The sequence below is a fragment of the Trichocoleus desertorum AS-A10 genome (genome assembly GCF_039962155.1).
GTDB lineage: Bacteria > Cyanobacteriota > Cyanobacteriia > FACHB-46 > FACHB-46 > Trichocoleus.
The window spans coordinates 1-57,671 of the sequence record NZ_JAMPKN010000025.1 but is presented as its reverse complement, the minus strand read 5'-3'; the positions used below and the strand labels follow the sequence as shown (position 1 = coordinate 57,671).

At 50.6% G+C, this 57,671-nt stretch carries 45 protein-coding genes; 25 read left to right on the top strand and 20 right to left on the bottom strand.

All coding sequences use genetic code 11. From position 1 onward, the window contains the following. Positions 1-113 precede the first annotated feature (113 nt). The 4 genes from NDA01_RS23145 to NDA01_RS23130 all read right to left on the bottom strand — a co-directional run bounded on the left by NDA01_RS23145 (position 114) and on the right by NDA01_RS23130 (position 3,802). Positions 114-623 (bottom strand): peptidoglycan-binding domain-containing protein, encoded by a 510-nt coding sequence (locus tag NDA01_RS23145; protein ID WP_348229827.1) that lies wholly within the window; start codon positions 621-623, stop codon positions 114-116. Between the two features lie 94 nt (positions 624-717). Further along, entirely contained in the window at positions 718-2,271 is a 1,554-nt protein-coding gene (locus tag NDA01_RS23140) for a GMC family oxidoreductase (protein ID WP_348229826.1), read from the bottom strand. A gap of 29 nt (positions 2,272-2,300) precedes the next feature. After that, the gene (locus NDA01_RS23135) at positions 2,301-3,221 is read right to left on the bottom strand and encodes an alpha/beta hydrolase (RefSeq protein WP_348229825.1); all 921 of its coding nucleotides are present in this window, start codon (positions 3,219-3,221) and stop codon (positions 2,301-2,303) included. A gap of 89 nt (positions 3,222-3,310) precedes the next feature. Then, the gene (locus tag NDA01_RS23130; RefSeq protein ID WP_348229824.1) at positions 3,311-3,802 is read right to left on the bottom strand and encodes a cupin domain-containing protein; all 492 of its coding nucleotides are present in this window, start codon (positions 3,800-3,802) and stop codon (positions 3,311-3,313) included. A gap of 763 nt (positions 3,803-4,565) precedes the next feature. On the opposite strand from NDA01_RS23130, the gene NDA01_RS23125 reads away from it, so the two are divergent. From NDA01_RS23125 to NDA01_RS23080, 10 genes are all read left to right on the top strand, one after another. Next, complete coding sequence (locus NDA01_RS23125; RefSeq protein ID WP_348229823.1) at positions 4,566-5,315, top strand: alpha/beta fold hydrolase; 750 nt, start codon at positions 4,566-4,568, stop codon at positions 5,313-5,315. Positions 5,316-5,408: 93 nt separating this feature from the next. Further along, positions 5,409-6,245, top strand: coding sequence for an alpha/beta fold hydrolase (locus NDA01_RS23120; RefSeq protein WP_348229822.1), 837 nt, complete (start codon positions 5,409-5,411; stop codon positions 6,243-6,245). A gap of 109 nt (positions 6,246-6,354) precedes the next feature. Further along, positions 6,355-6,930 carry a putative antibiotic biosynthesis monooxygenase gene (locus tag NDA01_RS23115; RefSeq protein ID WP_348229821.1) on the top strand — a complete coding sequence of 192 codons (576 nt, stop codon included), beginning with the start codon at positions 6,355-6,357 and terminating at the stop codon, positions 6,928-6,930. Positions 6,931-7,021: 91 nt separating this feature from the next. After that, positions 7,022-7,297: a UBP-type zinc finger domain-containing protein gene (locus tag NDA01_RS23110; RefSeq protein ID WP_190552394.1), complete on the top strand. Its 276-nt coding sequence runs from the start codon at positions 7,022-7,024 to the stop codon at positions 7,295-7,297. A gap of 171 nt (positions 7,298-7,468) precedes the next feature. Continuing rightward, positions 7,469-9,130 (top strand): FAD-dependent oxidoreductase, encoded by a 1,662-nt coding sequence (locus tag NDA01_RS23105; RefSeq protein WP_348229820.1) that lies wholly within the window; start codon positions 7,469-7,471, stop codon positions 9,128-9,130. Position 9,131: 1 nt separating this feature from the next. After that, positions 9,132-10,535, top strand: a complete 1,404-nt coding sequence (locus NDA01_RS23100) for a sensor histidine kinase (protein WP_348229819.1) — start codon at positions 9,132-9,134, stop codon at positions 10,533-10,535. A gap of 248 nt (positions 10,536-10,783) precedes the next feature. Next, complete coding sequence (locus tag NDA01_RS23095) at positions 10,784-13,387, top strand: sensor histidine kinase (protein WP_348229818.1); 2,604 nt, start codon at positions 10,784-10,786, stop codon at positions 13,385-13,387. A 125-nt stretch (positions 13,388-13,512) separates the two neighbouring features. Continuing rightward, positions 13,513-15,522 carry an ATP-binding protein gene (locus NDA01_RS23090; RefSeq protein WP_348229817.1) on the top strand — a complete coding sequence of 670 codons (2,010 nt, stop codon included), beginning with the start codon at positions 13,513-13,515 and terminating at the stop codon, positions 15,520-15,522. Positions 15,523-15,688: 166 nt separating this feature from the next. Next, entirely contained in the window at positions 15,689-16,138 is a 450-nt protein-coding gene (locus tag NDA01_RS23085) for an SRPBCC family protein (RefSeq protein WP_348229816.1), read from the top strand. Between the two features lie 70 nt (positions 16,139-16,208). Continuing rightward, positions 16,209-17,429: a glutathione S-transferase family protein gene (locus NDA01_RS23080; protein ID WP_431193500.1), complete on the top strand. Its 1,221-nt coding sequence runs from the start codon at positions 16,209-16,211 to the stop codon at positions 17,427-17,429. A 143-nt stretch (positions 17,430-17,572) separates the two neighbouring features. Here NDA01_RS23080 and fusA read toward each other — a convergent pair whose 3' ends face one another. Beyond that, positions 17,573-19,657 (bottom strand): elongation factor G, encoded by a 2,085-nt coding sequence (gene fusA, locus NDA01_RS23075; RefSeq protein ID WP_190552398.1) that lies wholly within the window; start codon positions 19,655-19,657, stop codon positions 17,573-17,575. Between the two features lie 321 nt (positions 19,658-19,978). Then, the gene (locus NDA01_RS23070; protein WP_348229815.1) at positions 19,979-21,268 is read right to left on the bottom strand and encodes a DEAD/DEAH box helicase; all 1,290 of its coding nucleotides are present in this window, start codon (positions 21,266-21,268) and stop codon (positions 19,979-19,981) included. Between the two features lie 297 nt (positions 21,269-21,565). On the opposite strand from NDA01_RS23070, the gene NDA01_RS23065 reads away from it, so the two are divergent. Then, positions 21,566-23,299 carry a WG repeat-containing protein gene (locus tag NDA01_RS23065; RefSeq protein WP_348229814.1) on the top strand — a complete coding sequence of 578 codons (1,734 nt, stop codon included), beginning with the start codon at positions 21,566-21,568 and terminating at the stop codon, positions 23,297-23,299. A gap of 44 nt (positions 23,300-23,343) precedes the next feature. Here NDA01_RS23065 and NDA01_RS23060 read toward each other — a convergent pair whose 3' ends face one another. Then, positions 23,344-25,008, bottom strand: a complete 1,665-nt coding sequence (locus tag NDA01_RS23060) for an NAD(P)/FAD-dependent oxidoreductase (RefSeq protein ID WP_348229813.1) — start codon at positions 25,006-25,008, stop codon at positions 23,344-23,346. Positions 25,009-25,071: 63 nt separating this feature from the next. Then, complete coding sequence (locus tag NDA01_RS23055) at positions 25,072-26,196, bottom strand: THUMP domain-containing class I SAM-dependent RNA methyltransferase (RefSeq protein ID WP_348229812.1); 1,125 nt, start codon at positions 26,194-26,196, stop codon at positions 25,072-25,074. A 258-nt stretch (positions 26,197-26,454) separates the two neighbouring features. On the opposite strand from NDA01_RS23055, the gene NDA01_RS23050 reads away from it, so the two are divergent. The 7 genes from NDA01_RS23050 (at position 26,455) to NDA01_RS23020 (ending at position 34,513) form a co-directional block, all read left to right on the top strand. Beyond that, entirely contained in the window at positions 26,455-27,378 is a 924-nt protein-coding gene (locus NDA01_RS23050; RefSeq protein ID WP_348229811.1) for a C1 family peptidase, read from the top strand. A gap of 183 nt (positions 27,379-27,561) precedes the next feature. Further along, entirely contained in the window at positions 27,562-28,803 is a 1,242-nt protein-coding gene (locus NDA01_RS23045; RefSeq protein WP_348229810.1) for a hypothetical protein, read from the top strand. A 185-nt stretch (positions 28,804-28,988) separates the two neighbouring features. Continuing rightward, positions 28,989-29,318 carry a hypothetical protein gene (locus NDA01_RS23040; protein WP_348229809.1) on the top strand — a complete coding sequence of 110 codons (330 nt, stop codon included), beginning with the start codon at positions 28,989-28,991 and terminating at the stop codon, positions 29,316-29,318. Between the two features lie 41 nt (positions 29,319-29,359). Continuing rightward, positions 29,360-30,898 (top strand): IPT/TIG domain-containing protein, encoded by a 1,539-nt coding sequence (locus tag NDA01_RS23035; RefSeq protein ID WP_348229808.1) that lies wholly within the window; start codon positions 29,360-29,362, stop codon positions 30,896-30,898. Further along, a complete protein-coding gene (locus tag NDA01_RS23030) occupies positions 30,895-32,706 on the top strand; it encodes a DUF6734 family protein (RefSeq protein WP_348229807.1) in 1,812 nt (603 codons plus the stop codon). The genes NDA01_RS23035 and NDA01_RS23030 overlap by 4 nt, the downstream gene beginning before the upstream one ends. A gap of 143 nt (positions 32,707-32,849) precedes the next feature. Further along, positions 32,850-33,539: a ParA family protein gene (locus NDA01_RS23025; RefSeq protein ID WP_190443036.1), complete on the top strand. Its 690-nt coding sequence runs from the start codon at positions 32,850-32,852 to the stop codon at positions 33,537-33,539. After that, positions 33,536-34,513, top strand: coding sequence for a ParB/RepB/Spo0J family partition protein (locus tag NDA01_RS23020; protein WP_348229806.1), 978 nt, complete (start codon positions 33,536-33,538; stop codon positions 34,511-34,513). Before NDA01_RS23025 ends, NDA01_RS23020 begins: the two co-directional genes overlap by 4 nt. Positions 34,514-34,524: 11 nt before the next feature. Here NDA01_RS23020 and NDA01_RS23015 read toward each other — a convergent pair whose 3' ends face one another. Genes NDA01_RS23015 through NDA01_RS22995 form a run of 5 tightly spaced genes read right to left on the bottom strand, consistent with a single transcriptional unit; the run spans position 34,525 to position 42,324 of the window. Beyond that, a complete protein-coding gene (locus NDA01_RS23015) occupies positions 34,525-35,712 on the bottom strand; it encodes a VWA domain-containing protein (RefSeq protein ID WP_348229805.1) in 1,188 nt (395 codons plus the stop codon). 2 nt (positions 35,713-35,714) lie between these two features. Continuing rightward, complete coding sequence (locus tag NDA01_RS23010) at positions 35,715-38,168, bottom strand: DUF5682 family protein (protein ID WP_348229804.1); 2,454 nt, start codon at positions 38,166-38,168, stop codon at positions 35,715-35,717. Between the two features lie 46 nt (positions 38,169-38,214). Next, positions 38,215-39,378: an ATP-binding protein gene (locus tag NDA01_RS23005; protein WP_348229803.1), complete on the bottom strand. Its 1,164-nt coding sequence runs from the start codon at positions 39,376-39,378 to the stop codon at positions 38,215-38,217. 4 nt (positions 39,379-39,382) lie between these two features. Then, a complete protein-coding gene (locus NDA01_RS23000) occupies positions 39,383-40,933 on the bottom strand; it encodes a DUF5691 domain-containing protein (protein ID WP_348229802.1) in 1,551 nt (516 codons plus the stop codon). Next, on the bottom strand, positions 40,930-42,324 hold the full coding sequence (locus NDA01_RS22995; RefSeq protein ID WP_348229801.1) for an SWIM zinc finger family protein: 1,395 nt from the start codon (positions 42,322-42,324) through the stop codon (positions 40,930-40,932). The genes NDA01_RS23000 and NDA01_RS22995 overlap by 4 nt, the downstream gene beginning before the upstream one ends. 362 nt (positions 42,325-42,686) lie before the next feature. Between NDA01_RS22995 and NDA01_RS22990 the strand changes: the two genes are divergently transcribed. The 4 genes from NDA01_RS22990 to NDA01_RS22975 all read left to right on the top strand — a co-directional run bounded on the left by NDA01_RS22990 (position 42,687) and on the right by NDA01_RS22975 (position 47,468). Further along, positions 42,687-42,920 carry a helix-turn-helix domain-containing protein gene (locus tag NDA01_RS22990; protein WP_190443022.1) on the top strand — a complete coding sequence of 78 codons (234 nt, stop codon included), beginning with the start codon at positions 42,687-42,689 and terminating at the stop codon, positions 42,918-42,920. Between the two features lie 13 nt (positions 42,921-42,933). Next, positions 42,934-45,906, top strand: a complete 2,973-nt coding sequence (locus NDA01_RS22985) for an ATP-binding protein (RefSeq protein ID WP_348229800.1) — start codon at positions 42,934-42,936, stop codon at positions 45,904-45,906. Positions 45,907-45,992: 86 nt separating this feature from the next. After that, positions 45,993-47,099: a catalase family protein gene (locus NDA01_RS22980; protein WP_348229799.1), complete on the top strand. Its 1,107-nt coding sequence runs from the start codon at positions 45,993-45,995 to the stop codon at positions 47,097-47,099. 57 nt (positions 47,100-47,156) lie between these two features. After that, positions 47,157-47,468, top strand: a complete 312-nt coding sequence (locus NDA01_RS22975) for a hypothetical protein (RefSeq protein WP_348229798.1) — start codon at positions 47,157-47,159, stop codon at positions 47,466-47,468. Positions 47,469-47,553: 85 nt separating this feature from the next. On the opposite strand, the gene NDA01_RS22970 is transcribed toward NDA01_RS22975, so the two are convergent. From NDA01_RS22970 to NDA01_RS22955, 4 genes are all read right to left on the bottom strand, one after another. Continuing rightward, entirely contained in the window at positions 47,554-47,880 is a 327-nt protein-coding gene (locus tag NDA01_RS22970; RefSeq protein ID WP_348229797.1) for a hypothetical protein, read from the bottom strand. A gap of 257 nt (positions 47,881-48,137) precedes the next feature. Continuing rightward, positions 48,138-48,833, bottom strand: coding sequence for a L,D-transpeptidase (locus tag NDA01_RS22965; RefSeq protein ID WP_348229796.1), 696 nt, complete (start codon positions 48,831-48,833; stop codon positions 48,138-48,140). Between the two features lie 217 nt (positions 48,834-49,050). Continuing rightward, on the bottom strand, positions 49,051-49,917 hold the full coding sequence (locus tag NDA01_RS22960; protein ID WP_348229795.1) for a lysophospholipid acyltransferase family protein: 867 nt from the start codon (positions 49,915-49,917) through the stop codon (positions 49,051-49,053). A gap of 60 nt (positions 49,918-49,977) precedes the next feature. Continuing rightward, positions 49,978-51,039 (bottom strand): tRNA dihydrouridine synthase, encoded by a 1,062-nt coding sequence (locus NDA01_RS22955; RefSeq protein ID WP_348229794.1) that lies wholly within the window; start codon positions 51,037-51,039, stop codon positions 49,978-49,980. 174 nt (positions 51,040-51,213) lie between these two features. Here NDA01_RS22955 and NDA01_RS22950 point away from each other — a divergent pair, with 174 nt between their 5' ends. From NDA01_RS22950 to NDA01_RS22940, 3 genes are all read left to right on the top strand, one after another. Then, positions 51,214-51,615, top strand: a complete 402-nt coding sequence (locus NDA01_RS22950) for a tetratricopeptide repeat protein (protein ID WP_348229793.1) — start codon at positions 51,214-51,216, stop codon at positions 51,613-51,615. A 305-nt stretch (positions 51,616-51,920) separates the two neighbouring features. Next, a complete protein-coding gene (locus tag NDA01_RS22945; protein WP_348229792.1) occupies positions 51,921-52,445 on the top strand; it encodes an HAD-IIIA family hydrolase in 525 nt (174 codons plus the stop codon). 431 nt (positions 52,446-52,876) lie between these two features. Next, entirely contained in the window at positions 52,877-53,713 is an 837-nt protein-coding gene (locus NDA01_RS22940) for an SGNH/GDSL hydrolase family protein (protein ID WP_348229791.1), read from the top strand. 66 nt (positions 53,714-53,779) lie between these two features. Here the strand turns inward: NDA01_RS22940 and NDA01_RS22935 are convergent, their stop codons facing one another. From NDA01_RS22935 to NDA01_RS22925, 3 genes are all read right to left on the bottom strand, one after another. Further along, positions 53,780-54,712 (bottom strand): alpha/beta hydrolase, encoded by a 933-nt coding sequence (locus NDA01_RS22935; protein WP_348229790.1) that lies wholly within the window; start codon positions 54,710-54,712, stop codon positions 53,780-53,782. 171 nt (positions 54,713-54,883) lie between these two features. Further along, entirely contained in the window at positions 54,884-56,194 is a 1,311-nt protein-coding gene (gene glnT, locus NDA01_RS22930) for a type III glutamate--ammonia ligase (protein WP_348229789.1), read from the bottom strand. Positions 56,195-56,268: 74 nt separating this feature from the next. Continuing rightward, the gene (locus NDA01_RS22925) at positions 56,269-57,249 is read right to left on the bottom strand and encodes a fatty acid desaturase family protein (protein ID WP_348229788.1); all 981 of its coding nucleotides are present in this window, start codon (positions 57,247-57,249) and stop codon (positions 56,269-56,271) included. Positions 57,250-57,671 lie beyond the last annotated feature (422 nt).

Below are 57,671 nucleotides of genomic sequence, written 5' to 3'. Positions count from 1 at the left end.
GGGGGTAGTAGGACTCGAAGAAACCAAACATTTATCATGCGTTGATAACATTCATGGATAGCAGTGGAAGCGGTGCCTCTTTTTCACCCGTTAACCCCAAGTCTGGCAAAGAACTATCCTTTCCAGGGAAGTGGTGCTCGATAAGGGTTTTCATGCATATCTAACACTTCCCAAGTTCGAGGATTTACCTGCCCTGTTACTGGAACTTTGTACCGCTGCTGTAAATCTCTCACCGCAGATTCCGTAATGGGACCAAACACTCCATCCACCACTGCACCACTCGGATTTCTTAATCTGACTCCTGCGGCTCCTAAAAAGCCATTGTCTGAGAGAACTTGCTGCAACAGTTGAACGCTTCTGCCGCGATCGCCACGTCGCAGGGTAGGTAATGTGAGATCAGTATATGCGGTGGCGATCAAAACTTGATGCCTGGGTTGTGAAGATACAGGTGCGATCTGCGTTTTGTCTAGAGGCAAGGCTGCATTAAGGCAGCAGGGTTGCGCGATCGCTTTACCAGACAGTGAAACTCCCAGCAGTTCTGCTGCTAAGGCTGTTGGCAACAATACTTTGGATAGCACAAAAGTGATTTGAGGAATTGAGTTTTGAATTGTGATAGATCTCATGATGCATTGCCTAATTTACACATTCAAAGGAGATGATTAATAGGGCTGTATCGGTGCGATCGCGTTAGTTTGCGATCGCCTTCGGTGCTGGGCTCTACACAATCACGGAAGCAGCTTGCTGTGAAACACGACCTGCGGCTTTAATTAAATCGGCGGCTTTTTCGCCAATCATGATGGTGGGCGCGTTCGTATTGCCTGTGGTAATTGTTGGCATGATCGAGGCATCCACAACCCGCAACCCCTCAACCCCATGGACTCGGAGTTCAGGGTCTACCACCGCCATGGGGTCAGTGCCCATTTTGCAAGTGCCGACCGGATGCCACACGGTACTGCAAGTTTCGCGGACGTAAGCAACGAGGGCTGCATCACTTTGCTTCTCGGCACCCGGAGCAATTTCCTGACCACGAAACTCATCCAAAGCACTGGCACCAAACAAGTTACGAAGTAATTTAATCCCAACCACGAGTTTTTGCACATCCGCTTCACTTTGGAGAAAGTTCATCCTCAACATCGGGGCATCTTTGGGGTCGGAGGAGCGCAAACTGACACTGCCAATGTTTTGGGGATGAGTCAAACAAACAAAACTAGTGAATCCTAAACCAGAGTGGGGATAACCAGGCGGTGCTAACACAACGGGGCCGAAGAGAAACTGTAAATCTGGCGCAGCATCGAGATTCCCCTCAGTATGCAAAAACAAGCCCGCTTCAGCGACACTACTGGTGTTTGCTGGGTGTAAATCCTGAGTTGCTTCATGTGCCACGGCCACAACAGGGTGGTCTTGGAGGTTTTGACCCACACCCGGTAAATTAGCCACTATGGGAATTCCCATTGCTTGCAGGTGTTCTGCATCGCCAATGCCGGAAAGCATGAGCAACTTGGGCGAATCGAATGCGCCAGCACTTAGAATCACTTCGTGGTTAACCCTAACTTGGTGCAGCGTGCCTTCGTGCAGATATTCGACCCCAATGGTGCGAGTACCCTCGAACAACAAGCGAGTGACGAACGCTCCTGTCGTTACCGTCAGATTGGCACGCTGGAGAATGGGCACGAGGAATGCAGCAGCGGCACTGTGCCGTTTACCATCCTTGATGGTCAATTGATAGAGTCCTGCCCCCTCTTGCTGCATTCCATTAGGATCGGAATTGTGGTCATATCCTACTGCTACTGCTGCGTCTACAAAGCGTTGGGATACCACAGCAGGCGCAATCGGATCGGTCACACTCAACTCTCCATCAATCCCGTGGAATTCGGATGCGCCTCGCTGCTGGCGCTCCGATTTCTTGAAGTATGGCAGGACATCTTGGTAACTCCAACTGGGATTCCCCAATGACTGCCAGTGGTCATAATCGTGAGGATTGCCTCGCAGATAAATCATGATATTAATCGAACTGCTGCCGCCCAAAACTTTCCCACGAGGACAAAAGATTTTGCGGTCATTCAGGTAGGGTTCGGGTTCAGAGAAATACGCCCAGTCCACCTCAGAGCCTTGTAGACTCAGGCATTGTGCTGGGATGTGAATTTCTGATTTTATATCTGGGTTACCCGCTTCAAGTAACAACACGGTTGTGTCACTGTCTTCGGTGAGGCGGTTGGCGACTACACAGCCTGCTGAACCTGCACCAATCACAATGTAGTCATACTGGGTCATGACATCTTCCTCGGTTATTTGTAATGGCTTTATGTTTCACAAGCAGGCTTATGTTTTAAATATTTCTCAAACCAGCTCAAGGCAGTTGTGCTGGCAATCTCAAAGCCTTCTCCTTGGAATCCGTCAAAGTGTCCACCTTTCAGAACTGTGAAAGACTTGGGCTCGATCGCGTCTGCATAGACGGCGGCGGCCAACTGGGGAGAGGCTAGGAAGTCTTGCTCGCCCACAATCAGACATAGCGGAGTGGGAAAGATGGCCTCAGGATGAGGAATAGCTTCGTAGTAGAGACAATGTTCAATCGATTCAAAGGTGAGCCGATTCTCCCATCTACCTTCGCTAGCATCCTTAGCCAATTCAATCCAAGTAAAGGCATCCGGTGTTGCCAGAAAGGAAGGTTGACCGGGTGGGGCAACTAAGGGGAAGTAGCTCACCTCTCCGGTTTGATACCGGTTGATCCGATCTTCTGCAAGCAACTTTGTGAGTTCGTGGAGTGCAAGGGGGGAGACCAAACGGCGGGAGTTAAGAAACGCATTCACTGTCGGCATTTGGGCCACGATCGCTTTCACGCGCCGATCGAATGCCGCTACATGCAGGACGTGACCACCGCTATAGGAGAAGCCCCAAAGACCGATACGTTCAGGGTCAACTTCGCTTTGAAGCTGAGTCCAGGTAATAGCATTGCGGTAGTCTTCATGCTGCTCGGTCGGGAGCATTTGACCCCGAGGCTCTCCCTCGCTGGCACCCAGGTATCGATAATCGAACAGCGTGACGGCGAACCCCGCTTTAGCGAAACGCTCAGCAAACTGCGGCAGGCCCATCTCTTTGGTCAAACCAATGCCGTGAGCCATGACAATCGCCGGACAGCGATCGCCAGGTGCGACATTCTCAGGCGTGTAAAAAGTGACAGAACACTTTAACCCTTTACTCTCAAAACTAGTGCTTCTTTCCATAGCTGCTTATCCTCTGATTCATCTATTATTAAAGCGATCGCCCAGCCACCTTGTCACTGATTAGGCAGGGGTGAGTTGCAGTCCTGTTATCATTGCTGAGGAGGCGGAGGAATAATCTCGATGCCGTACTTAGGTGCAGTAGTGAGGATCTTATCCAAGTCTTCAGCATTCAAAGGTGGGGCCGCTGTAATTTGACCATTCACCGCTTTTCCCACTTCGGCAATAAATTTCTCAAAGCCAGCGGGTGTCACCCAAACCAACATCTTGGCAGGGACAGAGGTTGTATTGGTAAATTGATGCAGCTGGCCTTTGGGTGAATGGAGAAAGGTTCCAGCCGTTGCCATCAAGGTGCGATCGTCAAGCTGGAATTCAATCTCTCCGTCTTGCACATAGAACGATTCATTTTCTCGGCTGTGCCGATGGGGAGGTGTACCACCTTGAGGTGCAACGATGACCTCACAAAGCGCATAGGCTTCCCCCGTCTCTTCACCAATGGCTTTGAAGGTATAGAGGTCTTGACCAAAGTAGTAAGAACGACCTTGATCCGATTGAACAAAAAGCCCGTTTTGGTTGATTGTCATTGTCGTCTCCCAGTAGATCATCTCCCAGTAGACAAGTTGTTACTAACTGGCTCTTGGAAGATTCCAGCGCTGACTGCTCTCTTTTTTCCCTCTCAGGTCACTTCTACAACCGTTTGTATGGCCTTAATCTAAGGGACTAATCCAACTCTGTCGTCCATTCAGAGTCCATACTTGCAGCCACAAAACGATCAATCATAAAGCAACCTGAGGTATCAGCTTCATATCCAACTTAAGTTCAGGTTGACAGCTAACTTAAGCTAAGATGACAGGCTTAAAGACTGGCAATCCTTCGCTTTAATGCAAATCCATTAAGGCTACATCGGTTTCACTTGGCGGGACAGCGCGATCGCCTCAACCCCTTTTTAGCCTGACCAATCACAGCCATATCCGTATCTTCATTGATGACGGCGGTATGAATTTTGCCTCTAAGCTTGAGATAGATCTGAACTTAAGTTGGATGCCAACCCCATACTTCAGATTGCCCAATGACTGATCGTTGTGTGGCTGCAAGTATGAACTTGGAATGGACGACAGATCTGAGGGAGTTCCCTAAATTAGGGTGATGCAAATTAAGACAATTCAAAGACAGCTTGATGCAACCTCTGCTGCAGAAGACTATCTATGTTTTGTGTTTCAGCAGTTCCCTCAACCTCCAATTCAACCTATCAACAAGCATTAGGAAGCGGCTATTCAGTGGAGTATGCTAATCATCAAAATTCAAAAGTTTTTGCTGTTGCTACTGGCATTCAGTGTTTCAATAATTGTGCTGATACGTGCAGAAGTAGCTACTTCTAAGGAATTAACCCAAAGCTCCAACTCCAAACCCGCGATCGTTCTCGTTCACGGTACCTTCGCTGATGTCACATCCTGGCAACACATCATTCCGTTGCTAGAACAAGATGGCTACACTGTGACGGCTGTGCAGAATACGCTCACCTCTCTCCCAGAAGATATTGCCACCACTAAGCGAGTGATTGATGCTCAGAAGGGTGCTGTCGTGGTGGTTGGACATTCTTATGGGGGAAGCGTGATTACGAGCGCGGCAGCTACCAACCCACAAGTCAAGGCATTGGTTTATATCGCTGGTTTTGCCCCCGAAGCAGGCGAAAAAATTAGTGAGTTGAATGGTAGGTATGCAGCCCCCCCACTCAGCACCGCAATTGTGCCTGATACCGCAGGCTTTCTCTTCATTGATCGAGCCAAGCTACATGAGTTCTTTGCTCAGGATGTTTCCTTAGCTGAGGCCCGAGTGATGGCAGCGACCCAAAAGCCAGTCGCTAGTATCGCTTTCAATCAAGCAGTGGATCGCGCTGCCTGGAAAACAATTCCCTCCTGGTATCTCGTGACTCAAGAAGACCGGGCGATCAACCCTGAACTTGAGCGCTTTATGGCAAAACGCATCGGTGCCAAAACTAGCGAGATCAAGTCCAGTCATGTGCCCTTTGTCTCTCATCCCAAAGAGGTTGCTAAATTTATCGAGGCGGCTGCAACTGCTGCGATGAAAGCATCCTAGCTTAGTTGAAATACTGTTTTGTGGCCAAGAAGAGTAGCCTCTTGGCACAGGTGAATGATTCCACAGACTTACTCACAGAAAGGAGACTTTAAAGTGTCTTACGTCACCGTTGGCAAAGAGAATTCTAGCCCCATCGATATCTACTACGAAGACCACGGCGCAGGTCAGCCTGTGGTTCTCATTCACGGTTTTCCGCTGAACGGACATTCCTGGGAAAAGCAAGTAGGGGTTTTGCTGGCAGCAGGCTACCGAGTCATCACCTACGATCGCCGGGGTTTTGGCAACTCCAGCCAACCTTCCTTCGGCTATGACTACGACACCTTCGCCGCCGATTTGAACACACTCATCACAGAACTAGACCTGCGTGATGTTCTGCTGGTCGGCTTCTCCATGGGGACGGGCGAAGTGACGCGCTATCTCGGCAAGTACGGCTCAGAACGGGTGAGTAAAGCCGTGCTCATGGCTCCGGTGCCCCCCTTCTTGTTGAAGACCGACGATAACCCAGAAGGAGTGGACCAAAGCGTCTTCGATGGCATTATGAAAAGTATTGTCGCAGACCGTCCTGCCTATCTCTCTCTCTTTCTCCACAATTTCTTTAACGTCGATGTATTTCTTGGCGATCGCATCAGCAATGAGGCCATCCAGATGAGCTGGAATGTGGCAGCAGGAGCTTCTGCAAAAGGAACCTTAGACTGTGTACCATCCTGGTTGACCGACTTCCGAGATGACTTGCCCCACATTGATGTGCCAACCCTGATCATTCATGGTGAGGCTGACCGCATCCTTCCGATCGCTTCCACTGGTAAGAGGTTGCCGCAGCTCATTAAAGATAGTCGTCTAGTGGTGATCCCTGATGGTCCTCACGCTATCAACTGGACTCATGCAGAACAGATCAACCCCGCACTGCTAGACTTTCTCAAAGAGGGATAATCATGTTAGTGAGTCAAGTGTTGCGAACGAGTTACAACTTTGGTTCCTGGCAGAACATTTAATGGATACTCCATTGGTCTGAAGCAATCGCTCACTGAGGTTGCATTTCATGTTTGAACCCCAAGCAATTGGTACAGATGCAAAAACTCAGCAGGTCACTGCCATCATTTCTCATACGGTTCGCCCTGGGCGCGAGCAGGGGTATGAAGAGTGGTTGCACGGTATCGCTGCGGTTGCCCAAAAGTTTAGAGGACACTTGGGAGTCAATGTAATTCGACCGTGGAATCATGCTCACCCGGAATATGTTGCCATCCTTAAATTCGATCAGTACAGTAACCTCAAAACTTGGCTAGAATCTGATATCCGGCAAGAATGGCTGGCGCGATTGCAGCCACTGATTGAAAAGCCTGAAGCGGTTCAAACCCTAACTGGACTGGAAACCTGGTTTACACTCCCAAACAGAGTGGAGATGCCGCCCCCTCGCTACAAAATGGTGTTAGTGACGTGGCTAGGAGTATTTTTCACGCTTCCTATCTCGAACCATTTGCTGGCACCACTACTGTCTGATTTGCCTATATTGTTCCAGCAACTGATCAGTACAGGCTTCAGTGTTGCCTTGCTCACTTATCTCATCATGCCACATCTAACTCAACTATTTTGCAAATGGCTGTATCCCCTTCCATGAAACGATATGGAGTTGTCAGAAAAGGCTATTTATTCTTCCCCAATTATTCTTCTCCAAACAAACTTCCTACTCATTCACATAGTAAAAACCTATGCCGTGTCAACATCTCAATGAAATGACTCTGGAAAACTTAATTCCGAAAGCCAACTACCCCATGTTCCGGTGTGAGGAGTGCATGCGGACTAACGATCGCTGGGTACATCTGCGAATCTGCCAGACCTGCGGCAAGATGCTATGCTGCGATTCCTCCAAAAATCAGCATGCACGTCGTCATTATGAGGAGAGCGGACATGCTGTGATTAGTTCAGCGGAATTAGGAGAACAATGGCTGTGGTGTTTTACCGATGAGGAGGGAAAGAACTACTGAGCCATCAATTAATCAAGTCAGTGAGCGTTTGGCTTTGCCCCCGAACGGAATCGCGTTTGAAATAGCTCTCTATCTAGAAATGCTGAATATGTATACGTTAATGCAGCATCAAATCGATAAATGGTATACAAAATTCCTAACTGTGGCCGTTGAATAACAGGAGATTGAGTGATGGCAAAACCTGTAATTCTCACCGTGGATGATGATCCAGATGTGCTGCAAACAGTGTCACGGGATTTACGGCATCAGTATGGCGATCGCTTCCGGATTGTGCGAGCGGATTCTGGGCAAGCAGCATTGGATGCCTTACAACAGCTCAAGCTACGCAATGAGTTTGTGGCACTCTTCTTGGTAGACCAACGCATGCCGCAAATGAGCGGAGTTGAGTTTCTAGAGCAAGCTCTGGATATGTACCCAAACTCCAAGCGGGCCTTGCTCACGGCCTATGCTGATACAGATGCTGCCATTCGAGCCATCAACAACATCCAAATCGACTATTACCTACTCAAGCCTTGGGACCCTCCTGAAGAGCGGTTATATCCAGTTTTAGATGATTTGCTGGATGACTGGTTTGCGTCTTTTCGGCCTCCCTTCGAAGGCATTCGGGTGGTTGGCAACCGCTGGTCTCCTCTATCTCATCAAGTCAAAGACTTTCTGGCCCGCAACCAAGTGCCTTACCAGTGGTTAGATATTGAACTAGAAGGTGAAGCTACGCAGCTAGTGGAATACGCTGAAGCTGATGGCAAGCAACAATTGCCATTGGTTTTGTTCCCTGATGGTTCCCGGTTAATCCAACCCTCAAATCTGGCGATCGCAGAAAAAATTGGTTTACAAACCCAAGCAGAACGCCCCTTCTACGACCTAGCTATCATTGGTGGCGGACCAGCAGGGTTAGCCGCTGCGGTTTACGGAGCCTCAGAAGGACTCAGCACCGTCATGATTGAGCGCCAAGCCCCAGGCGGGCAAGCGGGTTCTAGCTCGCGCATTGAGAATTATTTAGGATTTCCGGTAGGCTTAAGTGGGGTAGACTTGGCCCGGCGAGCGGTAGCCCAAGCCCGGCGATTTGGGGTAGAAATTCTCACTCCTCAAGAAGTAACAGCAGTCCAAATCACTAATCCCTACCGAATTCTGCATTTGGCCGACGGCAGCGAAATTAGTTGTCACGCGCTGTTAGTAGCAACCGGAGTTGCCTATCGCAAGTTGGATGTGCCAGGCATGGACCAACTGTGTGGAGCGGGCGTCTATTACGGAGCAGCGATGACCGAAGCGATCGCTTGCCAGGGTGAAACCGTTTATATCGTGGGCGGTGCCAACTCTGCGGGACAAGCCGCGATGCACTTCTCTAAATATGCCCTCGAAGTCGTGATGTTGGTGCGATCGCCCTTAACCAAGAGTATGTCGCAGTACTTAATTGACCAGATAGAAGCGACAGATAACATCAAAGTTTGTGTCGGTTGTGCGGTTGAAGAAGTCAAAGGCGACAAAAACCTAGAGGCGATTGTCATCAAAAACATCCACACAGGCGAGAGTGAAACCGTCGAAGCTGCCTCTTTGTTTATCTTTATCGGGGCAATGCCCAAAACCGACTGGCTAGATGGCGTAGTGGAGCGAGATGAGCGAGGATTTATCTTGACTGGGCCTGACTTAATCCGCGATGGCAAGCCTCCCAAAGGGTGGAATCAGGATCGATCGCCTTTTCTTTTAGAAACCAGTGTTCCCGGCATTTTTGCCGCCGGAGATGCGCGATATAACTCCGTGAAGCGGGTGGCATCGGGTGTGGGTGAAGGATCGATCGCGGTGCAATTTATCCATCGTTATCTAAGTAAGGTATGACATGGTGAATCGCAAGTTGTGCATCGAAGACCTGCTCAAACTGGAGGCGTTTCAACATCTGTCCCAAACCCGATTAGAGTGGGTGTGCGATCGCACTCAAACTGTGATGGTGCAGGCTGGAGAGACACTAATTCAAGAGCGAGATCCGCATCGGGGCTTATTTATCCTGGTTCAGGGTCAAATGCTGATTACCCGTCGCAGTGAGGGGACAGAGATCCCGCTAGGGAGACATCAAGCACCCGCGTTCTTTGGAGAAGTTCAAGTCCTGACAGATGAGCCTGCTCCAGTGACCCTGCGAGCCATCACAGATTGCCATCTTCACGAAATTGAAGCCAGTGACTTTCTGACGCTCTTGCACGAATGCCGCACGTTCGAGCGGATGGTGTTCCGTATTGTGGAACAACGGTTGCGTGGGTTAGAGTCCTTTATCCGGGGACGGGAGAAAATGGCAGCCCTGGGCACGCTAGCCGCAGGTTTAGCTCATGAACTTAACAATCCCGCCGCAGCATTGGTGCGGGCATTGCGAGAGATGCCCCCAGCCATTCTAGAACTCCAGCGCATGAACTTGGTTTATGGTAAACGCCAAGTGGATGACGCACATACGAAACAGTGGCTACAGGCGCGGGATACGGGATATGACTTGATTCTGAACAATCGCGTAGATGCTGTAACTCTGAGCGATCGCACCGAAATCTTAGAAAATTGGCTAGAAGACTATGGAGTTAGCCAAGCTTGGAAACTGGCAGAACCCCTAGCAGAGGGAGGCGTTGAGACTGAAACCTTAGACCAACTGATGGTGCGTTGGCGAGATGACCCCACTGAATTACGCGAGATTGGGTTGCAATGGCTATCACTTTCGTTTGAGGTGATATCCATGATCAAACATGGTCTGCGGGGAGCAGAGCGAATTTCAGAACTGGTGCAAGCGATGAAGTCCTATTCCTACTTGGATCAAGGCACTCGACAAGAAGTAGATGTGCATCAAGGATTGGAGGATACCTTGCGATTGTTTGCTCATAAACTCAAGCAGGGAGTCCAAGTTAAACGGTGTTATGATAAGCAGCTGCCCAAGTTACTGGTTTATGGCAGCGAACTCAATCAGGTATGGACAAACTTAATTGATAACGCCATTGATGCTATGAATGGCAAAGGAGTGCTGACCATTACCACGCAACGTAAGGAGCATTCTGTCCGCGTTGACATCATGGATTCTGGCGATGGCATTCCGCCTGAAACTCAGTCACGCATCTTTGAGCCATTTTTCACGACCAAACCTGTGGGCAAAGGCTCTGGGCTGGGCTTGGAAGCCGTACGACGCATTGTGGAAAATCGGCACCAGGGCACAATTTTGGTTGAATCGCAGCCAGGCAACACTTGTTTTAGCATTTGCTTACCTCTTGTGTAAGCTGGGGCAACCATCCTAATGATTCAGCATATTATTCGGCAGGGGTGCGATCGCTCGGTTCCCCCTTGCCAGAAATTCCTGATCAAGCGTGACGCGAACCATTATGTGAGGCTGCTGAGCTACACTTAAGCTACAGGACAGGCACGGCTAGAGGGTATTAAGTAAAAGCTATTATAATTTTTGCTTTGTACCTATCATGAATGACTCCACTGCCCACTCACTTTTAAGCAGGCTCTAAACTAGGATACATGCAGAAGCTCTTGCATCCCCTGTTTAGAGGTTTATCGAATGTGCCGCTCAGAGTAGCGCTCATTGTTCCTTTTGTTCTGCAAATTACCGCGGCGGTTGGGTTAACGGCATATTTTTCCTTAAGAGATGGTCAGAGAGCAGTCAATGAAGTTGCGGCTGAGCTGAGAAACGAAGTTACAAATCGCGTCCATCAGCATCTTGCTAACTATCTAGAAACTCCGCAATTGGTCACTGCGATCAACGCCGGTGCGTTTCGCTTAGGGGAATTGAATCTGCAAGACGGCAAGCGTTTGGAGCAGCATTTCTGGCAACAAATGCAGTTGTTTCAGTCTTTAAGCCCGATCGCCTTTGGCAGTGAGCAGGGAGAGATTCATGCTGTGGACCGCTTGCAGGACGGAACCCTCGTCATTCGTGTGATCGATGCCTCCACTGCTGGCAAGTACCACACCTACACAATTAATCAGCAAGGTAATCGCCAGCAATTGATCCGACTGGATACCACCTTCGACCCTCGGATTCGTCCCTGGTATCGCGAGGCGGTGCAAGCAAATAAACCAACTTGGACAGCAGTCTATCCCTATTTCTCTTCTAGAGGGCTAGCCGTCAGTGCCACTCGACCTATTTATGACGGAGCGGGGACTTTAATTGGTGCGACCAATGCCACGGTTTCACTCTCACAACTGGATGACTTTTTGCACCGGCTGAAGGTGGGCCGCTCTGGACAAACCTTTATCATCGAGCGCTCAGGCAACCTCGTGGCTAGTTCAACGGCTGAGCTACCTTTTAGCCTGAATCTAGAGGGAGTGGCAGACCCACAACGACGGCTAAGTGCGATCGCCAGCCGGAATCAAATGACTCGCCTGACCGCGCAACAATTACAACAATACTTTGGTAGTTTTAGCTCTATTCGGCAGAGCCAACAACTCGATTTTGTCGTGGAGGGTCAGCGGCAGTTTGTGCAAGTCATGCCCTTTACCGACCGTTATGGGTTGGATTGGTTGATTGTAGTGGTGGTGCCAGAAGCAGATTTTATGGAGCACATCGAAGCAAGCCGACGCACTACGGTTTTGCTGTGCCTAGGGGCGTTGCTGGTGGCGATCGTTCTAGGCGTGCTCACGTCTCACCGCATTACTGACCCAATTCTCCGCTTGTGCTCGGCCTCCCAATCCCTAGCCAATGGGAACTTTAACCAAACTGTTAGCCTCGGAGGGGTGAATGAATTTAGAGTTTTAGCTCAAGCTCATAACCAGATGGCGGCGCAATTGCGGGGCTCTTTTGCAGCTCTAGAAGCAGTGAAGGATGAGTTAGAGCTGCGCGTGACACAGCGCACAGCCGAATTACAAGAACGTACCTTGCAACTGGGACAAGCCCTCGATTTAGAAGCACTGCTGAAAAGAGTTACAGATAAGGTGCGGGACAGTTTGGATGAAGCCCAGATTCTAGAAACTGTGGTACAGGAATTAAACCAGGCGCTAATCGCAGAGTGCTGTAATGCCGCCCTATATGATCTAGAGAAAAACGTCATTACAATCCACTACGAGGCGGTGAAGCCTGGTTGGCCTTCTAGTCAGAGCGGTGCATTGCCTCTAGAGACTGTCTCAGATGTACACCAAGCGTTGCTGGAGGGGCAGATCCTACAGTTCTGTCGCTTAGCACCCAAGTTTAGTAGACCTCAAGCGGCGATTTTGGCTTGCCCAATCTTTGATGATCAGGGAGTCTTAGGAGACCTATGGATCTTCCGCCTGCCCGACTGCGTGTTCGATGACCTAGAGGTCCGCTTAGTGCAACAAGCAGCCAATCAGTGCGCGATCGCCATTCGTCAAGCTCGCTTATATCAAGCAGCCCAAGCCCAAGTCGAAGTTTTGCAACATCTGCATCAACTCAAAGATGACTTCCTGAGTACCGTATCCCACGAACTGCGTACGCCAATTTCTAACATGAAGCTGGCAGTTCACATGCTCAAGCTCTCTCCCTCCTCAGAGCGACAGCAGCAATACCTAGAAATTCTACAAGCTGAGTGCGCCAGAGAAGCGAACCTAATCAATGACTTGCTAGACTTACAGCGACTTGAAGCAGATCGCTATCCTATATCCCTTGAGACAATTGTGCTTCAAGACTGGCTGACCAGCATCGTCCAACCATTTTCGACCCGAATGCAAGAGCGGGGTCAACAATTCACAGTTGATCTACCACCTCATGTTCTGCCGATTCAGTCAGACCGCAATAGCTTAGCTCGATTACTAGCTGAGTTGCTCAATAATGCCTGTAAATACACGCCACCTCAAGGCGAGATTCAACTGAGAGTTGAGCAGCAGATCGACCCCGCGCTCCCTGATCAACCTGCGGCGCTTAGAACTCAGTTTGAAGTGAGTAATCAAGCGGAAATTCCGCCTGCTGCATTGCCTCATATTTTTGAGAAGTTTTACCGAGTGCCTCACGCCGACCCGTGGCGGCAAGGTGGAACTGGTCTAGGACTAGCCTTGGTACAGAAGTTAGTGGCGCAAATAGGTGGAGAGCTACGAGTAGACAGTGGCCAAGGTTGGACAACCTTTGAGGTGTTACTGGAAGGTCACGAAAATTCCAATTTTAGTCAACTCCGCTAATGACTTAGTTCCAGTAAGTAACCAGCCAAATCAGTAGTGAAGCTGCAAATCCTGAGCCTCTAGAAGCGCATCCTCTAGGATGAGAAGTAGGGGACTACAAATCAATAACTGTTGACCACAGGCCTATGCAACCGGATGCATCTAGGGACGAAACGAATTGGTTAGCCGCTCATGCTACTTTCTCTGGTGGTGGAGAAATAGGTGCGCTCATGCGGACGATTGACTGGGCTAAAACGCCGGTCGGATCGGCAGAGACTTGGCCCCAAAGCCTAAAGATTGCTGTTCGTATCCTGCTGCAATGTCAGTTGCCAATGTACATTGCTTGGGGACAGGAATTTACTCAGTTTTATAACGACGCCTATCGTCCGATTTTAGGTGATAAGCATCCAGCAGCTTTAGGAATTAGTGCCCAAGAAACTTGGCCAGAGATTTGGAGCACCATTGGGCCCATGTGGGCAGAGGTATGGCAAGGCAAGTCCTTTGGCTTTGATAATTTTAAGCTCACGATCGATCGCTTTGGCTATCCAGAGGATTGCTACTTCAATTTCTCTTATAGCCCTGTTCCAGATGACGCTGGTAACGTCGCAGGTATCCTCGTCACATTTACAGAAACAACCGAAAAAGTACTGCTTGAAAAACGGTTGCAAGCCAATGCCAACCAACTATCGCGTATCTTTAAACATGCGCCTGTAGGGATTGCTGTCCTACAAGGCTCAGATTTTGTCTTTGAGTTTGCTAACGAGCGCTACCTGGAACTGGTTGGTCACAGACTAGTGGTGGGTAAGTCAGTGCAGGCGGCGCTGCCTGAGTTGGCGGGTCAGGGTATTTATGAGTTACTCGACGTTGTTTACACAACGGGGCAACCCTACATAGGCAGAATCCAGGTAATGCTGAATCGTGGTCAGCCACAGACGATTGAGGAGTGCTTCTTTGAGGTCGTTTACCAACCTCTCCCCGATGAGTATGACAAGACCGACAGCATCGTTGTAGTTGCCTTTGAAGTGACTGAGATTTCCAATGCCCAGCGTGAAGCTGAGTTAGCCAACCGAGCTAAAGATGAATTCTTGGCTATGCTGGGGCATGAACTCCGCAATCCGCTCGCGCCAATCCTGACTGCGCTGAACCTGATGCGACTGCGCGGCATCTCAGAAGTAGACAAAGAACGGACAGTGATTGAGCGTCAAGTGCATCACCTAGTAGGTCTGGTCGATGATTTACTGGATGTATCGCGTCTCGCTCGGGGCAAGCTGACGCTCCAGCAGGAACCCTTAGAACTAGCAGCGATCGTTGCAGAAGCGGTGGAGCAGTGCAGCCCTTTATTGGAACAACGCCGTCACAACCTCACAACTGGGGTGCCTAGCACAGGTCTCATGATTGAAGCTGATCCGAGACGTTTGGCACAGGTGATTGCGAACTTGCTGAATAATGCGGCTAAATATACCGAGCCAGAAGGTGAGATTAGCATCTTAGCAGAGCGAGTAGACAGCGAAGTTTGGTTGCGTGTCAGCGATACGGGGAACGGCATTGCGCCTGAACTCTTACCCAAAGTATTTGACCTGTTCTACCAGGAGCAGCAGTCTATTGAGCGATCGCAGGGAGGTTTAGGGCTTGGACTGGCAATTGTCAAAAACCTAGTCACCCTACATGGAGGACGAGTATCAGCGGCGAGTACAGGCAAAGGCCAAGGTAGCGAATTCTCGGTGTGGTTGCCATTAGCGCCTCAGTTGGCTCAAAGTGAGAAAACTCTAGCTGACATCCCTGCGCCGACGGGTCAGCAGCCACTTCGTATCCTCATCGTTGATGACAATATGGATGCGGCTGAAGTCTTGGCGATCTCGCTAAATCTCTGTGGACATATCACGGAAGTTGCCTACGACGGTCTCCAAGGGCTGGAGATCGCTCAGTCTTTTCTGCCAGACATCGCGGTGCTGGATATTGGGCTGCCGGGGATGGATGGTTATGAGCTGGCTCGTCGTCTCCGTCACGTACCAGCCTTGAGCCAGATCCGACTCTTAGCTCTGAGCGGGTATGGTCAGCCAGAAGACCGCGATCGCTCCCGTCAAGCAGGTTTCGCGGTGCATTTAGTCAAGCCCGTCGATTTAACTGAGCTAAGCGCGGCTTTGTCTGCAAACTAACCTTGAGCGCCCTGGAGTCCGGGCAGGCTGTGGCCACAGAAAGTGTTTGAGTGTATCTGGCCAAACCCTCATAGTTCTCTCCCCTAGTAGGTGCAAGTTCACTAAAACGGATCTAAGCTCAAAGTCTAGGCGAGACAAGTCAGACATTTAGCTAACAGGTAACTCCATGAGTATCCATGTCGAAAGAAGCATTCGGATTGACCGCTCTCCTCAAGAGCTGTATCAGTTCTGGCGCAACTTTGAGAACTTGCCACGGTTCATGAATCATCTAGAGTCAGTGAAAGTGTTGGATAAACAGCGTTCTCATTGGATTACCAAAGCTCCCTTAGGCAACCACATTGAATGGGATGCTGAGATCACGCAGGATCAAGAAAATGAGCTAATTTGCTGGCGATCGCTGCCTGGTAGTAATGTGCCTAACGAAGGTTGTGTCAGCTTTCGCAGCTCGGAGTATGAAGCGGGCACAGAAGTCAAGGTAACAATGGATTACAGCCCCTTTGGTGGCATGGCGGGAGCAGTCATTGCTACGTTTTTGGGTGAAGCCCCAGACGGGCAACTGTACGAAGATTTGTGGCGGCTCAAGCAGGAGATCGAAGGAGGAAACACTGCTCTTTAATTTCGCAAATTTGACATTGAGCTAGCTACAAAGCTATTTTCCAAACTAGTCCGCATTGAATCAAGCCCTAATGACATCCATCTCTATGGCGATCGCTCCCCTCAGTTGGCCCGAGCTAGAAGCTCTCACCGATTTTCAAGTCGATACGGTCAATGGGCCTACCAATGCTCAGGCTCGTTTGCGCCTGTTCGGGCACAGCGAGTCCGAGGTGCGCGTCACGCTATACCGCGACAATCACGCTTGGTGCCCTTACTGCCAGAAAATTTGGCTATGGCTAGAGGAAAAGCAGATTCCTTACCGCATTGAAAAAGTAACCATGTTCTGCTACGGAGAAAAGGAGAGCTGGTACAAACGCAAGGTGCCATCGGGCATGCTACCCGCGATCGAACTAGATGGCCGTCTGATCACCGAAAGTGATGACATTTTGATCGCCTTAGAGCAGGTATTTAGTCCCCTCGGTCTTAGCATGAAAGACCCAACCGTAATGCCGCTGCGGCAGTTGGAACGGCTGCTCTTTAGAGCTTGGTGTACTTGGCTTTGCTACCCAACCGGATCAGCTCGGCAAGAGCAGCGCAACCGGGAGCAATTTACAGGCGTAGTAGACAAGGTCGAGTTTGCCCTAGGCAGCACCCCTGGCCCTTACTTCTTAGAGGAGTTCGGCACTGCTGATGTGATCTTTACTCCCTATGTCGAGCGGATGAATGCCAGTCTTTATTACTACAAAGGCTACTCCCTGCGAGAAGCAAACCCTCGTTTAGGCAACTGGTTTGTCGCAATGGAAAGCCGACCAACCTATTGTGGCACTCAAAGCGATTTTCATACTCATGTGCATGATTTGCCGCCTCAAATGGGGGGCTGCTGGGAAAACGGTGAGCCTCAGATGCTGCGGAACAAAGCCCAGGTCGATCAAGGCCCTTGGTTTGGGCTACCTGATGTGGCTTACCCAGAACCTGAGACTTCACGCGCTGAAGCCCTGCACCGAGTAATCAAGCACCGCGCCAATATTATTCGGGTCAATCCCGCTGATGACAAACTATTTGATGAAGCTTTGCGGTGTGCCCTCACCTATATGATGACCAACCAAACCTGTTTGCCACCCTCAGGGTCTGATCTGGCGCTGCGATATTTGCGCGATCGCATTAACGCGCCCCGCGATATGTCTATCTACGCGGCTAAGCAACTGAGGACAGCCTTAGAAACAACTGCTGCGTTGGTGGGCGATCGCCAGAGCCCTCCCCTTCCGGTCAAACATCGACGGGATCAAGATCCCGCTAACTTTGCCAGGAATTGAGACTGTCGATTTAGTTGTTGATTTAGGAATGGCTTTGTCGCAGTTCAATCCTTATCCTTAAGAAAAAAGCCTCCCAGTGGGAGGCTTTTTTCTTAGTTAGGAAACATCAAACGCTTACTGGAAGCAGCAAGCTACGTTTAGCCCTATGAAGCAGCCTGACGCTCTTTGGTTTCCTTAATCACTTCCTCAGCGATGTTGTTTGGGCAAGGCGCATAGTGAGAGAACGACATCGAGAACTGACCACGGCCTGAGGTCATCGTTCGGAGGTCACCAATGTAGCCAAACATCTCGCTCAAGGGCACATCTGCCTTGATCCGAGCCCCAGTCGGGCCTGTCTCTTGAGATTTCATCATGCCCCGACGACGGTTGAGGTCGCCAATGACATCGCCCATGTAGTTGTCTGGAGTGAAGACATCTACGTTCATGATGGGTTCTAGCAGTTGAGGGCTCGCCTTAGGCATCGATTGGCGATAAGCTGCTTTAGCCGCGATCTCAAACGCCATTGCTGACGAGTCAACCGGGTGGAAACCACCTTCTAGGAGCGTGAACTTCAAGTCTAGGCAAGGGAACCCCGCCAATACGCCTTTATCAATACAGCTTTCAAAGCCTTTCTGCACTGCTGGCCAGTATTCTCTAGGTACACTGCCCCCTGTCACCTTGGACTCGAATACAAAACCAGTACCTGCTTCACCAGGCTCGATGACGTAGCCAATCTTGGCAAATTGACCCGAACCACCCGACTGCTTCTTGTGGGTGTAATCATCTTCCAGGCGCTTGGTGATCGACTCGCGGTAAGCAACTTGAGGTTTGCCAACCTCTACTTCCACCCCGTGAGTCCGCTTGAGGATGTCAACCTTAATGTCTAGGTGTAGCTCACCCATCCCCTTCAGGATCGTTTCGCCACTCTCCTCATCCGTCATCATGTGGAAGGATGGGTCTTCTTGCACCATCTTGGTCAAGGCAGCGACCATTTTCTCCTCACCACCTTTGGTTTTGGGTCTAACCGAGATCGAGATCACGGGTTCTGGGAAAACCATTGGTTCCAATGTCGCTGGATTCTTGGGATCGCAGAGGGTATGCCCCGTCTGGACATTCTTCATGCCGACGATCGCGACAATGTCACCTGCTTGAGCCGATTCGATCTCTTCGCGGGAATTGGCGTGCATCTCCACCAGACGGCTGATCCGCTCGGTCTTACCAGTAGCTGTGTTGAGGACTGTGTCACCCTTGGATAGTTTACCGGAGTAAATCCGGGTAAAGGTGAGCGCTCCAAAGCGATCGTCCATAATCTTGAACGCCAAAGCTCGCAGTGGCTTCTCGGAGTCAACATAGGCGAAGGTGCCCATCTCGTTGCCTTCGAGGTCCATTTCTGGTTGAGGCTTGACTTCCGTAGGGTTGGGTAGGTAGTCCACTACCGCATCTAGCACCAACTGTACCCCTTTGTTTTTGAACGAGGAGCCGCAGTAAGTAGGGAAGAAAGCTAGGTCGATGGTGCCCTTACGGATACACCGCTTAATTTCGTCGATGGTCAGCTCTTCGCCTTCCAGGTATTTCTCCATCAATTCGTCGTCTTGCTCGACCGCAGTTTCAATCAACTGCTCACGATAGGTCTCGACCTGATCGGCCATGTCGGCAGGAACATCTTTGATCTGGTAGTTCATGGGATCGCCAGAGTTATCCCAGATCCAAGCTTTACGGGTTAGCAGATCAACGACGCCACTAAACTGCTCCTCCACGCCGATGGGCAACACCATGACCAACGGCTTAGCACCTAGGACTTGTTCAACTTGCTTGACGACACGGTAAAAATCAGCTCCGGTGCGATCGAGCTTGTTAACGTAGATCACACGAGAAACTTTGGAGTCGTTTGCATAACGCCAGTTGGTTTCAGATTGGGGTTCCACACCACCAGAACCACAGAAAACACCGACACCACCATCGAGCACTTTAAGGGAGCGATAAACTTCAATGGTGAAGTCTACGTGACCTGGGGTGTCAATGATATTGAGTTGGTGGTCGTTCCAGAAACAGCTCGTAGCAGCAGACTGAATCGTGATGCCACGCTCTTGCTCCTGTTCCATGAAGTCTGTCGTCGCCGCACCTTCATGGACCTCACCAATCTTGTGGATCTTACCGGTCAGTTTCAGGATTCTTTCAGTTGTGGTCGTTTTACCTGCATCAACGTGAGCGAAGATGCCGATATTGCGATAACGAGTGAGGTCTTTCATAGTTGCTCTTTAGATTAAATGCGACAAAACGTTGACGACCATCTGCAAGCGATACTCAGAGGGAATCGGTGTTGCTTTCGTAGCTAGTACAGGCTGAATTTCAACCACTTGGAATATTAGGGAACCCTTTTCCACACTTACGGCAACGTTGCCAATTGTAAAGTGTTGTGATGTAGGAGCGGTACTAAAATTCCCTAAAAATTAGGTCTTAAGCGCTCTCACGACTTAAGATCAAGAATTTTCCTCGACTCACCCTACTCTGATAGCTAATTCAGTGGCATTTCCCAGGTGTGGCTCTGGCTGAGGAACTAACGCAGACCCTTAACCAGTCCGGAGCTGTTTGCGATCGCGGCTTCTCGCGGAGGTGTGCTTCTTACCCTGGGTGGAAGCAGCTTGAGCCTGGGTTTTTGCCCCAGTGCCACGACCTTGACCGGATCGCTTACGGCTAGATGGGTCTGCTTTCGACTGGGCTGAGGCGGTGGGCTCATATCCTGGAATGATGTCTCTACTAAAGGTGCGATTGAGCAAGCGCTCAATATTTTTCAACAGGGGGTATTCATCGCCACAGACCAAGGAAACCGCTCGGCCCTCATTGCCTGCTCGACCTGTACGGCCAATGCGATGTACGTAGTCTTCTGGCACATCTGGTAGCTCAAAGTTGACGACGTGAGGCAGCTGATCAATATCTAGACCCCGTGAGGCGACATCGGTAGCAACCAAGACCCGCACTTTTCCCTGCTTAAAATCACTTAAGGCACGGGTGCGAGCGGCTTGAGTTTTGTTGCCGTGAATCGCGGTGCTTTTTAGTCCGTCTCTCGCCAACTGTTCAGCTAGGCGGTTGGCTCCATGCTTGGTACGGGTAAAGACCAACACCTGTTGCCAGTTGTGGAACCCAATCATATAAGAAAGGAGTTCTTGTTTGCGATTGCGATCGACTAGATGCACCACCTGCTCTACTTGCTCAGCAGCAGTATTGCGGGGAGCAACTTCGATCAAGCTAGGAGAGTCAAGCAGGGTATTAGCCAACTGCTGAATCGCCTTAGAAAAAGTGGCGGAAAACATTAGGGTCTGCCGTGCTTGAGGCAGTTTCGCCAGAATCTTGCGGATGTCGTGGATAAAACCCATATCCAGCATGCGATCGCACTCATCTAGGACTAAGATCTCGACCTGAGAAAGGTCTAGAGTCTTTTGCCCCAAGTGATCCAGCAACCGACCGGGGGTAGCCACCAGAATGTCCACGCCCCGACGCAGGGTTTGAATTTGTGGTTCAATGCCGACGCCGCCATAAATAACGGTGGCTCGCAAAGATAGGTACTTGCCATAGGTTTTGACGCTATCACCCACCTGAGCCGCTAATTCACGAGTCGGTGTGAGAATAAGGGCACGAGGTGAGCGATCGCCCTTACCAGCGGTTTTGGTACTAAGGCGTTGCAGAAGCGGCAGAGTAAAGCCAGCGGTCTTGCCCGTCCCAGTTTGAGCACTAGCAAGAATGTCTTGCCCTTTCAAAATGGCAGGAATTGCTGCCTGCTGAATCGGAGTAGGTTCGGTGTAGCCCTGCTCAGCAACAGCACGAAGCAAGTCGGTCGAAAGACCGAGGTGTTGAAATGTCATGGATGCGATCGCTCCTAGTGGTGCCCCTATCCCAAATTCAGTACCTGGGACCAGTCTAAGAGCAGGAAACTTATGATTCAGTTGGAGAGCTTGGATGAGCAAGTTCCAATGCGCCAGCAACAGACCGGAATGTACTGGCAGAAATTCATCTTAACAGGAATTCAGGCAAAGTGGGGCCCATGAAGCAAGAGACTAGGGAAAGATCCAGTTTTAGTTTCATCCCATCAGGCGTAGTGGTTAGCCTGGAGAATTGCTCAGACTGGTAAGGAGACTCAATCTGGCTAGGAGCAACTTTTCATGTCCGGTGCTAAATGGTGGGGAAATCTGGCGATCGCCACCTTCTCTATGTGGAGCATTAACTCATCCGTCGCTTGGAGCTTTTCTGATACTTCAACTCACTGGGGGCGGGCTTGCATTGAGCAACTGTCGCAACGCAAATTAGTCAACGGTTACCCAAATGGTACCTTTAGGCCCAACCAAACCGTGACTCGGGCTGAGTTTGCCGTCTTGATGCTGAATGCTTTTCCCAACCTGCCGCGATCGCAGAGGGCTCCCACCTTTCGGGATGTGCCAACTACCTACTGGGCTTACCGAGCGATTCAGGATGCGGCTGCCCGCCAACTTTTTTCTGGTTATCCAGATGGCACCTTTAAACCGACTCAAGCGATTCCGCGAGTCCAGGCGATCGCGATTGCTACCAATGCCTTGAATCATCCAGCTCCCGATCAACCTGATGCAGTCTTACGGCAATATTTTGACGATGCCGCTCAAGTACCTACTTATGCCAAACGGGCGATCGCCGCAGGGACACTGAACCGTTTAGTCGTGAATTACCCGCAGGTCAAACAACTTCGACCCAACCAAGCGGCTACTAGGGGGGAAGTGGCAGTACTCCTTTGCCAAGCTTTAGCTTCTAGCCAAGCAGAACTCGGTCGAACGGTTCCTAGTCAGTACATTGCTGCGAACCAGAGCGGGTTTGCTATTCCTCCTACAGCAGGTGGGTTTGGGCAGTTTTCTCAAGGGCTGACAGTTGCCCAGAAAGATGGACGCTACGGCTATATCGATACGACTGGCAAAACCGCGATCGCTCCCCGCTTTAATGTGGCTTTGCCGTTTTCGGAAGGGTTTGCGGCTGTGGGAGTTGTCCCCGATGCCGAGGGAACTCGCTGGGGCTATATCGATCGCCAAGGGCAATGGTTGGTGGAGCCGCAGTTCGCTAGCGCCAAACCTTTCTCCGCTGGACTGGCAGCCGTTAGAGTAGGCAACAAGGTTGGCTTTATTGACCGCACTGGCAAATTTGTGATTTCCCCTCAGTTTGACGACGCTCTTCCCTTTTCCGAAGGATTGGCCGCTGCACAACTCAATCAGCAATGGGGTTTCATCAACCCTCAGGGGCAGTGGGTGATTCCCGTCCAACCTTATGGCTCAGTTGCTCCATTTTCCGAAGGATTAGCTCAGGTTGAGCGCAACAATCGGATTGGCTTTATTGATAAAACCGGAACGGTGGTCATTCCACTCCAATTTGCGGGTGCTCAGTCGTTCGCAGGCGGATTGGCAGCAGTACAAACCCCTGAGAGCCGCTGGGGCTACATTGACAAAAGCGGCAAGCTAGTGATTCCACCCCAGTTCTATCGGGCACAATCCTTTGCTGAAGGGTTAGCGGGCGTATTAATTGCCGATAAATGGGGTTTCATTAATGCCCAAGGCGCGATCGCGATTCCGGCGCAGTTCTATGCTCCCCAAGCTCAAGCGGGCAATGGCACCTCCGTCTTGGCCGAAGATGTAGCCGTAGTATCTCCCTTCTCCGGTGGGCTGGCAATGGCACGACTAGGAAACAAAGCAGGCTTTATCGATAGAAGCGGCAAGTTTGCGATCGCGCCTCAATTTGCAGATGCCAATCCCTTCTCAGAAGGTTTGGCCCGCGTGAATCTGGGTGGACGTTGGATCACTCAAACTCCTGGCCCGGAAGGCCCATACTTAACGCAGCTTGAAGGGGGGGAGTGGGGCTATATTCGCGCTCCGGGTCGTTAGTTTATTAGTTGGTTATGAGGCAAGAGTTGTGAACCAGGAGTGAATCAAGCAGTCTGAGTTGCCCCTTGCCCAGCTCCTTGATTCACCCCTTGCAAGATGTTGAGGGCGACTGCCTCTGCCACTTTAATGCCATCGATACCCGCCGAAAGAATTCCCCCAGCGTATCCCGCTCCTTCACCCGCCGGATAAAGCCCTGCTGTATTAAGGCTCTGATAATCTGTGTTGCGTTTAATCCGAATTGGGGAGGAGGTGCGGGTTTCTACGCCAGTTAAAACGGCATCGTGCATGGCAAAACCTTTGATCTGTTTGTCGAAGGCAGGTAGTGCCTCACGGATGGCGGCGATCGCATAATCGGGCAAGCTGAAGCTGAGATCGCAGAGATGCACCCCTGGCCGATAAGAAGGTTTGACGCTGCCGAGGATAGTTGAGGGCTGCTGGGCCAAAAAGTCACCCACCAATTGCCCCGGAGCCTCATAGGTGCGACCGCCCAACTCAAAAGCCCGCTCCTCTAATTGACGCTGAAGCTCCATTCCTGCTAGAGGGCTTCCCGGATAATCTTCTGGCGTAATGCCAACGACGATGCCACTGTTCGCGTTTTTGCCGCTGCGCTCATACTGGCTCATGCCGTTCGTGACTACCCGCCCCACTTCTGAGGTTGCCGCCACTACTTGCCCCCCTGGACACATACAGAAGCTATAGACCGATCGCCCATTTGAGCAATGATGCACCAACTGATAATCGGCTGCACCCAAAACCGGGTGGCCTGCCTGTGATCCTAGGCGACACTGATCGATCACAGATTGGGGATGCTCAATCCGAAACCCAATTGAGAACGGCTTGGGTTCGATGTAAACCCCTTGCTGATGCAGCATCTCGAACGTGTCACGGGCACTGTGCCCCACGGCCAGGATCACGTGTTCGCTGGGGATATACTCACCAGTGGCTAGAACCACACCCCGCACTTGCCGATTTTCACCATGCTCCTCGATCTCAATCGTTTGCACCCGACTTTCAAAGCGGAATTCACCGCCCAATGATTCGATCGTGCGACGGATATTCTCGACAATTTTGACTAGTCGGTAGGTGCCAATGTGGGGTTTATTGACGTAAAGGATTTCCGGAGCCGCCCCCGCATTCACGAATTCTTCGAGAACTTTTCGCCCGTGATGATTGGCATCTTTCACTCGGCTGTAGAGTTTGCCATCAGAAAAAGTGCCTGCACCTCCTTCGCCAAATTGCGCGTTAGATTCGGGGTTGAATTTGCGCTTGCTCCAGAAGCCAAAGGTATCGACCGAGCGATCGTGGACTGGCTTTCCCCGTTCCAGAATCAGCGGGCGAAATCCCATCTGCGCCAACAGCAACCCCGCAAAGATGCCACAGGGACCCGCACCAATTACGATCGGTCGATTCGCCAAAGATGCAGTTGCCGTGTTAGGAGCTTGGGCCACATACCGATAGCTCGTATCAGGCGTGAGCACAACATGCGGATCTTTTTTGAATCGCTGGAGCAGCCGCTTCTCCTGAGTCGTTTCTACGTCCAGAATATAGACAAAAACAATGTCTTCTTTTTTACGAGCATCATAGCTGCGCTTGAAGATGGAAAAGCTGACTAGCTCGGCAGGCGTAATTTGCAGCTTTTTGAGGATTGCGGCCTGAAGTGCCTCTTCAGGGTGATCAAGCGGTAGTTTTACTTCGGTGAGTCGGAGCATGATCGATGTTGGGTGGTGCTACGAGCGTTCTTCCAGCCTGGATTTGATATTTAGTCCAGATCTCTAGTACAGCTCATATTTCATTAACTGGCAGGGCAGCGTTCCATTGTACACCGCGATTCGCTGGCTTGATTTCAGCCCGATCGACTGAGCTAGCTCTTTGTTACCGCTCAAGATAAAAGCAGTCCAGCCTTTAAACCGTTGTTTCAGAACATCGCCTAGCTGTTTATAAAATGCGCCCAAGTCGGTGTCTCGGCCTAATCGTTCGCCATAGGGAGGATTGCAGAATACAACCCCGCTATCGGTTGGTGCAACTACCTCAGAAAGATCCATCTCCGAAAACCAGATCTGGTCTAGTACACCGCAAGTTTGGGCATTGGCGATCGCCTGCTCAATCACCTTGGCATCGCGATCGCTGCCCCAAATCGGTGCAGGTAACGTGTCCCGTTGAATAGATTCCGCCTCTTGAATCAAGCTTTCCAAAAGATTGAGGTCAAAGTCAAGCCAAGTTTCAAAGCCAAACCGCTCTCGAAACAATCCTGGGGCAATATTCAGCGACTTGAGGCAGGCTTCTAGGGGTAAGGTGCCAGAGCCACAAAGCGGGTCATAAAACATTTGCTCCGGTTGCCAACCAGAAAGCTGAATTAGGGCTGCTGCTAGAGATTCTTTCAACGGGGCCGCTCCGACCGCAGGACGATAGCCTCGGCGGTGCAAACTGTTTCCAGAACTATCCAAGCTGACTGTGCAGCCCTCACGATCGATATGAATATTAATCTGCACATCCGGTTCTTGCAGCTCAACATTAGAGCGATCGCCAAACTGCTCTTGCTGCTGATCAACGATCGCATTTTTAGCTTGAAGCGCCGTGAAGTGGGTGTGGTTGAGCTGATCCGTTTTGCCTGTAGCGTTCACTGCCAAGGTTAAGTCTGGCGTCAGATACTCTGACCAATCAATCGTCTGAATTCCACGATAAAGATCTTCGGCACTCTGGCAAGGAAACTGGCGCAACTTCATGAGAATGCGGAATGGCAACCTTGCCCATAGATTAACGCGATAAAGCAAGGTGCGATCGCCCTCAAATGCCGCACCACAAAACCCTGGCTTTACGGAATGTGCCCCTAGCTGCTCTAATTCCTGAACGACGAGCGGCTCTAAACCATTCGCCACCGTAGCAAAATACTGATTCATACTGACTCACTAGTGAATAGGTCGCACCTGCTTATTGATATAGTCCCTTAGCCGAGGCAAAACCAGAGCGGTTTCATCTAAGAAAACAATCTCTCTCGCTAACATGAAACCACCCTGTAATCTCAGTTCCCTAAGTAGAACGCGATACAGCACGGTAAGTTTTGTAACTAATTGGGGAAAATACGGAATTAACCAAACAAGGGCTGAAGCATATAAAAGTCCGCACCTCATCCTGAAAATTGAAAGTCACAACATTGCATGAATGGAATCGCTAGTCGTCAACATGGCATGGGCTGGATACGCGATTATCCTGATCATCGAGATCTAAGGTTGACCAGTAAAGCCATCCGACCCATGATGGAAACTGTCATGGGTCAATCTGTAGAACTGATTGAGAAAAGGCAATTCAAAAAGTTAGATCTACCCGCTTTCATTGATCTACGCTCAGGGTTCTCTCCAGTTGAAGATCAAGGCAAAATCGAGTCTTGCACTGCCCATGTTGTGAGCGCCATTGCCGAGTACTTGGAGCAAAAAGCTTTCAACGAGTACACCCATCGCTCCCGCTTGTTCCTCTATAAAACCACCAAAAATTTGTTGCGAGTCCAAGGCAATGTTGGCGTGTTTCTACGCACGGCGATGGGAGCTTTGCGGCTATTTGGGGCTCCACCGGAGGAGTATTGGCCCTACGACCTGAGCAAGCAAGACGAGGAACCGCCCGCATTTTGTTATGCGTTTGCCGCTAACTTTAAGTCGATTCACTACGTTCGTCTAGACACCCCAGATGTCAAACCTGACGAACTGTTAATGGCGATCAAAACTCAGTTGGCCGCAGGGTTTCCCTTAGCGTTTGGCACCATGCTGTTTGATACGCCCTTACTTCATGCCACTCGGCCTGAGACGTTGGGGCAACTGCCCTATCCTTGCAACAGCGATCGCCCCAAGGGAGGTCACGCGATGGTAGCGGTGGGCTATGACGACTCGATTGTGATCGAGCATCCCAAAGCGGGCGGTAGCAAAACCAAAGGCGCAATCTTAATCCGGAATTCCTGGGGCGCGGGTTGGGGTAAAGATGGGTACGGTTGGTTACCCTACAGCTACATTCAGGGTGGACTCTCGGTGGATTGGTGGGTGCTCCTCAAACAGGACTGGGTAGATACTGGCGTATTTGGCCTCAACTGTTAAAAGCAGGTTCTATCAGTGATGTAACAAGCAACGTTGTTACTCTCTCGCTAAAAGTTTTTTGACTGTCACTGCAAGCTTCAAATCAGAAAAAACAGATTCAAGAGAAACAGTCTCTGCTGATTTGCTGGTGCTCAGTGGTCGAATTGCCTCGAATTTATTCAACATCAAGGAGATCTTTTAGACATGGCTCGTAATCGCAAGCAAAACAACGATTCCAACCCTGAGAACCTGAGCGCTGATACCGAATTGCAACCTCAGCCCGAAGCGATCGCCCCTGTAGATGAAGCCGTAGCAGGTGGCGTAGAGCGCTTGATGGAAGTAATTGAGCGCAATGTGGAAAACGTTGGCACTGATGAAGCTGAGCGCGAATTGCTTCGCCAGGGAGTTACCACCATTGTGCAAGACACTCTATTGGAATTCTTGCGACCTCAAGAAGGCAACCTGGAATCGATGGCGATGGGTTTAGTTCAACCCGTGGGTGAATCGTTGACCCTAGGAACTAATGGCACGACAGAGCGGGCGATCGATGCGGCAGTGAGAGGCTCTCAACAGACGGGGATGGCGTTTGTTGACTTTACCCAAGGTTTGATCACAGGCACTTTCAACTCGATCATCAAAGCTACCGTTGATCAGATGAAAGCCTATAGTGAAATGGTATCTGACTTAACCAAGAGCTTGAAGGAATTTGCCTCCGACAACGTTTCGGAAGATGCAATTTCGGAAAAGCTAGCGGAAATGGCGTTTGAGGAGAAAATTAACGATAAAGCTGTCACCTTCGAAGTTATAGCAAATCAACCTCGACGGTCATATCACTTGAAGCGGCTTTACTTCCTTGCTCCCGTTACTGGTGGCTACCGAGCTGAGATTTTAAAAGTGTTTGGCTTAGATAACTCCATTGACGACAAGGGCCAAATTAAGGAGGCAGATAAAAAAGAGTTAGACAAAGATGACATCACAGGTCTTGGTGATCCAGACAGCTCGGGCAAGAAGGTTTATTCAGCCAGCGATATTACCACCATCCGAGCTGCGGTTAAGCATGGTTTAGCCAAGGATGGCATGAATCAACTACGGCAGATGGCTCGTGAGGGCATGGCTCGGATTGTCATCACTGAAGGTGAAATCAATACCAAGCTGCTGTTCCGGGTGTCCTCTACTGACTCCACCACCACAAACACGACCAACACTAATCGCACTAGCTTTGGTGGTTCGCTAAAAGCAGGTGCTATGTGGGGTTGGGGCAATGCTAGCCTCAGCGCCTACTACAACAACTTGAGCGTCAGTACTGTAGATCAAACTACGGTGGGCAACATCGAAACACTGACCCAAATGAGCGGTCAAGTGACTCTGAAGTTTAAGACTGATTACAAACCCCTCAATGATGGTACAGGTACGGTGAAGGAGTCGGATCTAGCTCCTATTGTCTAACCCCGCAAAGTTGCCTGGTATCGGCTGGTGTCAATACACTAGTGGCTACTGAGCGAAACGTAATTAGACCTAACCCCCAGCCCCTTCCCTACCAGGGAAGGGGAGCTAGAATTTAGAGTCTTCCTGTGGTTTGAGCAGAGACTTGGGGAGGGGTTTACCAAGACTGCAACTTTTTTGAAAAAGGTATGCCTGCTATCCACTTTAGTGACTTGGTTGTAATGAGCGCTGGGGAGATCTCCCAGATTCCCGTGACTCATGAATTGCCAACTGAGACGATCGCCCAATTAGTCAGCGAATCTAATCTTCAGAATTTGGCCTCAGAAATGGCATTGCCAAGTTTAAAGCTCGATGAAATTGCGATCGCGATCCCCGTACATTTTCATCTCTCGCCTCGTTCTGGCAATTCAATGTCAACGGCGCGACTCATGGCTACTCTGCCGTCACCCCTAGTACCAAAGTCAGTCAATGCCTTGAGCCATTTTAGAGTTACCTTAAAGCTAAATCCTCTGGACTAAATTTTGTTTAGTTCTTCTACTCATAACGTGACATAGCTTCTGTGACCAATAGCGATCGCCCCCTGACTCCAAACGAACCTCCTGCTCTACCTAACGATGAGTGGGAGTTGTCTGAACTGATCCAAGTGATCACGGCAGAGTTGGATCAAGCGCAAGATACCTTGATCCTCAAGTCGCAAAATCGGCGGTTGTCCATGATGGTCAACCAGTTAAACCTGGATCTCCAAGTGGATGTTCGCCGCGACCCCACTGGCCATCTGATGTTTCGTACCGTAGCTCCTGGTCAAACCGGGGCTACTGTTTTAAAACTAGGTTTCACGCCCGCACTCGATACGCAAGTTCAGGAAACCCGTAAGTCTATAGACCTGGAAACAGGTGATTATCGGCGGCTAGAAGATTTGACAGAAATTCAGAGCGTCGAGATCCAGAAACTCAAAACTGTAGGGATTCACTCGGTCAATGATTTGGAAGTGGCAACCCAAACCCCTGCCATGCTGACAGAGATTTCAGTGAAGAGTGGGCTGGATGAAGCGCGGTTGCGTCTCTGGCGAGAGTTGCCTCTAATTACGCAAATCAAGCCAGAGAGCGGGGCTCCTGGCAGTATTGTCGTGATTGATGGTGCCAACTTTGGTGCGCGAATAGACGCTGTGGAAGTTTACTTCCAGGATAAGTTGGCTAAAGTTCTCGATTGTACCAACACTCGCATAACGGTAGAAATGCCACGAAATCTTGTGGGTGGTGGGTTTTTAGCAGCAAAAATCGGCAATCAGAAGACAAACACGTTACCTTGGCGAGCCGATACTGTTGACCTGAATGTGCAAGATATTATGATAGATTCGCCCACGCCCATTGTGCAAGGGCAAGAAGTGACGTTTCGGGCCATTCTTAGTAACCAGGGTAATGTCGATGCAGCAGGCTTCGAGGTCAGTTGGGAACTACTTCAGGTAGGCGTTACCAGGTTGCCGTTACCAGATCGGACTGCCCCGACGATGCTGCAAGCCTTGGTGGATGACTCAGATGATATTCAGGGACCCTCTACTCAGTCGATTTACCGAGAACTTTATTCTCATGGGTCTCTGCGATCGCTGCAACAATCATCTGACAACGCGGTCACCTTTAAGTACAAGTTCGATCAACCTGGAATCTACCGCATTAGTTTCATGGCTGATCCCAATAAGCAAACTTTCGACCAGTTGCAGACCAATAATCAATTCATTCGTGAGTTTGCAGTCAATGCTCTACCCCCGCCACCCCCGCCACCTCCGCCAGTTCCTTTATTGAACCCATCACCAAATCAGTTCGCCCCTCGCTCTGGAAAAGCAGGTGATACCGTAACTTTGTTTGGCAGGAACTTGAATGTAGGAACGGTCTCCATTCGGTTTGGCACTGTGGCAGCTTCTATTGTGGGTGCGCCCACTGCCACTCAAATCGTTGTGAGAGTACCAACGTTCTCACGCGGGGGGAATGTGCCAATCACTGTCCAGACTGGTGGTGGAACAGTCTCTAGCACTGATGTATTTAGCGTCGTTGTGCCTGTTTACTACGGCTCTGGAACCGCGATCGGGGGTAATCTCCTATGACCCAGGCGATCGCCCGCTCGGTGTGGTCGTTCTGGACGAAACCTTTCCGATCGCATCGCCAAACCATCTGGTTTAGTGAAAAACATCATCTTCTTGCTTGGATCTTGTCACTGGAGACTGCGCGAAAACATTATCCTGAGACTGCGCTGGTGACGGATGATGCTGGAGCCAAGATGCTGAGCGATGGCTTGGGTCTAGAGTTCGATGCTGTAACAACCGAGTTGAATGCGTTGCAAGCTCAAGACCCAGATTGGTGGATTTTAGGTAAACTATGGGCTTACCGTAGCCAAACCCAGCCTTTCATCCATGTCGATAACGATGTGTTCTTGTGGAAGCCGCTGCCCCCGGTCGTCAACACTGCGCCTGTGCTTGCTCAGAACCCGGAGTATTTTGTCTTTGGCAAACCCTTAGCAACCTGCTGGTGGTATCGCCCAGAAATTTTTAATCATCGCGTCAAAAGTACAAATGGTTGGCTACCGGATGAGTGGAACTGGTATTTTGCCAAGCGCCGAAATCTGGCTTATTGCTGCGGTATTATGGGCGGCGCTCAGGTAGACTTTATTCGCCACTATGCTGACATGGCTTTGCGAATTGCTGCTGATCCTGGCAATCAAGCAGCTTTGGCGTTGATGGATAACAAACTAGGAGATTGCCTGCTGATTGAGCAATATTTTTTGGCAGCTTGTATTGAATATCATCAGCAGTTGCCAGATTCGCTCTTTGCCGACGTCAGCATTGAATGCCTGTTCGATTCCCCAGAAGCGGCTTTTTCCTCTCAACAACCTGACCAGCTCGGCTATACCCATTTAATTGGAGAAGCCAAGCGAGATGCTGCGATCGCCCAGCGTCTAGAAAAACGAGTAGCTGGAGAGTACCCAGATCAGTATCAACGGTGTTTACGGTATCTGGGGAAAGTGGAATTTTTTCTGGGTAGCGATCGCGCCTATTCGCCTGCTGTCGCTCAAACTGAAGGTTTACTAGAAGTGTCAGGTAGCGACACCGAACTAGGCTCAAGCCTCAACTCTGCTGCATCTCCGCTCACACACTCAACGCCTACAGACCTGAATCGAGTTATTTATGCAAGTTGGCATCATGATCAGGTGTTGGCTAGAAACGCATTTCTAGAGCTAATACAGACTGTAGGACTGGTGATTCAGTTTGCTAAACCAGTACGTGTAGATAGCCTCCATCAGCGAAGTGTTTTGCTTTGGAGCCATGGTACAGACGCGATCGCTACTCAGCAGCTAATGCATCAGCTCAAAATTCAGCCTGTGCAGGTCACTGCTCTGACGAACCAACAAATTTGCTGGCGCGTTGGTGAAACAGGCATCGAAAATGGGTTTCAGCTGATCGGTGAAACTGAAGCGTTAGAAAACGTTTTGTTTACAGATGCAGTTCAGCTGACTTGGTCTGAAGTGCAGCAGTTTATAAAAGCAGGCGAACTAAATCAGCTCACTGTCGAACTGCGAGGGGACTGGATTCTAAATGAAGAAGTTCTGTTCAATATAGATCTAGAGTTGCAAATGGAGTTAGAGCGAGGCACTATTTCACCAAAGTTGCGAGAGTGTTTTAGTAATAATGGCATTCCACTTTCGGAATCTGTGGCGATCGCGTCTGAAGTAACAGGATTATGCTGGCGCTTGGTTGCCCAGGACAAGCTGTATGTGATTCGAAAAGATACAGGACAGTTGAGCGTTCGTCGTCTTTGCGCCTTAGATGGGAATCATATTTGGCCTGGGGTGCCAGAACGTCCTAGCGGCAATGGTTGTGAGGGTGGAGATTGGCTCAGCGTCATTCATCTGCAGTAATGAAGGACTGGCGATCGCAAAATCTTCTAATTCCAACCAATTTTTTAACCAAAACGTTTTGGTTAGTCTCGAATCGTTGGTTTACTGTTGCACTGCACAGAATCAGTGATAGTATCAAACCATAGGTTTTGGTTATTTAACTTATGCCAAGAGCTAAAGCTGTAAAAGCGGTGAGTGTGGCAACGAAGTTGCCCAAGATATTAGCCTTTGCCAATCAGAAAGGTGGAGCAGGTAAATCCACTGGAGCTGTACATGCAGCTGATTGGTTTGCTCAAAAAGGATATTCGACAATTTTGGTCGATGCGGACGGTCAACAGAGTTCATCAGGGTGGTTGAAAGAGCTGGATTTGCCTTGCCAAGTGATTAGCGACCCAGAAACTCTTTTCGATGAGTTGCCCAAGCTGGCAGAGTCCTACGATGTGGTGATTGTGGATGGTCCTGGTAATGCTAGTGAAATCACCAAAGCGATGCTGATTCGCTCCAACATGGTCCTAATTCCTTGTCGAGACTCCATGATTGACTTAGCCAGCACAGGCAAGATTGTGCAGTTTGTGCGGCAAGCTAGAGAGATCCGGGGTGGATTACCCGTGGCAGCACTGTACCTCAATGCTGTCAAAGACAACACAGTTTTGTTGCGAGAAGCGAAAGAAGCTTTGCAAAGTGGTTTATTGCCGCTTTTAGACACTACGCTGCCCGATCGCCAATGTATCAAAGATGCACCGGGCCAAGGTAGCACTGTGTTTCGGATGAAAGGAACTGCCCCAAAGTCGGCAGCCAACGTCTACACCAAACTTTTAACCGAAGCCCTGAAACTGTTTGAGGCTGAATCATGACGACACGACGCAAACTCAGTGACGCGATCGCCAACAGTGAGGAACTAAGCTTTGTTTTTGGTCAAGCAGCCACGCAAAAAATTACGCAAGCTGCTGAAGAAACCAAAGAGCAGATCATTCCCTGGAAAGCGATCGCCTGTACGTTTACCTTTGTCCCGGATGGCAAACCAGTTCGTCATTACTACGACAACGACGAGTTGCAACAATGGGCACTCAACGACATCAAACCGAATGGCATTCGATCGCCGCTGTGGGTGCGCCCCCATCCCAGACAGTCGGGCCAATATGAGCTGGTTGCAGGACTGCGTCGGTTTAAGGCAGCAGAAATTTTAGGACTGGAGACAGTTCCAGTTAAGGTATTCGACTGGGACGATCGCACTGCATTTCAAGCTGCGATCTCTGAGAATTCCAATCGTCGTGATTTTAGTGCCCTAGAAGAACTAGATAACACGCTGCGTTTGTTGGAAATTCAGTTGGGTTACGACACTGAAGAAGTGATCAGTTTCCTTTACCGGATGAATAACGCCGCTAAAGGGACAACTAACCAAAACGTTTTGGTTAGCCAAGAAGCAGAACTGGTCAAGCAAATCTTTGATGCCTTTGGACGCATCACCTGGCAATCTTTTGTCGCGACGCGACTACCACTCCTAAAGAAGCCAAGCGAAGTTTTGGATGGGATTCGCCAAGGTAAGATTCACTATACCAAGGGAATTGTGATTGCCAGTATTAAAGATTTAGAGGCACGACGACGAGTATTAAAGGAAGCTGTGAGCAAATCTCTCAGCTTGTCCGAAATTAAGCAACGAGTCAAAGCTCTAAATGACAGTACGAAACCATCCGCTCAACCAGACCTAAAGCAGCGCTTAACCCAAGTGGTGCAACAGGCAAAAAAAGATCAAACTCTGTGGCGTAATCCAGAAAAAATTCAGCAGCTAGAAGAGTTGCTGAGCCAACTCGAAACCATGCTCAAGTGAAGGTGGAGCCGCTAGCGATCGCTGCGAGCTGTCACAATGTCTTGGTTAGCGGCCCACTGTCCTAGATCTTGCCGATTAATCGCTGCTGCCATCAGATCTGGAAACAGATCAGGGGTGCAAGCAAAGGCAGGGATGCCTAAATTAGCCATAAATGCAGCGTTTTGATGGTCGTAGTAGGGGGTACCTTCATCATTTAGCGCTAAGAGTGTGACAAGCTGTACGCCACAGGACGAGAGAGCCGCAACTCGCTTTAACATTTCCTGGCGATCACCTCCTTCATAGAGGTCACTGATTAACACTAGGATGGTTTCTTGTGGTTGGCGAATGAGAGTTTGGCAGTAAGCAAGGGCCTGATTGATGTCGGTGCCACCGCCGAGCTGAGTCCCAAACAAAACTTCTACAGGATCTTGTAAAAGATCGCTCAGGTCAACTACGGCGGTGTCGAATACCACGAGACGAGTTTGCACCGCAGGAAGAGAGGCCAAAACTGCACTAAAAATGCCTGCATAGACAACAGAGGTTGCCATTGAACCGCTTTGATCTACGCACAAGATAATGTCTCGCAAGGAGGAGCGTTTGCGCCCATAGCCGATGCGAGTTTCAGGAATGATCGTGCGGTATTCAGGTTGGTAGTGCTTGAGGTTGGCGCGAATGGTCCGATGCCAGTCAATCTCGTTGTGGTGAGGACGACGATTGCGGATGGCTCGATTTAAGCTCCCCATTACGGCTTGACGAGTAGGGTTTTCTAATTTGCGCTGTAACTCTTCAACCACCCGCCGTACCACAATCCGGGCCGTCTCTTTGGTCTTGCTGGGCATCACGCCACTGAGGGATAACAGATTTGAGACAAGATGTACATCTGGTTCTACAGCTTCTAGCATTTCTGGCTCTAGCAGCATCTGCCGCAGATTCAGCCGATTCAACGCATCTTGCTGCATCACTTTGACCACGGAAGAGGGAAAATAGCTGCGAATGTCCCCCAACCAGCGAGCGACCTTGGGCGAAGAACTGCCCAAGCTACCTTGGCGATCGCTGTCATACAAAGCACTCAAGGCATCATCCATCGCTTGGTCGGCGGCACTCAGGGTCAGATCAAGCCCATCTGTATCCCCGCTAGCCCCTGCACAAATCCCATCTGCTGAGCCGCCACCCAAAATTAAACGCCAGCGGCGGAGACGTTCATCAAAAGGTTGAGTCATAGCTAATAGGTATCCTTAACGGCGGGGTCAGAATTAACGGGATGATGCAGGGCTAGTTCAATTCCCAGCAGTTGAGCCACGATCGCCAAAACCTGATCGGCGCGATCGCGATCGAAGTTTTCACTTGAAGTTGATGTAGTAAGGTTGGCCGAACTGCCACTTCTGCCTTGCCGCACTTGCTCGCCCATCTGCCGCCGTTCTGGAGTTGAAAAGGTCGAAAAGGTACGACGGAGCAATGGCAAAACCGTCGTGAAATGCTCGGTCGATAGCGTGCTAATCCACTCATCTAAAACCTGCCACAGAGTTGGATTATGCAGCAACAACAAACCGCTGCCTTGCAATAGCCCTTCTACCCAGGCCGCAGATTGGGCGGGTTCAGTGGCGCTAGAAAGGGCAAGACCGAGACGCTGAGCAGTTTCCTCGGCGGTGAAAGCCGCAGACTCTAAGAGCAAGCGACAGCAACGTCCCGCCAACAAACCATGTAAGCCTCGCTGATCGGCTAGTTGGGTTAAGACTGCTTGCCAGCCCGCGAGATGTTCTGGCTTTTGCAATAGGGTCACGACTCGGTGCATCTCTAGAAGCAAGTTGTACAAAGTCGCAGCCGCTTCATCATTGAGCGAGGCACAAGCCACGGGTAAACCAATGCAAACGCGCGTGATCAGGCCATCTACTACAGGACCAACAATGCCTGTGTCGATTTGACGAACGTTGCCATAGCGCAGCACATTGGCTAGAGGAGGAAGGGCGGCCATGAGATGAGCAACATCACTGGCGATCGCAGCTTCAGCTTGCAGCCGTACCATTAAGTGGTGAATCGCCTCGGGTAAGTTCGCTAACAAAGTTTGGTCGATCAGTCGGGTTAAGGTGGGCAAGTCAGCGGCCCGATTCGCAGCATCAGAGACAAAGGCGATCGCGGCTGCTTCAATCGTGCTGCCCCAAATGCCCGCCTCAATTAGAGCGATCGCGAACTCTGGTTGCCACCGCAAGCGCCACAATTCATGGAAGGTGCCTTTGCCACCAGAATTCTTCTGAGGTCTACCCCAACCGATGCCGAACAAATTAAGCCGGTGCAGGAGATGCGATCGCTCTAGATCGGTGGGTTTTCGTAAATCTAAATCTAGCGTTTGCTCGGTGGCATCAACTTTCAACCGCAAGCGCTTTTGTTGTCGTAACAAGTCTTGCTGCAAAGGCACCATCGGCGTTTCGTCGGGCACCTCGCCTAGGCGTTCCCCAACGATCAGCTTGTCATGGATCAGCTTCATTGGCAGCGCATCCCCAAAGCAAAGCACGGTCTGGGTAGCTTCGTTTAGTTCCATGAGGCTAGGTAGAGCGCGATCGCGTAAAGCTGCTAACGCTTCGGCTAAGCGCACAGCCTCAATCACACTGGCGGAAGAAGCATCAAGATCTTGTTGCCGCAACAGACGAGCGACACAGGTCATCCAACGGATGGTGATTTGAGCGGCAGAAGTGGAGTTTGGCTTGTCGGGCGTACCTGCTTGCCAAAGGTGGTGGTACCAGCCGGGAGATTCAATGCCCGCACCATAACCGCTGCTCATTGCCAGTCGTCCATAAGTCCAGGGAACCCAGGTGGTTTGGACTTTAGTTTTGGGCAATCCTTTAAGGGTTGCAGTATCCGCTTTTGCGGTTGACAACTCGGCTAAGGCTGGAGCATGCCAAGCCCCACAAACTACGGCAATCCGCTCTTTGCCTTCCTTCTGCGCGGCCCGAATCGTTTGGCGCATGTAAGCTTCTCGCTTAGCTTCTCGCTCAACCTGGAGTGGAGGGCGTTGAGCAAGGCTAGAACTGTAAGCTAGATCAGCCTCGACTTCGGCACGGAGAACTGTCATCACCTCCAGAATCGCCGCGAAGAGATCGGTGCTGTCCTGGCGATGTTCTACCATGTGCTCCCACCAGCGCTCGCCATCGCTATAGCCTGCGGCCTGAGCTAGCCAGGTGAGAGGATCGGAGATCACAGCCTGACTCGGATTTGAGGGAGAAAGAGGGCGATCGCCTTCAGGTTGCAGATCTATCGCTGGGTCAGGGGTTGGCTCCTCTAGTTCGGTGGTGGCAATGTTTTCTTTCTCGTCACTAGTTCCTGGTTCCCTGGCGGGTTCTTCAACCGGGCTTACCCCTAGCTGATACATTTGCGGTAAGTCCATGAACCGGACAGGAATCTGGTGTTTTAGGCCATAGTGCAGGGCTTGCCATTCTGGAGAAAAAACAGCAAACGGGTAATAAACCGCCTGCTGTGGTTGATCCGGAGCATAGATTAGCAGGGCAACCGGAGGCTTCATGTCTGTCTGAACCAACAGAGGCAGAACCTCATCTGCATCAGGAGGCCCCTCAACCAAAATCACATCCGGTTGTAGGGTGTGCAGCGCTTGCATCAAACTCCGGGCAGAACCGGGGCCATGATGCCGAATGCCGAAAATATGAACATTAGGAGGTGGCGACATAACTCAAGGGGGTCAGTTTTTCTGGAGATCTCAAGCAGCGATCGCGTTACATCACTTCTCGGCTAGCGCGGTAGAGATCTTTCCACCCCTCTCTTTCTTTCACAACCGTTTCCAGATATTCTTTCCAGACCACCTGATCTTGTACTGGATCTTTAATCACTGCTCCCACCAGACCTGCCATCAGATCGCTAGCGTTTAAGCTGCCGTCTCCAAAGTGAGCAGATAAGGCCATGCCGCTGCTGACAACGGAGATGGCTTCTGCGGTACTCAGAGTGCCTGTGGGAGATTTAAGTTTGGTCTTGCCATCGCTGGTCACGCCATTGCGTAACTCTCGAAAGATGGTGACAACTCGGCGGATTTCTTCGAGGGCGGGCGGTTCGGCGGGTAACTCCAAGGCGCGGCCTAAGCTAGTCACTCGACGCTGCACAATATTCACCTCGTCCTCGGCGCTATCTGGAACGGGCAGAATCACGGTGTTAAAGCGACGCTTCAAAGCACTAGAGAGTTCGTTCACACCGCGATCGCGATTGTTGGCCGTGGCAATTACGTTAAATCCTTTGGTCGCCTGCGCCTCGGTATTCAGTTCTGGGATGGGTAGCGTCTTTTCCGAGAGAATCGTAATCAGCGTATCTTGCACATCAGAGGGAATCCGGGTTAGTTCCTCAACTCTGGCAATCTGCCCTATCTCCATCGCGCGCATCATGGGGCTAGGAACCAAGGCTTGCATGGATGGGCCTTCTGCCAGTAGCCGCGCATAGTTCCAGCCGTAGCGAATCGCTTCTTCACTGGTTCCCGCTGTACCCTGAATTAGTAGCGTTGAGTCACCTGCGATCGCGGCAGATAGATGCTCAGATACCCAAGATTTTGCCGTTCCTGGCACCCCATAGAGAAGTAGAGCGCGATCGGTGGTCAAGGTTGCCACGGCAATTTCAATCACACGACGGTTGCCGATGTACTTGGGAGACACCTCAAACCCATTGTCGAGAGTGCCTCCAAGCAAATAGGTAGAGACAGCCCAGGGAGAAAGCTTCCAGTTGGGGGGACGCTGGCGCGTATCTTGTTTGGCGAGTTCATCGAGTTCATGGGCGAACTGATGCTCGGCGTGCTCTCGCAATAAGGTGGTCTGTGCCGAAGCGATCGCGGGACTAGCTTCGACCGTTGCGGCTTTTTTCGAGGTGCGAGTTTTGGTAGTTTGCTTGCTGTCTGTCATGGTTTCACTTTGATTGCTGGGTAAGGGCCTGTAACATGTCTTGCCGGAACTGGAGGAGCGCTAAGAATTTCTCAATCTCCCGTGACCAACAACCCCGATCAGTGCTGGCAGCCCAGTTGTTACGGTTTTCAATGGCTGCGGCTAAGGGGATGGCTTCGGTTAATAAAGAGGGAGGTATCCAGAGGGCAAATTCTTTCAAAGCTTCTAGCAGGTGCCACAAAGGCTGCGCTTCCAAGACAGTGATGTATTGATAGAGCGCATCCAGCACCGCTCGGCCTAGCTGGATACTCCAGGCTGAGCGCACCTGATATAGCAGTCGCAATGCTACTGAATTTTCTATCCCTTTGATCTGCAAGTGATTGAGCGCCAATGCTTCTTGCTCAGCTTCAGGTAAAAGCGCCATAAGTTGTTGTAAGTCTTCGTCCTGGAGATAGGTCACATCTTGGGTTGTGGCCAGATGAAACTCCAGCAGAGCAGGCACCCAAGTCGGCGATCGCTGGCGAATAGTCGCTTGCTTCCAGCCTTGCCAAAATACTGGAGTCCATTCACTCTGCACGGCAGCTTGCACCAACGCTTCTGGAGTGCATTGGGTTGAAGTCCAAACGCTTAAGGGAGTGGCCGCTACGATTTGCAACAGCCACCAGGCTTTTTCACCCATCGAGTAGTTATAGGGTACTTTTGGTTCAATTCCATCTCGGAGCAGGTTAGGATCAAGCGCTTCAGGCAGGGTGACTTCTAGAGTCTGGTTTGACCCAATCTGGATGTAACGATGGACTCGTTCTGTCATTCGTTGGCAGAGGAGGGAGTCAGGTAGTCTCGCCAACAGATCAGCGGCAACCCGACGCACATCCTTGCTGCGATCGCTCAACGCCAATTCTAGAAAAGGTTCATCTGCCAGGCTCAACTGGGTTAAAAAAGTTTCCAGAAAGGCTGCTTTTTCGGCGGCAGTTTCTTGTTTCCAAGTAGCTTCTAGGGCATGGCGGGCGCGTTCTGGATCTTGCGATCGCCAGCGACTCAGCAAAGCTTTTCGAGCGGCACGGTTGCCTGTCTCCCAACTCGCATCATCCTCAGTCCCCGTGACAAAATTCCAATCTGGGTTTTGCGCTGCTAACCATTGCCCTCGCTTGCCTAAAACAGGCGCAATTGCGGCTTGTAAATCGGTTTTGCGCTGGCCCAAATCCAGCAAAGCAGGCAAATTAGATTCTGGTACTCGCTGCCCTGCCGCCGCTACTGCCGCTAACCATTCTGGTAACACTTTGGCGTACTCTCCGCTTAGCATCAGGCTCAGGTGATGGCCCGCTTGAGGACTACAGCGGGGTAGGTCGTCTAAATCGCAAGCCGTGGGTAAAGGCTGACGAGCGATCGCGGGCAATTGCCCCACCTGTTGATGCAAAGAGGCAGTCGCCGCCGCGCTGAGTAGAGCCGCTTCCGGGTTGGCAGCATCTAAACGCGAGAGCAATTCACCCAGCAAGCCAGCCTCAGCAGGCGGAGTAAACGCTTGGCGCTCTGTGCCCAAAAGAGCCGCTGTTACAAGGGCTTCCCAAAGCGAAGTCATAGGGCACCACCCTTCAAAACATAGAATTTGTTTTCTGTCCAAACGCTGAGCGGCAGTAGTGTCTCTCCTTCCCATTCGGCAAACAGCGCTATCGGATGTCCTCCACTCAGGGCCAGCAATTGCCAGCTTCCAGAAAAGCGATCGCTGAGCTTGAGAAAACATCCCTCGGAGTCCTGGACAAACCAATGGTTGCCTTCACAGACTGGAGTTACCGCTTGGAGCGTAGCTGGAAACCTCTCTAGCCAGGGATTGCAGCTCATTGCCTGAGCATAAGCTTGCAAGGCGATCGCGATCGTTGGATAACCTGGCATCTCCTGCATTGGAGTTGGAGCGTGGTGGCGAGTTTTGAGCAAGGCTCGGAGCGGGTAAGCGCTAGGGTAAAACACCAACTCTGCATCCAAAACTGTGCCTGCAATCAAGCTGGCATCCATCGGCTGATTGCCGTGAGCAAAATCGAGCAATAGGGCGCTGCGTTGGCTTTCCTGTCCCCAAAGCCAACTCCGCCGAATTCGCAAACGGTCTTCTTCTGAGTGATATTGTCCTAAAATTAACCAATGGTCACGCAATACCTCTTTTGAACTATCACGCCCTGTGTTTTGAAGTTCATGGGGTAGCTCTGCCGCGATCGCCTCCGCCAATAACTCGTCTTGAGTTTGGGTCCAGCCAATTAAACTCCGGATGTCGGACTGAGTTCCAGGAGGTAGCGACTCCAAGCGCTGGAACCCTTCTAGCAGCAGGTGAAGTTTTCCTAGACGACTCAGCAATCGTTCTGCCCACCCTGATCCTGATGACGGAATGCTTGCCATTTCTCGCAGTTGTCGAGCCAATCCGGGTGCTTGGGCATCTACCAGCCGAGCTGCGGGCATGTCCCAAAACTGATAAGAATTTTGTTGCACCGTCGCTAACCCATGACGAGTTAGGTCATGAAGCCATAGTTGTAAATCTTGGATACCAGCCGTAACCTTAGCCGCGCGATCGCTAGCCCGCTTCGCTTGTGCAGTCGCATCAATCGGTTTGGATTGCTCTTGTTTTTGTTTTTGCGTGCGCTTTTCTTGACGCTGTTGGCGAGAACTCAGCCACTCTTCAACCCAGGACGGCGGCGTGCCAACACTAAAGGCAGTGGATTGCTCGGCCCAGGCCAGAAACAGCCCTAAGCCATGTTTACAAGGAAATTTACGGCTGGGGCAACTGCACTGAAATGCAGGTTCGCTCAAGTCAATCTGCGTTCGATAGGGGTTTTTGCCACTGCCTTGACATTCTCCCCAAACTGCTAGCTCCGCTTGGCCCAACACAACCCATTTGCGAATGCTCGCTAAGCCTTTGCCGTTCTTAGCAGAACTTGCATCGGGCGCTAGCGCCAAGATTTGCTCAGCGGTCCAGGTCGCAGACATCAGCGGGATCTCCAACGCTTACCAAAATAGGTGAGGAAATAAGTGGCTCTGAAAAAGCTCCAAATGCTGAGAACACATCGGTTCTGTTAACACCAGATGGGTCAGGCGCTAATCTGATCACCAGTAAACCCAAATTGCTTCGCTCTCTACCAAAGGGCCTCCGCATCCTTTACTTCATTACTGTGGAATTCCTCGGCAAGCAGTAATGCCAACAGTTACAAAAATAAGAACGATCTCGACTTTATTCCTGTAATGAGTATTCCTTAGACGAGATAGCAACGTATTTCCTGTGTCTTCTGAGGGAGAAGGCTTTCTATACCACGTGGTATAGCTAGTGAATGCTGTTTTATGGTTTGTGCCTTATGCCTGCGATCGCTGCATCGGAGCTAGCGGATCTCGTGCGAGAAACGCGACAACGGCTAGCACTCTCCCAAGTCAAGTTTGCCGCGAAGCTAGGAGTTTCATTTCAGAGCGTCAATCGCTGGGAAAATGGGCGAACCAAGCCCTTACCCATCGCGTTGAAGCAGATTGAACAATTGCTGCATCAGATGGGTGAAACTGGCAAAGATTTGCTCGCCAAATATTTTTCAGAGTAAGGATGGAGACTGTATGACTGATAGCCTTCGTCGCTCTGTCGCTTCTGACAAGTATTTATCTCAAAACATCACTCAAAACATCACTCAAAACACCGCTCAGGGCAGCGCTGAAGCTGAACAGGTAGAGCCAACAATGGCACGAGGCCAAAGTCAGGATTTTGATCAGCAGATTCTTGAAAGTAGCGATGACTGCATCAAGGTATTGGATTTAGAGGGGCGAATTCTGTTCATGAGTCCGCGAGGGCAAGCGCTGCTTAGCATCCAGGACATTACGCCGTTTCTGAACACATCCTGGACTGAGTTCTGGCAAGGATCGACTCAGGCTGTGGCAATCCAGGCGATCGTGAAGGCTAGAGCGGGTAAAGTTTGCACCTTTCAAGGATTTCGTCCAACGCTGAGCGGCGAGCCTAAGTGGTGGGATAACAAGATTAGCCCTATTCGGGGAGCAAATGGACAAGTTGAAAGGCTGTTGTGCATCTCGCGAGACATTAGCGATCGCGTGCGCGCTGAAGACGAACGCCAGCAGGCGGAAAAAGCCTTGCGCGAATCGGAAGCAAAGTATCGATCGCTGTTTGAGTCGATCGACGAAGGCTTTTGCCTAATCGAAGTTTTGTTTGATGAAACCGGAAAAGCAGACGATTACCGCTTCCTGGAAGCTAACCCGCTGTTTGAGAAACACACGGGACTGGTGGATGCGATTGGCAAAACAATGCGCGAATTAGTCCCAGAGCATGACGCATACTGGTTGGAGATTTACGGCAAAATTGCACTAACAGGTGTAGCGGTACGCTTTGAGAACTCTGCTGAGGCGCTGGGACGTTTTTTTGATATTTACGCCTTCCGGGTTGGTGAGCCGCACGAACGCAAAGTGGCAGTTCTGTTCAATGACATCAGTGAACGCAAACGAGCAGAGGAAGTTTCACGGCGTGCTGCCGAGTTTGATGCCTTCCGGGTTGCTCTGACCGATACCCTACGCCCACTTGCTGACCCAGTGGAGATTCAGGCTACAGCTAGCCGAGTGCTGGGTGAATATCTCGGTGCGAACCGCGTAGCCTACTTCGAGGTTTGTGGTGCTGATTACGTGGTTGAGCGTGACTACGTCAACGGTGCCGACGCGATCGCTGGCGGCTATCCCATTGATTCATTTGGACCCAAGCTGCTTGCGGCGTTCCGTGCGGGTCGTACGGTGTCCATGCCCAATGTGGCAACCGATCCCAACCTATCCCCAGCCCAACGGTCAGCTTACGCTGCGATCCAGATTGGAGCCTACATCGGCATACCGCTGGTCAAGGGTGACGAATTTGTAGCGGTACTAGCAGTCCACATGGCTGGACCGCGAGACTGGACACCAGACGAAGTGGCTTTAGTAGAAGAAGTTGCTGAGCGGACTTGGGCAGCAGTCGATCGGGCCCGCACCGAAGCAGCCTTGCGCGACAGTGAAAACCGCTTCCGCATGGCGATCGAATCTGCCCAGTTAGGGACCTGGGACTGGGATTTGATCACCAATCAACTGATTTGGGATGAAGGTTGCAAAGCCATGTTTGGCTTACCCCCAGAAGCGGAGAGCAGCATTGAGAGCTTTTTTGCAGGTCTACACCCTGATGATCGCGAACGACTAGAACAAGTAGTGCAACAAGTTTTGAACCCAGCCAGCGGCGGCAAGTATAGCGTAGAATATCGCACGATCGGAATTCAAGATGGCATTGAACGGTGGATTACGGCAAAAGGACAAGTTTACTTTGACGCTACCGACCAGCCACAACGCTTTGTTGGCACTGTACTCAATATCACTGAGCAAAAACATATTGAGGCAGAACGCGAACACCTCCTGACCCGTGAGCAAGCTGCCCGAGTCGAAGCCGATCGCGCGAATCGGCTCAAAGATGAGTTTTTGGCAGTACTCTCCCATGAATTGCGATCGCCTCTTAACCCAATTTTGGGTTGGTCAAGGCTCTTGCAGAACGGCAAGCTAGACGCAGCCAGAACCCAGCAAGCATTGAAGACCATCGAACGCAATGCCCAACTGCAATCGGAATTGATTGAAGATTTGCTCGATGTTTCCCGGATTCTCCAAGGCAAGCTCAACCTTGAAGTTAGCTCGATTAATCTGACCTTCATCATTAGAGCGGCGATGGAAACGGTACGGCTAGCGGCAGAAGCGAAGTCAATCCAAATTGAGAGCAGCCTTGAACCAGATGTGGGATTGGTTTCTGGAGATTCTACTCGGTTGCAGCAAGTGGTTTGGAATCTGCTCTCCAATGCGGTAAAGTTCACGCCAAACGGAGGGCAAGTCAGGATTCGGCTAGAGCGCTTAGACTCATACGCTTACATTACGCTCAGTGATACTGGACAAGGGATTGTCCCTGACTTCCTGCCCTATGTGTTTGACAGCTTTCGGCAGGCTGATGCCACTACAACACGAAAGTTTGGCGGCCTGGGATTAGGGTTAGCGATCGTGCGGCACTTGGTCGAACTACACGGAGGCACGGTCGGAGTCGAAAGCCCAGGGGTTGGCATGGGTGCTACCTTTACCGTCAGACTTCCACTGATGCCCACACAGGCGATCGCCACTCAGAACCGTCAGTCACCAGAATCTGACTACGATTTGCATGGGGTTCAGGTTTTGGTGGTGGATGATGAACCGGATTCACGAGAATTCGTGGCCTTTGTGTTGAAAGAAGCTGGAGCCACTGTGCTGATCGCAACGACTGCTGCTGAAGCCTTGACTAGGCTCATTCATTCCAAACCAAATGTGCTGCTGAGTGACATCGGGATGCCAGATATGAATGGCTACATGCTGATGCAACAGGTGAGAGCGTTGCGGCCAGAGCAGGGTGGACAAGTTGCAGCGATCGCCCTGACTGCTTACGCTGGAGACTTCAACCAGCAACAAGCGCTACAAGCTGGGTTTCAACAGCATGTCTCCAAACCAATCGAACCCAAAAAATTGATTGAAGTAATTTCTAGCTTGATTCAATCTACTTGATTCAATCTGTTTGAAGGCAGACTCCATTTCAGATTGTTAAACTACGACTGTCTAGAATAATCCCCTCAACCTGACCAGGAACCTTAATGCCCAGCCCCAGAGAACAATACGTTCGCTACTCGGACGATGTAGAAGTCAAACAACCCGACGAAGACAAGCTCATTCACGAAACCTTAGACTCGGTTAGCCGCATGGGGCAAAAGGTGTTTGACAAACATCGGCACGCTATGCGCGGTGCCCATGCCAAAGGACACGGTGGGCTCAAAGGGGAACTAACGATATATGACAACCTGCCTACACCGCTAGCGCAGGGCTTGTTCCGTGAACCGCGAACCTATCCTGTGATGATTCGCTTCTCGACCTCTCCCGGTGACATCATGCCCGATGGCATGTCTGCGTTTCGGGGTATGGCCATTAAGGTGATTGGCGTAGAAGGTTCTAAGTTATTTAGCTCTGAACCAGACGCACTGACCCAAGATTTTTTGATGATCAACCGCCTGGTTTTTCCATCGGGAAATGTCGCTCGCTACCTCAATGAGCAATTACTTCAGGAAAAGGTTGTGGTCCGAGCCCCTGAGGAGGCGCAACAACTTCTGACCACCGCCCTACGCACTGTGAATGCCGTCACCAAAAAGGTAGGAATAGACCTCTACCCGACTGCGTTGGGGATCACTGTGCCAGAAACCCACATTCTGGGAGAAACTTACTACACGACTGCTGCCTTGCGCTATGGAGACTATATTGCCAAAATTAGCGCTGTTCCCATCTCAGATAGTCTTCAGCCACTTATAGGTAAAACGGTCGAAACCAGTGATTCTTCAGTTTTGCGCGATCTGATTGTCGATTTCTTTCGTCAGCAACCTGCCGAGTATGAACTGCGTGCTCAGCTTTGCACCAATTTGGAGACGATGCCGATCGAAGATGCCTCGATTCAGTGGTCAGAGCAGGAAAGTCCCTATCAGGCGATCGCCAAGCTCACAATTCCGGTGCAGGAGGCGTTTAGCCCCGCGCGGCGTGTTTATGTGGATGAAGTGCTATCATTCAACGCCTGGCACTGCATTGCAGAGCATCGACCACTTGGTTCAATCCAGCGAGTCCGGAGGCAGGTGTACGAAGCCTCCAGCCGATACCGTCATGAGATGAATCAGCAGCCGAAGGGTGAACCACGCAGCATTGAGGAAATGCCTGATTAGAAGGATAGAGAGACAGAGGATGAACCCTAAAGCATTTAAATCCTTTACCCAGAGACCATGAACTATTCTTTCCCCCCAGATCTTCAGCGATCGATTCAGCAAAGCTTGCAGGAAATTGCGTCACAGATGGGGAAACCGCTGAATGAGGTGGCAGCAGAACAGTTATATGAAGACGCTAATGCCCTGCTGAATCACGTGCCTCATGAGCCCCTCACCTTGGCACGAGTGGCAGGCACACTGCTAGTGTACCAAGGGCCAAACACAGAACCAGAAGAGTTAGAGTGGTTCAAATCTCAGGTGCAGCAATGCTCTAGTGATGAGGAGATTGAGGAGTTGATGGAGTCACTGCATCGGATTGATGCGCTGTAACAGAGGCCAACTGGATATACAGCTTTTCGCCAAAATGACTCAACACATAACGAGACTTCTCACGGCGTGAGCTTCCTGGCAGGATTCACACTCTACCGAGGTTAAGTCCCAGCGTCAGCATACTCAACAATACAATCAAGCCAAGCGCTCGACGAAAGTAGTTAACTCCCTCAAACAGCTCCTGCCAGGCCCAAGTAAACAAAGCACCAAACGCGACTAAATCGAATGCGGTCTGGATTTTGCCACTAGGAAGCACGGATTGCAGAACAGTTGCTGTCAACCCAACCAGGAGGGGGAGATTGGGCATTTGCGCAATCACGATCTTGCCTTCACTGTCTCGAAAGGTGCGATCAAACAATGTACTTTGCTTGGCCTCAAGTTCTTCTGGCTTACTGCTCAATTGAGATGACATGTGCCTTACCTGAAATACCACTGAAGCTCAATGTTATGGGTGTTCACATGGCAGTGCCTATATCGGGAGGTAGGTTAACAGCTTGTTACTGACGATCTCTGAGATATATGGCTCAGTGGCGTACAGCTCAGTAGCGTGCAGTCTTCTTGTGAAGCAGCTTGAAGCATGGCCCAGCTCAAGCAATCGTAAGGTGACTCACTTTCAACCCCTTGATGCGCTTCTCATCGCTCCTACAATTGCGGATTTAGCACCGTAGCTTAATCCACAATTTTAACGGGAGTGCCGAGCTGGACCCATTTTTGCTCAATCAACTGTTTCAAGGTATCGGGTGCCAAATGCACGCAACCACCAGAATTTGCTTGACCAATATTCTTGGGATTAGGAGTGCCATGCAGCGCGATCGAGAACCAGTAAGGCGTTGAGGCAAACGTGCTCATCTTAGGGCCTGTAATTGTGGTTTCTGAGGTGAGTCCGATATACCCGTCGCCATAGGCTTTGTCTGGGCTACCATTGCCATCAAAGTCAAGCCGACTCATGTTCTGGAATAGCTGAACCAAACCTTGCGGTTGACTCACCAGGGGACGAAATTGCGGATTTTGAGCGAAACGCTGTACATTCTGGCTCGCGATTTGGTTGTAAGCAGATTTTTTGTAGAGAATTAGGTCTATTGTCATCTCACCAGTCGGGGTTACTAGGTCAGTCATGTCCTGTTTCTCCTTCAGGCCACCCTGCCCGATCCCGATCGGGGCTTCATACAGGCGATCGCCCTGACTGTTGAGTACTTCCAGGCGCTTATCGCTGCGGTGAATTAGGAGAGAATAGGTTGCTTTCTGTTTGTGACTGGCGATTGAAGACCCAACCAACTCAACAGGTTGTTTTGTCGCTACAGCAGTGCTTGTCTCTGGACGCTGAGGTTGATCCGCTCTGGGGGCAGTGCAAGCAAAGAGTACCACTGGTACGAGCACCAGACTTTTAAAGAAGGCTTTAGAGGTCTTGAGTTGCCTGTTTTTGCTCTTTCTGCTAGATACTTGGCTCAATAGTTGAGATAGTCCTGATCTCACAGTAGACATTGACATTTCTGACCTCTGATTCAGGAAGCGCTAACCAACGATGTTTTTTAGTGAGTTGTTCTAATTTCCTACGTTACACCCTGGGGTAAAACAGGTTAAATTATGGCCGATTTTGGCGCGCAACTAAATCATCCAATTCGCTTTGCATGTGGGCTCGTACTTGTTCGTAGCAGGCATCCACATAAGCGCGATCGCAGGCAGCGGCTCGTCCATAACGCTCAAAGACGACTGGCGCACAGACACGGGTTTGAATTGGCACTGGCAGAGGGAAGTTAGGCAACGGACCGATTCCCACTCCCCAAGGCAGCCCCAAGTAGATAGGAAATACCCCAGTGTTGCCATCCAGTCGCCAAGGAAATCCCCACTGATGAAATTGCTGCATCTGTTCATAAAAGTCGCCTAAAACCATCAGCGTTTCATGCGCCCCATGAGAAACCACAGGCACAATCGGCGCTGACTCTCGCAAGGCCAGCTTAATGAATCCTCGGTGTCCTGCCAGGTGAATGCGATGGCGCAAGCTGTAGGGACGAAACATATCTTGGGCACCTCCCGGATAGACCAGTAGAGCCGCATCGGCTTGCAAGGCCGCGATCGCCATTTTTGGATGAGCTTGAATCGCTCCCACCTGTGCCCCTGGAACCGCAAAGATAGGAGTTTGCCAAGCGGTCGGATGCATCAGGGCATAAGCGGGACGCTCAGTGCCAAATCGCCGAAACCAATCGAGCATGACCATTGAGGTATCAGGCGATGCCAAGCCTCCATTATGGGAGCCGACAATTAACACCTTGCCGCTAGCTGGCATGTGCTGCCACCCTTCGGTTTCCACCCGAAAATAGTAACGGTAAAACCATTCCCAGACGGGCATCCAAGCTTTGATCGCTTCAGGATCACGATCTTTTAAAGACCAACCATCAAAGCGATGAAAACCCTGGCGATCGCGAACATCGCTACCGAGCCATGAAGTCATCTGTTGCCAGAAATTCATATGATGTTGAGATCAGTAGATAAAGTATCAAAAGTCAAAGTATCAAGCACAGCAATCTTGGGGAGTTTCACAAGTGGGACGAGCGACCAGCCCCGGATATGGCTCCAAAGCGAATTCTGTCTCTGGGTTGCTTAATAAATGGCGATCGCAGACTGCCAAGAGTTCTGTTTCCGTCCGAGCTTGGCGCATCTCCCTTAAAAACGCTCCCGCAACATCGACACTTTGAGCAATAAAGTTGAGATACATCTTCATGTGGCTGACCCGCGCCCGCTCTGGCACCATTGACGCGGTTTGGGTTTGGCGCAAGCGCTCAATGTAATCGTGAACAGCACTGAGAGGAACACCAGAAACAGGCTGACCGTTTAAGGCTTGGCGGATTTGCTGAAAAATCCAGGGGTTACGAATAGCAGCCCGACCAATCATCACTCCTGCGGCTCCTGTCATCTCTAAAACAGATAGGGCAGAGGTGGCGGAGGTCACATTACCGTTGGCTAGCACTGGACACCTGACCTGTTGGACGGCGTGGGCAATCAGGTCGTAGTGCACGGCGCTATGATACTTCTCCTTCACCGTACGACCATGTAGGCTCAATAAGTTGATGTCGCATAAATTGATCAGGTCGAGGAGGCGATCGAAGTGGTCTGTGTTGTCGAAGCCAATCCGCATTTTGACAGTCAGCCGTCCTGCCACAGCTTCCCGTAACTCGCTCAGAATCTGTTTCACCTGTTCTGGGTCACGCAACAACCCGCCACCAACGTTCTTGCGATAAACTCTGGGAGCTGGACAACCCAAGTTAAGGTCGATGCCTGCAACCGGATAGTGGCTTAACTCGCGGGCTATGCGTACTAAGTCAGGAATGCTCTCCCCAATCAGCTGCGCGAAGACTGGGCGACCCGTCGTGTTTTCTGTAATCGATCGCAGGATCTTTTTATTGAGCGTGGAACTAGGATGGACGCGAAAGTACTCGGTAAAAAAGTAATCGGGACAGCCGTAGTGAGCCAGCACGCTCATAAAGTGTAAATCTGTCACATCCTGCATGGGAGCTAGGGCTGTTAAGCTAAGTCCCGGACAAGTTGACAACGGCAGGATCTGAGAGAGTGGCATTTACAGGTTCGCTTGCAAGGCCGAAGGGGTGGAGATTGTCCCAAGACTGGATCACCTGAACCATCCTATCAGGAATCGATCTGCACCGATCTGGACCGATCTGGTTGATTGGCGCTGCCGTTCTGCATATTCGGCATAATGGAGGAGAACGGATTGAACTGAGTGGGCGATCGCATGACTTCAGCAGAAGCAGAACTAAAGATTAACTCTGCGGTACAGTGGCAAGCGCAAGGCTGCGATCTTTGTGCGGCTGAGCAATACCCAGCGGCGATCGCAGCGTTTGATGTGGCTTTAAGCCTAGAGCCGAATAACTGCCAAACTTGGAACTACCAAGGTAATGCTTACAGTGCCCTACGGCGACAAGCAGAAGCTCTAGCTTGCTACGACAAAGCCACGTTCCTAAATCCGCTATATCACCAAGCCTGGTTCAACCGAGGTCTGTTGTTGGTAGAGATGGGAGCGTATGGTTCGGCCCTCGCTGCCTATGATCAAGCCATTACCTTACATCCTGATCCTTGCTATCTCCATGCCAGAGCCGACATTTGGCTGAAGAAAAAATTGACCCCCTTTGCCTAAGCCACTTGTAGAACTGTCAGCCAAATTAGGCTAGGCATAGGTTACTCCACAGGTTACTCAGAATTAACAATTGGGCGATCGCTATATTGAGCAATCTGCCAAGCCTGATTAGTTAGCCCAAACTCCACCCTGAGCGATCAACATTTATTCAGGTGGCAATAGAGCCTGTAGGCTTAGCTACCAAGCACGATCTCTCCTTAGGGCTGATGAATTGGGCTGAGCAAATTATCAGTATGGAAAGTAGGGCTGACAGCAATTGAGCTTGCGGTTGGTCTAAGTGTTTCGGCGATCGCAGTTTTCTTATTATGAGCCTTCTTCTTCTCGACCTCGACGGCACCATCCGCGAACCCTTAGAGGGACAGCTATATTTGCAGCACCCCCAAGACCAACAAATCATTGCTGGGGCAGAGCTAGCGATCCAGAGCTATCCCGCAGATTGGATTATCGTAGGCATCACCAACCAAGGCGGTGTTGCGGCTGGGCACAAATCTATCAAGCAATGCATCCAAGAGCAGCAATATACCCTGCAACTCATTCCTCAACTGAAAGAAATCTACTTCTGTCCTGACTTTGAAGGCAGAAAGTGCTTCCGCGTGACTCGTCACAATGTCCACAACCACAGCATAACGAAATGGTTCCGTCAGTATCGCAAACCTAGCCCTGGCATGCTGAAGTTGGCGATGGTTAGACACAATCACTTACCAGAAAACTGCTTGTATGTGGGTGATCGTCCCGAAGACGAACAAGCCGCCCAACGAGCAGGCATAACTTTTCAATGGGCTTGGGCCTGGATAGCAAGACATCGAGCTGAGATGGCTTTGAAGATTTAACCGCGATCGCCAGCTAAGCCAGAGAACCAGATTTAAACTGAACCATCTTTGTCAGATAGATCCTGTTCCAAGTAGATTTCTCCCTCAATCTTCCTTTTACGGGTGACTGGGGCAGCACCGCCTGTAAACGTCTCTGAGACTCTGCATGAATATTGGACCGGAAGTCTGTTAGTAAGTCACCGCTTAGGAATTGGTATTAGCTGTAGTGCTACAGGGTAGAACAATCCTCTCCATTTAGTACGGTTTATCTCCTCCGCACTTACTAGCGGAATGGCTAGAGTAGAGCAAGTGTCAAGGGCGATTCCAGGATGCTTACAGGCTCCAATTTGGGTAATCCAACCTAGCTCTCCTGAGCAGAAGGTTTGAATAGGAAGATTTTGAACGTGGTAAAAAAAGGACTTTTAGCAGTAATTCTGGCGTTTTTGGGTTTTATGGTTGCACTGACACTATCCACTCAAGGTTCCACTCCCATTAATCAGCTCTATGTGTTTGGAGACAGCCTTTCGGATGTAGGCACTGTGTTTCGGGCAACTGGAGGGATGTATCCGCCTCGTCCCACGTACTACCAAGGACGCTACTCAAATGGTCGAGTCTGGGTGGAGTATCTGGGCGATCGCCTCTCTTTATCTAATGCGCAGACGAGTAACTTTGCCTATGGTGGGGCCACAACTAGCAGCGATCGCAGCAGTTTAGTTCCTGGGCTGCTCAGCCAAGTCAACTCATTTACCCAAACCCATCCAAAAGCAGACTCTAAAGCTCTGTATGTGTTGTGGGCAGGGGCAAATGACTACTTGCAAGGAGTCAGCAACACCAATGGCCCGATCCAGAATATTACTCAGGCGATCGCATCGCTGAACAAAGTGGGAGCGAGAAAGATCTTAGTGGCAAATCTACCAGACTTGGGGCAGCTTCCTTCTACCCGGAATGGAGGCCAAGCTGGGACTCTCAGTACCTTGAGCCAAACCCACAATCAAGGCTTACGGCGATCGCTCAAAGTGCTGACTCAGCAACATCCTGATTTACAAATTGCAACTCTAGATGCCAACACGCTTTACCGAGAAGCCATCAGCAACCCAACCAAGTTTGGCTTTACCAATGTCACTAGTGGATGTTTAGCAGGTTCTAATGCTTGTGGCAATCCTAATCAGTTTTTGTTTTGGGATGGCATTCACCCCACCACAGCAGCGCATCGAATTTTGGGTGAAGCGGCCTTCTCAGCCATTCAAGCTGAGGGAATAGCCAGCTCCCGCTCAGCATTGCTGCCATAAAACTTCTACTACTTTTTTGCAACTGCTAAGCCCTTCCATCGATCGCCTTACTGCATCTGGAAGGGCCTAGCTTTGGTTGGGATTTGTTTGGGTTGGATCGGTCTGAATAAACCACTCCAAGGCTCCTCGGGCGATCGCCTTTGGCACTGTATGCGGTCCCTCAAATTCTTGATACAGCACGTTGTAATCAGCCCCTTTTAATTGCGGCACCAGTTTGCGGCTACAACGATCAATTGGGAGAACTTTATCTTGGGTTCCGTGAGAGACGAAGATATGTGGATCGCCTGCTTGCCGAATCGGAGCCATAAATCCCGGTGAAAAAGCGAGGACATGGGTGAATAGATCCCCATTCATGATGCCTACAGAGAGAGCATAGGAAGCGCCATCAGAAAATCCAGCTACTCCGACTCGCTGAGGGTCGATGGCATAACGGCTAAAGGTTTGAGTCAACGCTTGATCAATAAAGGCAATATCTGGCCCATATTGACCCATAATCACATCCCAAGTTTGCCGCCGCGAGTCAACTGCCAAGACAATGGCTCCGACTGAATCAACGATTTGCTGGAGGATAGTCAGCGCTCCCTCAGCATCTCCTCCAGCACCATGTAGCATCACCACTAAAGGAGCAGGACGATCGGCGCGATAGCTAGCAGGCACATAAAGGAAACCGTCTCTTTTTTCACTTAACTGGAGAGGATGCAGCCCAGATTTTCCAAATACTGTAGGCTGTTCTGGTCGAGACCGTAGTTGGCCTGTAGCGGCTGAATCGATTTGCTTTGAAGTTCCCATAACTGATAAATTCTGATTTTCACAACGCGTTACTTGAGAGACCGCGATCGGTAAAGCGCACCCCACGATCCCAAATCGCACAAACCGTCGTCTCGTCCAGTGAGCAGGCCAGTTAAAAAATAAGGCGTGGTTTTTACTCATTGCGATCGCCAAGCCTCCGAGTGAGGGCAGTAGCGCAGCCGTAGCACAGTTAAAAAATATTGGTCTCAAAGAACTAGTCTTTGTTTTTCGGGTGCTCCTAGGGAGGACTGCAACTCTATATCCACCCTAAGCCGTTTCAAGCTTACTGGCTTGGTTCTTCCGGAGGATTCAACGCCTTGGAATTATTAACGATGGAAGTGACATAATTCACATCTCATCTTTTGCTGCACCCGTCGAAGTTTAGCAATCTAGAGTAGCTTCTCGCTCCCAAGGAGTGATTTGGGTGCTGTAGTCACGCCATTCTTGATGCTTCAGCTTCAAATAAGACTGCACAAACTCTGTTCCTAGTGACTCGTGCAAGGTCGAGTTATTTTCTAGCTGGCGTAGGGCATCGAGAAGGTTGCCAGGAAGAGATTTCGCCGTGTCTGGAGGTAGGGGCTGAGTGTAATTGTTGTTGTCATAGCGGGGACCCGGATCTCGTTTTTGCACCATTCCATCTAACCCTGCGGCAATGAGGGCGGCGGGTAGCAGATAGGGGTTGGCAGCTCCATCAGCTAGACGTAGCTCAAAGCGTCCAGGTTCGGGGATGCGGATGGCGTGGGTCCGGTTGTTGCCGCTGTAACTGATTGTATTGGGTGACCAAGTTGCCCCAGAGAGGGTAGCAGGGGCGTTGATGCGTTTGTAGGAATTGATCGTGGGGTTGGTGAAGGCGCAGAGAGCAGGGGCGGCATGGAGAACCCCACCGATGAAGTGGTAGGCCAAGGATGACAACCCTAGTTCTCCATCGGGATTATGAAACAGGTTGGTAGTGCCCACCGCATCCCAAACGGATAAGTGTGTATGGCAGCCGTTCCCGGTGAGATGGGCAAAGGGTTTGGGCATGAAAGTGGCTCGGAGTCCATGCTTTTCCGCGATCGCCTTCACCATGTACTTAAAGAACGCATGGCGATCAGCAGTCACGAGCGCATCAGCATAGGTCCAGTTCATCTCAAACTGCCCATTGGCATCTTCATGATCATTTTGATAAGCTCCCCACCCTAGAGTGAGCATGGCATCGCAAATCTCAGCAATCACATCAAACCGCCGCATCAGGGCTTGTTGGTCATAACAGGGTTTGGTCTGGCGATCGCACAAATCCGATAACGTTTCGCCATCGGCTGACAACAAAAAGTACTCGCACTCTACTCCTGTCTTGACGCTGTAGCCCATATCCTGCGCCTGTTGCAGCACTCGCTTCAGCACCAGACGGGGAGTTTGCTGAATCGATATCCCTTTGGGTGTTACCAGATCTGCGGGCAGCCAGGCTACATCCGGTTTCCAGGGTAATTGAAACAGGCTGCTGGTGTCAGGCAGGGCGAACATATCTGGGTCAGCAGGCGTCATATCCAGCCAAGTGGCAAACCCCGCAAACCCCGCACCACTAGTTGCCATTGCATCGATCGCCGCTGTCGGCACCAGCTTCGCTCGTTGCGTCCCAAACAGATCGGTAAACGAGATCAAAAAATAGCGGATACCCCGCTCACGGGCGATTTCAGATAGAGCTGGAGTCATGTAGGATTTTCCTAAGAAGAGGGTTAGCACTAGAGCGAGACAGTTCTCCGCCGTCTAGCATCTGGTTCAACTACTCAGGCAGCCTCATTAAACCGAGCAGCAATGTGGCGGTTGGCTGCCACATATCCCGGTCTTACTTCAGTGAACTGCCCTGCCAACTTTTCGTGGGCTTTAGGTAAAGCATGAAAGGGGATCGATGCGTAGAGATGATGCTCCGCATGGAACGGCATATTCCACATCAGCAATCGCATCGGCCACATTGTCAGCGTGGTGCGTGTATTACTCAAAGGGTTGCCATCTTGGGTGCAACCTGTGTGCTCTGCAAGCAAAACGAAGCGCAAGATTGGTTGTCCTACCACCAGTGGCAACAGCCAGTAGATGAAGAACCAGGGTTGTTGAACAGCGATGGAAAGGGCGATCGCGCTGCCATAGACGGCCAACTGCCACCGAATCGATCGCGTCACTTCTCCTCGCGCTGTTTCAGAAATATAGGGACATCCCTCAAACTGTCCGAGCGCAGTCTGAATATGTCTCCGTCCCTTCCCCATCCACCAGGGAATGCCACTCATCTGCCAGAGGTAGTTCATCCAGTTAGTCGGGGGGACATCCTCCAACTCCGGATCTTTTCCGGGGATTTGAGTATAGCGATGATGCCACTTGTGATAGCGCCGATAGAATGTGCTGTTGTAAAACGACAACACCCCGGCTAGCCATGCCACTGCATCATTCACCGGGTGACTAACAAATGCCGTCCGATGCGCACACTCATGCATAGGTGCAAACATCGATGCCAGACTAAAACCGTAAACCACCAATGCTGGAATTGCTATCCACCAGTGCGCCCAACTCAAACCCCAGATAGCACCGCTAGCCACCATTACTGTTAGATGTCTGCTTAATTGCTGCCAGCCTTGGCGATCCGATCGCTCATTCAACTCCAGCAACTCTCGTACTGACAAAATTGGACTTGGTTTTAGTTTTACGTGCCAGGCTTCCGCATGCTCAGAAGCATCCGGCGGTACAGATGCAGAAATAGCCCTATCCAGCGTAGACATACTTGTTCGCCCAACCCAACAGAAACGATGGAAAGCACATTAAGGCTTCGTGTATTGGTATACCGCCCACGCTTCATCGCTCGTTGTACTAAAAGCTACCGTCTGGAGTTTGCCAGATAAAGCTACGACTTGGGATAGCTACAAACCGTTGTTATTATCCTGCCTACGTCACCCAGAGATTGCACAAGAGGCGATCGATCGCTGCCATTCTCTAATTCGGTGCCATTCTCAGCTTCAAAGCCCGCGCTGCATAAGTAGGCAGCTGCAATTAAATCTAAGATAGAGAGGTGTGTTAACTTGCTTCACTAAACTCTATGCCTGCTCCAATTCATCTCATTCTCAGCGAGGAGGAAGACCGCATCTTGAGCGAATTGCGGGTTGCCACAACGGTTCCGCACCGAACCAGAGACCGGGCTCATATG

Bases quoted from the DNA above. Each gene is read 5' to 3' on its own strand.
- NDA01_RS23145 (WP_348229827.1), bottom strand. From the start codon at position 623: ATGAGATCTATCACAATTCAAAACTCAATTCCTCAAATCACTTTTGTG.
- NDA01_RS23140 (WP_348229826.1), bottom strand. From the start codon at position 2,271: ATGACCCAGTATGACTACATTGTGATTGGTGCAGGTTCAGCAGGCTGT.
- NDA01_RS23135 (WP_348229825.1), bottom strand. From the start codon at position 3,221: ATGGAAAGAAGCACTAGTTTTGAGAGTAAAGGGTTAAAGTGTTCTGTC.
- NDA01_RS23130 (WP_348229824.1), bottom strand. From the start codon at position 3,802: ATGACAATCAACCAAAACGGGCTTTTTGTTCAATCGGATCAAGGTCGT.
- NDA01_RS23115 (WP_348229821.1), top strand. From the start codon at position 6,355: ATGTTTGAACCCCAAGCAATTGGTACAGATGCAAAAACTCAGCAGGTC.
- NDA01_RS23110 (WP_190552394.1), top strand. From the start codon at position 7,022: ATGCCGTGTCAACATCTCAATGAAATGACTCTGGAAAACTTAATTCCG.
- NDA01_RS23105 (WP_348229820.1), top strand. From the start codon at position 7,469: ATGGCAAAACCTGTAATTCTCACCGTGGATGATGATCCAGATGTGCTG.
- NDA01_RS23100 (WP_348229819.1), top strand. From the start codon at position 9,132: ATGGTGAATCGCAAGTTGTGCATCGAAGACCTGCTCAAACTGGAGGCG.
- NDA01_RS23095 (WP_348229818.1), top strand. From the start codon at position 10,784: ATGCAGAAGCTCTTGCATCCCCTGTTTAGAGGTTTATCGAATGTGCCG.
- NDA01_RS23090 (WP_348229817.1), top strand. From the start codon at position 13,513: ATGCAACCGGATGCATCTAGGGACGAAACGAATTGGTTAGCCGCTCAT.
- NDA01_RS23085 (WP_348229816.1), top strand. From the start codon at position 15,689: ATGAGTATCCATGTCGAAAGAAGCATTCGGATTGACCGCTCTCCTCAA.
- NDA01_RS23080 (WP_431193500.1), top strand. From the start codon at position 16,209: ATGACATCCATCTCTATGGCGATCGCTCCCCTCAGTTGGCCCGAGCTA.
- fusA (WP_190552398.1), bottom strand. From the start codon at position 19,657: ATGAAAGACCTCACTCGTTATCGCAATATCGGCATCTTCGCTCACGTT.
- NDA01_RS23070 (WP_348229815.1), bottom strand. From the start codon at position 21,268: ATGACATTTCAACACCTCGGTCTTTCGACCGACTTGCTTCGTGCTGTT.
- NDA01_RS23065 (WP_348229814.1), top strand. From the start codon at position 21,566: ATGTCCGGTGCTAAATGGTGGGGAAATCTGGCGATCGCCACCTTCTCT.
- NDA01_RS23060 (WP_348229813.1), bottom strand. From the start codon at position 25,008: ATGCTCCGACTCACCGAAGTAAAACTACCGCTTGATCACCCTGAAGAG.
- NDA01_RS23055 (WP_348229812.1), bottom strand. From the start codon at position 26,196: ATGAATCAGTATTTTGCTACGGTGGCGAATGGTTTAGAGCCGCTCGTC.
- NDA01_RS23050 (WP_348229811.1), top strand. From the start codon at position 26,455: ATGAATGGAATCGCTAGTCGTCAACATGGCATGGGCTGGATACGCGAT.
- NDA01_RS23045 (WP_348229810.1), top strand. From the start codon at position 27,562: ATGGCTCGTAATCGCAAGCAAAACAACGATTCCAACCCTGAGAACCTG.
- NDA01_RS23040 (WP_348229809.1), top strand. From the start codon at position 28,989: ATGCCTGCTATCCACTTTAGTGACTTGGTTGTAATGAGCGCTGGGGAG.
- NDA01_RS23030 (WP_348229807.1), top strand. From the start codon at position 30,895: ATGACCCAGGCGATCGCCCGCTCGGTGTGGTCGTTCTGGACGAAACCT.
- NDA01_RS23025 (WP_190443036.1), top strand. From the start codon at position 32,850: ATGCCAAGAGCTAAAGCTGTAAAAGCGGTGAGTGTGGCAACGAAGTTG.
- NDA01_RS23020 (WP_348229806.1), top strand. From the start codon at position 33,536: ATGACGACACGACGCAAACTCAGTGACGCGATCGCCAACAGTGAGGAA.
- NDA01_RS23015 (WP_348229805.1), bottom strand. From the start codon at position 35,712: ATGACTCAACCTTTTGATGAACGTCTCCGCCGCTGGCGTTTAATTTTG.
- NDA01_RS23010 (WP_348229804.1), bottom strand. From the start codon at position 38,168: ATGTCGCCACCTCCTAATGTTCATATTTTCGGCATTCGGCATCATGGC.
- NDA01_RS23005 (WP_348229803.1), bottom strand. From the start codon at position 39,378: ATGACAGACAGCAAGCAAACTACCAAAACTCGCACCTCGAAAAAAGCC.
- NDA01_RS23000 (WP_348229802.1), bottom strand. From the start codon at position 40,933: ATGACTTCGCTTTGGGAAGCCCTTGTAACAGCGGCTCTTTTGGGCACA.
- NDA01_RS22995 (WP_348229801.1), bottom strand. From the start codon at position 42,324: ATGTCTGCGACCTGGACCGCTGAGCAAATCTTGGCGCTAGCGCCCGAT.
- NDA01_RS22990 (WP_190443022.1), top strand. From the start codon at position 42,687: ATGCCTGCGATCGCTGCATCGGAGCTAGCGGATCTCGTGCGAGAAACG.
- NDA01_RS22985 (WP_348229800.1), top strand. From the start codon at position 42,934: ATGACTGATAGCCTTCGTCGCTCTGTCGCTTCTGACAAGTATTTATCT.
- NDA01_RS22980 (WP_348229799.1), top strand. From the start codon at position 45,993: ATGCCCAGCCCCAGAGAACAATACGTTCGCTACTCGGACGATGTAGAA.
- NDA01_RS22975 (WP_348229798.1), top strand. From the start codon at position 47,157: ATGAACTATTCTTTCCCCCCAGATCTTCAGCGATCGATTCAGCAAAGC.
- NDA01_RS22970 (WP_348229797.1), bottom strand. From the start codon at position 47,880: ATGTCATCTCAATTGAGCAGTAAGCCAGAAGAACTTGAGGCCAAGCAA.
- NDA01_RS22960 (WP_348229795.1), bottom strand. From the start codon at position 49,917: ATGACTTCATGGCTCGGTAGCGATGTTCGCGATCGCCAGGGTTTTCAT.
- NDA01_RS22955 (WP_348229794.1), bottom strand. From the start codon at position 51,039: ATGCCACTCTCTCAGATCCTGCCGTTGTCAACTTGTCCGGGACTTAGC.
- NDA01_RS22950 (WP_348229793.1), top strand. From the start codon at position 51,214: ATGACTTCAGCAGAAGCAGAACTAAAGATTAACTCTGCGGTACAGTGG.
- NDA01_RS22945 (WP_348229792.1), top strand. From the start codon at position 51,921: ATGAGCCTTCTTCTTCTCGACCTCGACGGCACCATCCGCGAACCCTTA.
- NDA01_RS22940 (WP_348229791.1), top strand. From the start codon at position 52,877: ATGGTTGCACTGACACTATCCACTCAAGGTTCCACTCCCATTAATCAG.
- glnT (WP_348229789.1), bottom strand. From the start codon at position 56,194: ATGACTCCAGCTCTATCTGAAATCGCCCGTGAGCGGGGTATCCGCTAT.
- NDA01_RS22925 (WP_348229788.1), bottom strand. From the start codon at position 57,249: ATGTCTACGCTGGATAGGGCTATTTCTGCATCTGTACCGCCGGATGCT.